At 72.0% G+C, this 56727-nt stretch carries 50 protein-coding genes, 1 tRNA gene and 1 pseudogene (2 of these 52 cut by a window edge); 24 read left to right on the top strand and 28 right to left on the bottom strand.

Annotated features, from left to right (window positions below; translation table 11 throughout):
• The 3 genes from M2266_RS07605 to M2266_RS07615 all read right to left on the bottom strand — a co-directional run.
• Positions 1-516: the 5' portion of an SCO1664 family protein gene (locus M2266_RS07605; protein WP_277437467.1), read on the bottom strand. It extends 411 nt beyond the left edge of the window; 516 of the gene's 927 nt are visible here — the first part of the coding sequence; the start codon lies at positions 514-516; its stop codon lies beyond the left edge, outside the window.
• Complete coding sequence (locus M2266_RS07610) at positions 480-1070, bottom strand: DUF3090 domain-containing protein (RefSeq protein WP_138354778.1); 591 nt, start codon at positions 1068-1070, stop codon at positions 480-482. The genes M2266_RS07605 and M2266_RS07610 overlap by 37 nt, the downstream gene beginning before the upstream one ends.
• Before the next feature lie 173 nt (positions 1071-1243).
• Positions 1244-1981, bottom strand: a complete 738-nt coding sequence (locus M2266_RS07615; RefSeq protein ID WP_277437468.1) for a histidine phosphatase family protein — start codon at positions 1979-1981, stop codon at positions 1244-1246.
• A gap of 47 nt (positions 1982-2028) precedes the next feature.
• Between M2266_RS07615 and corA the strand changes: the two genes are divergently transcribed.
• The 3 genes and pseudogenes from corA (at position 2029) to M2266_RS07630 (ending at position 4608) form a co-directional block, all read left to right on the top strand.
• Positions 2029-3018 (top strand): magnesium/cobalt transporter CorA, encoded by a 990-nt coding sequence (gene corA, locus M2266_RS07620; RefSeq protein ID WP_277441098.1) that lies wholly within the window; start codon positions 2029-2031, stop codon positions 3016-3018.
• A gap of 305 nt (positions 3019-3323) precedes the next feature.
• Positions 3324-3929 (top strand): hypothetical protein, encoded by a 606-nt coding sequence (locus M2266_RS07625; RefSeq protein WP_277437469.1) that lies wholly within the window; start codon positions 3324-3326, stop codon positions 3927-3929.
• Between the two features lie 38 nt (positions 3930-3967).
• Positions 3968-4608: pseudogene (locus M2266_RS07630) on the top strand (IS5 family transposase).
• A gap of 813 nt (positions 4609-5421) precedes the next feature.
• Here the strand turns inward: M2266_RS07630 and M2266_RS07635 are convergent.
• Positions 5422-6471 carry an LLM class F420-dependent oxidoreductase gene (locus M2266_RS07635; RefSeq protein ID WP_277437470.1) on the bottom strand — a complete coding sequence of 350 codons (1050 nt, stop codon included), beginning with the start codon at positions 6469-6471 and terminating at the stop codon, positions 5422-5424.
• A gap of 137 nt (positions 6472-6608) precedes the next feature.
• Here M2266_RS07635 and M2266_RS07640 point away from each other — a divergent pair, with 137 nt between their 5' ends.
• On the top strand, positions 6609-7589 hold the full coding sequence (locus M2266_RS07640; RefSeq protein ID WP_277437471.1) for an aldo/keto reductase: 981 nt from the start codon (positions 6609-6611) through the stop codon (positions 7587-7589).
• 269 nt (positions 7590-7858) lie between these two features.
• A complete protein-coding gene (locus M2266_RS07645; RefSeq protein WP_277441099.1) occupies positions 7859-9991 on the top strand; it encodes an ATP-dependent RecD-like DNA helicase in 2133 nt (710 codons plus the stop codon).
• A gap of 227 nt (positions 9992-10218) precedes the next feature.
• On the opposite strand, the gene M2266_RS07650 is transcribed toward M2266_RS07645, so the two are convergent.
• On the bottom strand, positions 10219-10827 hold the full coding sequence (locus tag M2266_RS07650; RefSeq protein ID WP_277437472.1) for a hypothetical protein: 609 nt from the start codon (positions 10825-10827) through the stop codon (positions 10219-10221).
• Positions 10828-10874: 47 nt separating this feature from the next.
• On the opposite strand from M2266_RS07650, the gene M2266_RS07655 reads away from it, so the two are divergent.
• Positions 10875-11063 (top strand): DUF5703 family protein, encoded by a 189-nt coding sequence (locus M2266_RS07655; RefSeq protein ID WP_138353264.1) that lies wholly within the window; start codon positions 10875-10877, stop codon positions 11061-11063.
• 111 nt (positions 11064-11174) lie between these two features.
• On the opposite strand, the gene M2266_RS07660 is transcribed toward M2266_RS07655, so the two are convergent.
• The 3 genes from M2266_RS07660 to M2266_RS07670 form a co-directional block, all read right to left on the bottom strand.
• On the bottom strand, positions 11175-12209 hold the full coding sequence (locus M2266_RS07660; RefSeq protein WP_277437473.1) for a chaplin family protein: 1035 nt from the start codon (positions 12207-12209) through the stop codon (positions 11175-11177).
• Positions 12210-12384: 175 nt separating this feature from the next.
• Positions 12385-12618, bottom strand: coding sequence for a chaplin (locus M2266_RS07665; protein ID WP_277437474.1), 234 nt, complete (start codon positions 12616-12618; stop codon positions 12385-12387).
• Between the two features lie 132 nt (positions 12619-12750).
• Positions 12751-14088, bottom strand: a complete 1338-nt coding sequence (locus M2266_RS07670) for a M20/M25/M40 family metallo-hydrolase (protein ID WP_277437475.1) — start codon at positions 14086-14088, stop codon at positions 12751-12753.
• Positions 14089-14296: 208 nt separating this feature from the next.
• Here M2266_RS07670 and M2266_RS07675 point away from each other — a divergent pair.
• Positions 14297-14381, top strand: a tRNA-Leu gene (locus M2266_RS07675).
• Between the two features lie 160 nt (positions 14382-14541).
• Here the strand turns inward: M2266_RS07675 and M2266_RS07680 are convergent.
• A complete protein-coding gene (locus tag M2266_RS07680; protein ID WP_277437476.1) occupies positions 14542-16014 on the bottom strand; it encodes an SDR family NAD(P)-dependent oxidoreductase in 1473 nt (490 codons plus the stop codon).
• Between the two features lie 234 nt (positions 16015-16248).
• Here M2266_RS07680 and fahA point away from each other — a divergent pair, with 234 nt between their 5' ends.
• On the top strand, positions 16249-17496 hold the full coding sequence (fahA, locus tag M2266_RS07685; RefSeq protein WP_277437477.1) for a fumarylacetoacetase: 1248 nt from the start codon (positions 16249-16251) through the stop codon (positions 17494-17496).
• Positions 17497-17562: 66 nt separating this feature from the next.
• Here the strand turns inward: fahA and M2266_RS07690 are convergent, their stop codons facing one another.
• The 3 genes from M2266_RS07690 to M2266_RS07700 all read right to left on the bottom strand — a co-directional run bounded on the left by M2266_RS07690 (position 17563) and on the right by M2266_RS07700 (position 20661).
• Positions 17563-18528: a pirin family protein gene (locus M2266_RS07690; RefSeq protein ID WP_277437478.1), complete on the bottom strand. Its 966-nt coding sequence runs from the start codon at positions 18526-18528 to the stop codon at positions 17563-17565.
• 77 nt (positions 18529-18605) lie between these two features.
• Positions 18606-18779, bottom strand: a complete 174-nt coding sequence (locus M2266_RS07695) for a hypothetical protein (protein WP_277437479.1) — start codon at positions 18777-18779, stop codon at positions 18606-18608.
• A 112-nt stretch (positions 18780-18891) separates the two neighbouring features.
• Positions 18892-20661, bottom strand: coding sequence for an acyclic terpene utilization AtuA family protein (locus M2266_RS07700; protein ID WP_277437480.1), 1770 nt, complete (start codon positions 20659-20661; stop codon positions 18892-18894).
• Between the two features lie 133 nt (positions 20662-20794).
• On the opposite strand from M2266_RS07700, the gene M2266_RS07705 reads away from it, so the two are divergent.
• From M2266_RS07705 to M2266_RS07725, 5 genes are all read left to right on the top strand, one after another.
• Positions 20795-21949, top strand: coding sequence for a DUF3533 domain-containing protein (locus M2266_RS07705; protein WP_277437481.1), 1155 nt, complete (start codon positions 20795-20797; stop codon positions 21947-21949).
• A gap of 212 nt (positions 21950-22161) precedes the next feature.
• Entirely contained in the window at positions 22162-22737 is a 576-nt protein-coding gene (locus M2266_RS07710) for an NUDIX domain-containing protein (protein WP_277437482.1), read from the top strand.
• 82 nt (positions 22738-22819) lie between these two features.
• On the top strand, positions 22820-24484 hold the full coding sequence (locus M2266_RS07715) for a DUF6345 domain-containing protein (RefSeq protein WP_277437483.1): 1665 nt from the start codon (positions 22820-22822) through the stop codon (positions 24482-24484).
• Positions 24485-24598: 114 nt separating this feature from the next.
• Entirely contained in the window at positions 24599-25024 is a 426-nt protein-coding gene (locus tag M2266_RS07720) for a DUF202 domain-containing protein (RefSeq protein ID WP_277437484.1), read from the top strand.
• A gap of 24 nt (positions 25025-25048) precedes the next feature.
• Positions 25049-25354 (top strand): DUF202 domain-containing protein, encoded by a 306-nt coding sequence (locus M2266_RS07725; RefSeq protein WP_277441100.1) that lies wholly within the window; start codon positions 25049-25051, stop codon positions 25352-25354.
• Between the two features lie 79 nt (positions 25355-25433).
• Here M2266_RS07725 and M2266_RS07730 read toward each other — a convergent pair whose 3' ends face one another.
• Together M2266_RS07730 and M2266_RS07735 are read right to left on the bottom strand one after the other, a co-directional pair.
• Positions 25434-26357 (bottom strand): NADP-dependent oxidoreductase, encoded by a 924-nt coding sequence (locus tag M2266_RS07730; protein WP_277437485.1) that lies wholly within the window; start codon positions 26355-26357, stop codon positions 25434-25436.
• Positions 26358-26397: 40 nt separating this feature from the next.
• Entirely contained in the window at positions 26398-27933 is a 1536-nt protein-coding gene (locus tag M2266_RS07735) for an MFS transporter (RefSeq protein ID WP_277437486.1), read from the bottom strand.
• A 150-nt stretch (positions 27934-28083) separates the two neighbouring features.
• Here M2266_RS07735 and M2266_RS07740 point away from each other — a divergent pair, with 150 nt between their 5' ends.
• A complete protein-coding gene (locus tag M2266_RS07740) occupies positions 28084-28521 on the top strand; it encodes a MarR family transcriptional regulator (RefSeq protein WP_277437487.1) in 438 nt (145 codons plus the stop codon).
• A gap of 43 nt (positions 28522-28564) precedes the next feature.
• On the opposite strand, the gene M2266_RS07745 is transcribed toward M2266_RS07740, so the two are convergent.
• Entirely contained in the window at positions 28565-29446 is an 882-nt protein-coding gene (locus tag M2266_RS07745) for a hypothetical protein (protein ID WP_277437488.1), read from the bottom strand.
• A 60-nt stretch (positions 29447-29506) separates the two neighbouring features.
• A complete protein-coding gene (locus tag M2266_RS07750) occupies positions 29507-30214 on the bottom strand; it encodes an FCD domain-containing protein (RefSeq protein ID WP_277437489.1) in 708 nt (235 codons plus the stop codon).
• 115 nt (positions 30215-30329) lie between these two features.
• On the opposite strand from M2266_RS07750, the gene M2266_RS07755 reads away from it, so the two are divergent.
• Genes M2266_RS07755 through M2266_RS07765 form a run of 3 tightly spaced genes read left to right on the top strand, consistent with a single transcriptional unit; the run spans position 30330 to position 33299 of the window.
• Positions 30330-30869 carry a gluconokinase gene (locus M2266_RS07755; protein WP_277437490.1) on the top strand — a complete coding sequence of 180 codons (540 nt, stop codon included), beginning with the start codon at positions 30330-30332 and terminating at the stop codon, positions 30867-30869.
• Between the two features lie 53 nt (positions 30870-30922).
• Complete coding sequence (locus M2266_RS07760) at positions 30923-32320, top strand: gluconate:H+ symporter (RefSeq protein ID WP_277437491.1); 1398 nt, start codon at positions 30923-30925, stop codon at positions 32318-32320.
• A 40-nt stretch (positions 32321-32360) separates the two neighbouring features.
• Positions 32361-33299 carry an MBL fold metallo-hydrolase gene (locus M2266_RS07765; RefSeq protein WP_277437492.1) on the top strand — a complete coding sequence of 313 codons (939 nt, stop codon included), beginning with the start codon at positions 32361-32363 and terminating at the stop codon, positions 33297-33299.
• A 46-nt stretch (positions 33300-33345) separates the two neighbouring features.
• Here M2266_RS07765 and M2266_RS07770 read toward each other — a convergent pair whose 3' ends face one another.
• Positions 33346-34704 (bottom strand): glucarate dehydratase family protein, encoded by a 1359-nt coding sequence (locus tag M2266_RS07770; protein WP_277437493.1) that lies wholly within the window; start codon positions 34702-34704, stop codon positions 33346-33348.
• Positions 34705-34715: 11 nt separating this feature from the next.
• Positions 34716-35639: an ADP-ribosylglycohydrolase family protein gene (locus M2266_RS07775; protein WP_277437494.1), complete on the bottom strand. Its 924-nt coding sequence runs from the start codon at positions 35637-35639 to the stop codon at positions 34716-34718.
• A 156-nt stretch (positions 35640-35795) separates the two neighbouring features.
• Here M2266_RS07775 and M2266_RS07780 point away from each other — a divergent pair, with 156 nt between their 5' ends.
• Together M2266_RS07780 and M2266_RS07785 are read left to right on the top strand one after the other, a co-directional pair.
• Positions 35796-36833, top strand: coding sequence for a phosphotransferase family protein (locus tag M2266_RS07780; RefSeq protein WP_277437495.1), 1038 nt, complete (start codon positions 35796-35798; stop codon positions 36831-36833).
• A gap of 6 nt (positions 36834-36839) precedes the next feature.
• On the top strand, positions 36840-38054 hold the full coding sequence (locus tag M2266_RS07785) for an acyl-CoA dehydrogenase family protein (RefSeq protein ID WP_277437496.1): 1215 nt from the start codon (positions 36840-36842) through the stop codon (positions 38052-38054).
• A gap of 1293 nt (positions 38055-39347) precedes the next feature.
• Here M2266_RS07785 and M2266_RS07790 read toward each other — a convergent pair.
• From M2266_RS07790 to M2266_RS07805, 4 genes are read right to left on the bottom strand one after another with little or no spacing between them, the layout of a single operon-like run.
• Positions 39348-40334: an NADPH:quinone oxidoreductase family protein gene (locus tag M2266_RS07790; RefSeq protein ID WP_277437497.1), complete on the bottom strand. Its 987-nt coding sequence runs from the start codon at positions 40332-40334 to the stop codon at positions 39348-39350.
• 15 nt (positions 40335-40349) lie between these two features.
• Positions 40350-40949, bottom strand: a complete 600-nt coding sequence (locus M2266_RS07795; RefSeq protein ID WP_277437498.1) for a TetR/AcrR family transcriptional regulator — start codon at positions 40947-40949, stop codon at positions 40350-40352.
• Positions 40950-41004: 55 nt separating this feature from the next.
• Positions 41005-42657, bottom strand: coding sequence for an AMP-binding protein (locus M2266_RS07800; RefSeq protein ID WP_277437499.1), 1653 nt, complete (start codon positions 42655-42657; stop codon positions 41005-41007).
• Complete coding sequence (locus M2266_RS07805) at positions 42654-43430, bottom strand: SDR family oxidoreductase (RefSeq protein WP_277441101.1); 777 nt, start codon at positions 43428-43430, stop codon at positions 42654-42656. The genes M2266_RS07800 and M2266_RS07805 overlap by 4 nt, the downstream gene beginning before the upstream one ends.
• 179 nt (positions 43431-43609) lie before the next feature.
• On the opposite strand from M2266_RS07805, the gene M2266_RS07810 reads away from it, so the two are divergent.
• Positions 43610-44938 (top strand): serine-threonine protein kinase, encoded by a 1329-nt coding sequence (locus tag M2266_RS07810; protein WP_277437500.1) that lies wholly within the window; start codon positions 43610-43612, stop codon positions 44936-44938.
• A 49-nt stretch (positions 44939-44987) separates the two neighbouring features.
• Here the strand turns inward: M2266_RS07810 and M2266_RS07815 are convergent, their stop codons facing one another.
• From M2266_RS07815 to M2266_RS07825, 3 genes are all read right to left on the bottom strand, one after another.
• Positions 44988-47813, bottom strand: coding sequence for a penicillin acylase family protein (locus tag M2266_RS07815; RefSeq protein ID WP_277437501.1), 2826 nt, complete (start codon positions 47811-47813; stop codon positions 44988-44990).
• A gap of 154 nt (positions 47814-47967) precedes the next feature.
• Positions 47968-48756, bottom strand: coding sequence for an aminotransferase class IV (locus M2266_RS07820; RefSeq protein ID WP_277437502.1), 789 nt, complete (start codon positions 48754-48756; stop codon positions 47968-47970).
• 49 nt (positions 48757-48805) lie between these two features.
• Positions 48806-50344: a hypothetical protein gene (locus M2266_RS07825; RefSeq protein ID WP_277437503.1), complete on the bottom strand. Its 1539-nt coding sequence runs from the start codon at positions 50342-50344 to the stop codon at positions 48806-48808.
• A gap of 196 nt (positions 50345-50540) precedes the next feature.
• Between M2266_RS07825 and M2266_RS07830 the strand changes: the two genes are divergently transcribed.
• Together M2266_RS07830 and M2266_RS07835 are read left to right on the top strand one after the other, a co-directional pair.
• A complete protein-coding gene (locus tag M2266_RS07830; RefSeq protein ID WP_277437504.1) occupies positions 50541-51974 on the top strand; it encodes an amidase in 1434 nt (477 codons plus the stop codon).
• Positions 51975-52092: 118 nt separating this feature from the next.
• On the top strand, positions 52093-52554 hold the full coding sequence (locus tag M2266_RS07835; protein WP_277437505.1) for a MaoC family dehydratase: 462 nt from the start codon (positions 52093-52095) through the stop codon (positions 52552-52554).
• A 13-nt stretch (positions 52555-52567) separates the two neighbouring features.
• On the opposite strand, the gene M2266_RS07840 is transcribed toward M2266_RS07835, so the two are convergent.
• Together M2266_RS07840 and M2266_RS07845 are read right to left on the bottom strand one after the other, a co-directional pair.
• Positions 52568-53185: a TetR/AcrR family transcriptional regulator gene (locus M2266_RS07840; protein WP_277437506.1), complete on the bottom strand. Its 618-nt coding sequence runs from the start codon at positions 53183-53185 to the stop codon at positions 52568-52570.
• Between the two features lie 85 nt (positions 53186-53270).
• Complete coding sequence (locus M2266_RS07845) at positions 53271-54431, bottom strand: acyl-CoA dehydrogenase family protein (protein WP_277437507.1); 1161 nt, start codon at positions 54429-54431, stop codon at positions 53271-53273.
• Between the two features lie 61 nt (positions 54432-54492).
• On the opposite strand from M2266_RS07845, the gene M2266_RS07850 reads away from it, so the two are divergent.
• Positions 54493-55143, top strand: a complete 651-nt coding sequence (locus M2266_RS07850; RefSeq protein ID WP_277437508.1) for a TetR/AcrR family transcriptional regulator C-terminal domain-containing protein — start codon at positions 54493-54495, stop codon at positions 55141-55143.
• Positions 55136-55642: a DUF402 domain-containing protein gene (locus M2266_RS07855; protein ID WP_277437509.1), complete on the top strand. Its 507-nt coding sequence runs from the start codon at positions 55136-55138 to the stop codon at positions 55640-55642. Before M2266_RS07850 ends, M2266_RS07855 begins: the two co-directional genes overlap by 8 nt.
• A 204-nt stretch (positions 55643-55846) precedes the next feature.
• On the opposite strand, the gene M2266_RS07860 is transcribed toward M2266_RS07855, so the two are convergent.
• A protein-coding gene (locus M2266_RS07860; protein WP_277437510.1) for a Zn-dependent alcohol dehydrogenase crosses the window boundary here: on the bottom strand, positions 55847-56727 show its 3' portion. 202 nt of this gene lie beyond the right edge of the window; the window shows 881 of its 1083 coding nt (coding positions 203-1083); its start codon lies beyond the right edge, outside the window; it ends in the stop codon at positions 55847-55849.

Genomic DNA, 56727 nt, shown 5'->3' on the forward strand with positions numbered 1-56727 from the left:
GGCCCGCACGACCGGCTTCCAGCCCTCGCCCGGCTCGTCCTCCTCGACCAGGCCGAGCAGCTCCCGCTCCTCCTCGGCCTCGTCGATCCACAGCTGGCACATGCCCTCGCCGTACGGGCCGTCCCGCAGCACCGTCGGCGGTACGAGCCCCCAGCCGGTGGCCTCCGAGACCAGATACGCGGCCACCTCGCGCTCGGCGAGGGTGCCGTCGGGGAAGTCCCACAGCGGACGCTCTCCGGCGACGGGCTTGTAGACGCACCGCGCGGTCCGGCCGTCGAGGGCGACCTCGCAGTACAGGACGGCGTTGGAGGCGTCGCGCAGCTGCCCGCGCACGGTCAGCTCGCCGCGGGTGAGCAGCTCCACGGCGTCGCCCGCCGGTGTTTCCGCGCCCGGCTCACGGCCGCGCGTGGCGTCCGACGTGTCGGCGGCCGCGTCCGGCGAATCGGAGGGCGCGTCCGGCGTGTCGGCGGTGTCGCCGCTCAGGCTCCCCGCCGGTACCCGTTCTGGCGCGGGCATACGTGTCCTTCCGGATCCAGGGGCAGGCTGCACAGCGGGCACGGCGGGCGGCCCGCCGAGACCACGTCCAGGGCGCGCTTGGCGAAGGACCGGGCCTGCGCGCCGGTCAGGTGGACCCGCAGCAGCGGCGGCCCGTTCTCGTCGTCCTCCCGCAGCTCCTCGGCCGCTTCGAGCGTGGCGTCGTCGGCGTCGGGTTCGACCTCGACGAGCGCCTGGGCCTCCAGGACCATGCGCTCCTGGGTGCTGTCCCAGGCCAGCGCCATGGTGCCGACCCGGAACTCCTCCTCGACGGGGCTGTCGAGCGGCGCGGTGTCCGCCAGTTCGCCCGGCGCGACCGCGGGCACGACGGTGCTGCCGCCGGTCCGCCGAACCACCTCGTCCAGCAGTTCGTCGATGCGTTCGGCCAACGCCGCGACCTGCGTCTTCTCCAGGGCGACGCTGGTGGTGCGGCCTGCGCCGGTGGCCTGCAGGAAGAAGATGCGCTGGCCCGGCTCGCCGACCGTTCCGGCGACGAACCGGTCCGGCTGTTCGTAGAAGAAGACCTGACGGGGCACGTCCTGCTCCGTTTGCTCGACTGTGCGTCTGCTCGACTGTGGGACTGCTCAGCTGCGGCGGTGCTCAGTTACGGGTGTGTTCGGCTCTGGGTGGAAGCGGCTGTCCCGCACCGCCGGACACCGGTCCGGGGCGGCGGAACGCTGCCGGTCCACCACCCTACTGCGGAAGCCGATCACGGTGCGCCCGTGCCTCCGCCGACCACCGCGTCCCCCGCCGTGTCCCCGGTGGCGTTTCCGCCCACCTCCGACGCCTCGGTGGCCGCGGCGGACGGTGCGGGGGCGAGTCCGGTGAGGTCGCCGGTGTCACCGAGCCGCAGCAGGAACGGCCGGTACGCGGTGTAGCGGATCGCGGTCACCGAGCAGGGGTCGACGGCGATCCGCTGGAAGAGGTCGAGGTGCATGCCCAGGGCGTCGGCGGCGATGGCCTTGATGATGTCGCCGTGCGAGCAGATGGCGTAGACCGCGTCGGGGCCGTGACTCTCCTCGATCCTCGCGTTCCAGTCCCGCACCGCGTCGACGGCGCGCGCCTGCATGGACCGCAGCGACTCGCCGTCGGGGCCGGGGAAGACCGCGGCGGACGGATGGCGCTGCACGGTGGCCCACAGCGGTTCCTCGGCGAGCTCGGAGAGCTTGCGGCCCGTCCAGTCCCCGTAGCGGCACTCGCCGATCCGGTCCTCGGTGTGGACGGGCAGCTCGGGGCGGGTGTCCAGCATCGGCTGGACGGTCTCCCGACAGCGCTGCAGCGGACTGGTGACGACGGCGGCCAGCGGTACCACGGCCAGCCGGGCGGCGAGCTCGGTGGCCTGGGCGCGGCCGCTGTCGTCCAGGGCCACGCCCTGGCTCCAGCCGGCCAGCACTCCGTCGGCGTTGGCGGTGGACCGCCCGTGGCGGACAAGGATCACGGTGGGCATGTCGGCCAGCCTACGTCGGTGGTGTGACTTCGCCGGATCGCGGAAGAATAGCCAGCGTGATCGTGGACTGCGCCATCTACAAGGACGGGCACCGTACCGACGGGCCCGACGACCTGTCCGATGCCCTGGACCAGGCGCGGGCGTCCGGCGCCTTCCTCTGGATCGGGCTGCACGAGCCGACGGAGGACGAGTTCGAACTGGTGACGTCCGAGTTCGGTCTGCACCCGCTGGCCGTCGAGGACGCCCTGACCGCGCACCAGCGTCCCAAGCTGGAGGTCTACGACGACTCGCTCTTCGTGGTCCTCAAGCCCCTGGAGTACGACGACGCGACGGCGACGGTCACCTCCGGCGAGCTGATGGTCTTCGTCGGCGACGCCTTCGTGGTGACGGTCAGGCACGGCGAGGGCAGCGCGCTGGCCGAGGTGCGGCACCGGCTGGAGAAGGACCCCGAGCTGCTCAAGCGGGGGCCGTCCTCGGTGCTCTATGTGATCAGCGACACAGTGGTCGACCACTATGTCGACATCGCCTCCGAACTGCAGGTGGACCTGGAGGAGTTGGAGTCGACCGTCTTCAGTCCGAACGTCACGGACTCGGGCAACACCGCGAGCACGATCTACACCTTCAAACGCCAGGCGCTGGAGTTCCGGCGCGCCACCGGCCCGCTGATGGACCCGATGACCCGGCTCTCCGGCGGCGGGACGTCCTTCGTCCCGGAGCCCATCCGACCCTTCTTCCGCGACGTCGCCGACCACCTGACCCGCGCGAACGAGCAGGGCGAGAGCCTGGACCGGCTGCTCTCCGACATCCTCGCCGCGCATCTGACGCAGGTGGGAGTACGGCAGAACGACGACATGCGCAAGATCTCCGCGTGGGCGGCGATGGCGGCGGCGCCGACGATGGTCGCCGGCATCTACGGCATGAACTTCGAGCACATGCCGGAACTCCACCAGGTCTGGGGCTATCCCGCGGTCATGACCCTCATGGGGGGCATCGTCACGTTCCTGTACCTGTTCTTCAAGCGGCGCGGGTGGCTGTAGCGGACGCGGTGGAGGGCCGAAGCCGCGCGGGACGGAGGGCTGAGGCCGGCAGGACGGTGGACTGCGGCCGGCTGGACGGAGGGCTGCGGCCGCCAGGACGGAGGGCCGTGGGGCGTAACCCCCGGGCCGCCGGCGCGTTGTGTTTGCTGACGGCCGTGGCGGGGAAGACCCCCGAGCCCCCACCACGGCCGCAGAATCCCAGCGATTCCGGTCGAGCCACCTCATCCCGCACTGTCCTGCCTCCTGGGTAGGGTGCAACGGGGGCCGAGGGGCCGAAGAGGCCGTGAATCGCGAAGCAGGTGGACATGTTCAGCAAGGCGACGAGGAGCCGCCCGACCACGCGCCGGTCGGGTCCGGCGGGGTCGGACTGGTCGCCGTACGAGCGGCTCGAGGACGCCTCGGACGCCTACTTCCTGCACGCGGACGTCGCGTTGGACGCGATCAGGGGGGTGCTCGGGCGCCGCAAGGTCCTCGGTTTCACCCTGGAGCGGGTGGTGGATCTGACGGAGGCCGGCACCTCGGTCTGGCAGGAGGCGGCGGTCTGCGACGGCCGGCGGCTGATCCTGTGGCACAGCGAGGAATTGGCCGACGACAGCGCGCCCGGCGGGACCGTCCTGGACTCGTCGGTGCAGGTGCTGCCGCTCAACTCCATCGGCCACGTCGGGATGCGGACGCTGGTCGGCAGGAACGACAAGGGGGCGCGCGTCGACCGCGGGGTGTACCTGGTGCTCGCGACGTCGATGCCGCACGAGTTGAGCGCCGTGCAGGGCGATCCGGACTCGCCGGTCGCCGCCGCCCGGTTCCGTCCGGAGGCGTTCCGGTTCAGCAAGTCGCTCGACGACGGCGGACCGGGGCAGATAGCGCGGCTCGTCGCGTTCGGACGGCTGCTGGGACGGTTGGTGCCGAGCTAGGCCGTGTCCGGCCGATCATCTGATTCGTTGATCTGGATATGGGTCGGGGTGATCTGACTGACGAGGAATGGGGGCGGCTGAGGCCGCTTCTGCCCGTGAGCAACGGTCGCTGTGGCCGGTGGAGGGATCACCGGCAGGTGATCGACGGCATCCTGCACCACGTGCGCACAGGCGGGGAGGTGGTCCAGCAGGTGAGGGACCGGGCCGCTCGCGCGGCGGGTTCACCACCACGGTCCATCTGAGCGCGGACGGCCGATGCCGGCCGCTGTCGCTGATCGTGACGCCAGGCCGGCGAGCCGACTGCACCCAGTTCATCCCCGTCCTGGAGGAGATCCGCGTGCCTCGCCTCGGGCCGGGCAGGCCACGCAAGAAGCCGGACAGCGTCGCCGCCGATAAGGCGTACAGCAACGGGCCTTGCCGCCGTTACCTGCGCCGACGCGGCGTCAAGCACGCGATCCCGGAAAAGTCCGACTCCCGGGCCGCCCGTCGGAAGCGAGGTACCGGGGGCGGGCGGCCGCCAGGCTTCGACAAGGAGCGCTATAAGAAGCGGAACGTCGTGGAACGGGCGATCAACAGGCTGAAGGAGTCCCGGGCCGTGGCCACCCGCTATGACAAGCGGGGCCACGTCTTCCTCGGTACCGTGACCGCAGCGGCACTTCTCATCTGGCTCAGGATCTGACCTGCCGCAAGCTCCCACAGTAGAGTTCCTCACCGAGATCACTACGTGCGAAAGAAGAGTCATGCCCCGCAAGACGGCGGCTGCTCTACGCCTGGACGCCCTCTGCCGGTCCCATCTTCGGGGCTACCGGCGCCGGCCTTCACGGCTCTCACCTCACACACTTCGTCAGGCGGCCCGTTTCGAAGCCGAGCGCGGCCTATCCATCCGGCAGCTCGAAGACGCCGTCCACTGCTGGCAAGCGTTCGTACGCCGTCCAGGATGGCCGCTCTACCTGCCCGAGCCGCACCTGCCCGGCTACGACATCTGGGATGACCGACTCCTGATAGAGCGAGCCATCGGCGCTCTCGACAGACGAGCAGCCCGGGAGATCGCGTCGATCGTCAAAGATGCCGACGCCGACTTCCTGGCACGCACCCTGCCCGACCCTCAGGCTCCACGCGCCTGGCCGTGGTGGCGCCGCAGATGCCGGGACCTGGGCAACATCATGCACGTTCCATCTCAGACGAATGATCGGCCGGACGGGACCTAGTTGCTCTGGCCAACTGGCGGTGTCCGCCCGGAGGGCGGGCCCGGCGGCGTCTGGTGCGTGCGATCGCACGGCGGAGGGTCGCCCCTGTACTGGACGTACTGGAGTGAGCCCGACAACTCGCGGCACCCCCAGCGGTAGCTGGGGGAGAGCGTGCGTGCCAGGCGTCGCCGGGCAGGCGCCAGTTTGAAGACACGCCCGAGGGCTTACGTGGCACCGGGGGAACGACACCGGCCCCGGACCCCTTGCGGGGCGGGGCCGGCGCTTGCGCCCGGGTGGGAGCGCCGTTACGCGAGGCCCGCGCGCTCCATGGCCTCGACGCCCGCGCGCAGCGCGGCCACGCGCTCGTCGAGCGTCCAGCCGGCCGGAGTGACGGTCAGGGTGGTGACACCGGCGGCCGCGTACTCCTGCATCCGGTCCGAGATCCGCTCGACCGGACCGAGCAGGCTGGTGCGGTCGATCAGCTCGCGCGGGATCGCGGCGGCGGCGCCGTCCTTGTCGCCCGCCAGGTACTTGTCCTGGATCTCGGCGGCTTCCTTCTCGTAGCCCATGCGCTGCGCGAGCCGGTTGTAGAAGTTCTGCTTCCTGCTGCCCATGCCGCCGACGTACAGGGCGGTGTAGGGGCGGAAGATGTCGGCGAGCGCGTCCACGTCGTCGCCCAGCGCGAGCGGCAGGGTCGGACAGACGTCAAAGCCCTCGAGGGTCTTGCCGACCTTGGCGCGGCCCGCGCGCAGCGGGGCCAGCGAGGTCTCCTCCATGTTCTCGGCGGCGCAGAAGAGCGTCAGCGCGCCGTCCGCGATCTCGCCGGTCTGCTCCAGGTTCTTGGGCCCGATCGCGGCGATGTACAGCGGGATGTGCTCGCGCACCGGGTGCACGGTGAGCTTGAGCGCCTTGCCGGGGCCGTCGGGCAGCGGCAGCGTCCAGTGCTCGCCCTCGTGGGTGAGCCGCTCGCGGGCCATCGCCTTGCGGACGATCTCGACGTACTCGCGGGTGCGGGACAGCGGCTTGTCGAAGCGCGTGCCGTACCAGCCCTCGGAGACCTGCGGTCCCGAGACGCCGAGGCCCAGCCGGAAGCGGCCGCCGGAGAGCGAGTCGAGGGTGGCGGCGGTCATCGCGGTCATCGCGGGGGTGCGGGCCGGGATCTGGAAGATCGCCGAGCCGATGTCGATGCGCTCGGTCTGCGCGGCCACCCAGGAGAGCACGGTCGGAGCGTCGGAACCGTACGCCTCCGCGGCCCAGCAGACCGCGTAACCGAGCCGGTCCGCCTCCTGGGCGACGGCCAGGTTGTCCGCGTCCATCCCGGCGCCCCAGTAGCCGAGGTTGATTCCGAGCCGCATGCCGCTCCCCTTACTGCTGCCTTACTGATGAGTAACGTCTCTGTCACTCCGGACTTTAGCGCCAAGGCGTGCTTCGCGCGCCTGTCGGGTTCGTCACGGCTGCCCAATCAGCCACTTCACCAGTAATCTCAGCGGTCATGGAACAGAGATACCTGGGGCGCACCGGCTTGCGCGTGTCGCGGCTCGGCCTGGGCACGCTCACGTGGGGGCGGTACACCGGGGAACGTGACGCGGCGGACCAGCTGAAGACGTTCTGGGAGGCGGGCGGCACGCTCGTGGACACCGCCGACGTCTACGCGGACGGCGGCGCGGAGTACCTGCTCGGCCGGCTCCTCGACGACTTCGTCCCGCGCGCGGACCTGGTCATCGCCACCAAGGCGGGCAGCGTGCCCGATCCCGACCGGCGCTTCGACTGTTCCCGCGGCCACCTCCTGTCCGCCCTCGACGCCTCCCTGCAACGGCTCGGCACCGACTACGTCGACCTGTGGCAGGTGCACGCCTTCGACCCGGCCACCCCGCTCGACGAGACGCTGCAGGCCCTCGACATCGCCGTCACCTCCGGCCGGGCCCGGTACGTCGGGGTGTCCAACTACTGCGGCTGGCAGCTGGCCAAGGCCGCGACCTGGCAGCGAGCGGTGCCCGGCCGCACCCCACTGGCGAGCACGCAGATGGAGTACTCGCTGCTGCAGCGCGGCATCGAGCGCGAGGTGCTGCCCGCCGCCCTCGACCTGGGCATCGGGCTGCTGCCGTCCTCACCGCTGGGCCGGGGCGTGCTCACCGGCAAGTACCGCACGGGGACCCCTGTGGAGTCGCGCGGCGGCTCGGAGGAGATGGCGGCCTTCGTCGACCCGTACCTCGACGACACCGCCCGGCTCATCGTCGACGCCGTCAGCACCGCGGCCGACGGGCTCGCCGTCCGGCCGATAGACGTCGCGCTGGCCTGGGTCCGGGACCGGCCGGGAGTGACCGCGCCCATCGTCGGCGCGCGCAACGCGCAGCAGCTGGCGCAGGCATTGTCAGTGGAGGCCCTTAGTCTTCCGGGGGAGATCTGCCAGGCGCTGGACGACGTGTCGGCGCCGCTGCACCGCTACCCGGATCACGACTGGAGCACGCTCTGAGCGAGCCCGGTCGGGGATCCGCCGCACCACGCCGCACCACGGAGGCCCACGTGACCGAGGACCGCACCGACCAGGACGTCGCGACGCCCGGCGCCGACGGGCAACCGCCCACGGCTCCTGCCCGCCTCGCCGAGACGGAGCGGGCCGAGGAGCGGGTCATAGACGATGCCGCCGCTCCGCTCGTCCGCGCACCGGCCGCCGGGGCGGGCGCTCGGGCGGGCGCTCGGGCCGCCAAGCCCGCGGTCGACCTCGCGGACCTCGCCGCCGCCATGCGCTCCATCGAGCGCGGCGACAACCCCGCGGCCCCCGCGCCCAAGGGTGACGCCGCGGAGGCCCGCCGCAAACGCCGTGACGCGATGGCCGCCGAGGCGGCGAAGCTCCAGGCCGCCGAAGCGGCGGCCGCGGAAGGCGTGCAGGTGCCGGCGGCGGAGGCGGCGGAACCGGAGGCGGATTCCGAGCCTTCCGGTGCGGTCGAGGGCGTCGAGGACGCGGAGGAGGCGGCGGAGGCACCGGAGGCACCGGAGGCACCGGAGGACACTCCTGCGGCCCCCGACGACGCACCTGAACCCGTCACGGCTCCGGTTCCGGACCCGGTTGCCGCTCCGACCGTCGCCGCTGAACGGCCCCCGCGGGAACGCGAGCGGCCCACACCGGAACCGGTCCGTCGCGCGCGGTTGCCGGTCGTGTACGACCCGGCCGCCGTCGAGGCGGTGCGCAGCGTGCTGGCCGAGGGCGGGGCGCCGGCGGAGCTGGCCGAGCCCGCGGTGGCGGCGCTCGGTGAGCGGGCGGCGCAGGCGCTGCGCGAGGACCCCTGGCAGGTGCTGTCGCTGGCCGGCGTGCGGGTCGAGCACGCCGATGGCTTCGCGCGGGCGCTGCTCGGCGGCGCGTGCGGGCCCGACGACGAGCGCCGCGTGCGGGCGCTGGTCGTGTGGCTGTTGGAGCGGGCCGCCGAGCAGGGGCACACGGCCCTCGAATCGTCCGTGCTGCGCGCCGCGCTGGAGAAGCAGGCGGTCTCCGACGCCGAGGAAGGACTGAGCGCCGCCATCGCAGAAGGCCGCGTGCTGGTCTTCCAGGACACCGAGGACGTCCCCGGGGCGAAGCCCGCCACGGCGGACGAGGGGGATGAGGGGCCGCCGGTCCGACTGCTGCTCGGCCTCGACCGGTACGCGCTCGCCGAGGAGAGCCTCGCGGACGGCCTGGACCGGCTGCTCAAGACCTTCGAAGGGGACGACCTCGAGTGGGAGTCGGCTGCCTCGGCGGCGGCGTCCCCGTCCGCCGCCGCGCTGATCCGCGCCGCCGCCGTCAGCGGGCTGGTCACGCACACCGGTGGCGAGGCGGCCCGCGCGGAGCCGGTCGCGCTGGTCGCCGCCGCGAGGGAGCTGGGGCTGCGCGCCTACGCCGCCGCGTACACCGCGGAGGGCCGGCGACGGCTCGCCGCGCACCTCGGCGAGGACGCCGCCGTCACCGTCGCGGGGCTGCTGTCCGGGCAGGAGGGGCCGGGCCGGGAGGCCGACGGGAGCCTGGCGCTGGACGTGCTGGCCGTGCTGGACGCCCCGCAACTCGACGTGGAGCTCTCCGCGACGCTCGTCGAGGCCGTTCCCGACGGTGCGCGGCTGGTCCTCAGCGGGGACCCCGGGGTGCTGTGGTCGGCCGGGCCCGGCCGGGCCTTCGCGGATCTGCTGGCGGCGAAGACCTGCCCGCAGGTGGCGTCCCGTACTCCGGACTTCGGGCCCATCGGCGAACTGGTGTCGGGGATCGGCATCGGGGAGCTGACCGCGGTGGAGGCCCCCGACAAGGAGGTCGTCATCGTCCCCGTCCGCGACCCCCGCGAGGCGGTGCACCGCACGGTGCAGCTGGTCGCCGACTCGGTGCCGCGCGCCATCGGGGTGGCCGCCGCGGAGACCCAGGTCATCACGCCTGGCCACGGCGGCGCCGTCGGTACCCAGGTGCTGAACACGGCGCTCAAGGAACGGCTCAATCCCGGCCCCGGCCGGTTCGGCGGCTTCGACCCGGGTGACCGGGTGGTGTACGCGCCGGAGCCCGGTCTGGCGCTGCCCGGCACGGTGCTGTCGGCCGACCCGGAGGGGTTGAACCTGGACTGCGCGGGCACCCCGGTCCTCGTACCACGCGACGAGGTGGCGGCACTGCGGCACGGATGGGCGATGACGGCGCAGCAGGCCGCCGGGCTCCGCTGGCCCGCGGTGGTCGTCGTGCTGCCGGGCGACGCGGTGCAGGCGCTGACCCGGGCGTGGGTCTACACGGCCTTCGGTCGGGGCGAACGCCACCTGTCGGTGGTGCAGGGTGTCGAGCAGGGCCTGGCGCAGGCGGTGGCCGGCATTCCGGCGAAGGACCGTACGACCCGGCTGCGTTCGGTGCTCCGCGAGCAGGCGACGGCCGAGTGAACCCGGGCCGGGGCGGGGCGGTGACCCCCGCCCCGCGCCGGCCGCAGGTCCTCAAGGGTGTGGCGAAAGTCCCGCCGGGTCCGCGACGCCTGGCACGCACGCCTGCTGCGTTGTCGGGATCGTCCAGGTACGTCCGGTACGAGGACGACCCTCCGCCGTGCGGTCGCCCGCACCGGACGCCGCGGACCCCGCCCTCACGGGCGAACGGCGCTCCTTCGCAACACCCTTTAGTTGTCCGGGTCGAGCGCGCTCAGCTCGTCGTCGAAGACCGAGCTGACGTCGAACCGGCAGATGATCAGTTGGGGGTCGGCCTGGTCGAACGGGGCGGCCAGCCAGTCCCCCGCCTCGACGGGCTCCGCGGCGGAGACCCACAGGGTCGAGTCGCCCTCCTCGAGCCCGAACTCCTTGTGCCGCTGGGCGATCTCGTCCGGCTCGTACTCACCGAAGAGGATGCCGACGGCCGCGTTCACCCCGGTGTCCGGTCCGGAGTCGGCGTCGGCGACGCGCCGGGCCTGCAGCAGCAGCCGCTGCGGCTCCACGATGCTGTAGTCGCGGCGGATGAGCACGCTGATGGCGGCGGGTTCGTCGGACCCCGCGTACTCGGGCAGCGTGTCGCCGGATGGGACCTCGAAGGGTGTGACCTCGTCATAGGCGTCGTACAGCAGCTCGTCGTAGGCCTCGGCGGCCGCGGCGAGATCGTCGAAAGCGGTGTACACCGCGGGGTCGTCCTCTCCCGTCCGGTTCTCGATCGCCTCGAGGTGGCGGTCCAGCGCGGCTTTGACCGCCTCGGCGGCGGCACGTACCTCGGCAACGGTGGGCTGCACGTCATCAGACATGGTGCAGACGCTATCCGCACCGGGGCGTTGCCCGCACAATAGATGCGATGCCGGAATACGAATTCACAGAGATGTACGTTCCCCGGGGTGTCTCCCGGAAGGACGCGACGCGACTGCTGACCGACCACGCGGAGTACGGCCACTGGGAGTTGGACCGGCTACGCCTCTACCCCGACGGGAGCCGCCGGGTGCGGCTGCGCCGCCGCATCATCCGCCAGGTCAGAGCGACCTGGTGAGCTGACATCCTGCACAGCACATGAATGGGACCCCGCGACCGCGGGGTCCCATCGAGTCGTGCGCTGAGCCGCGCGGCCGTCCTGCGACGGCTTGGCGCGGCTCCCTCCCCGTCAGCGACGGGCGGCGCGGCTACGGCGGTAGAGCATCCCGCCACCGAGCAGCAGCGCGGCACTGGTCGGCAGCGCCATCCCGAGCGGCCCGGCACCGGTGGCGGCCAGCTCAGCGGTCGGAGCCGCGTGACGCGGGGCCGACGCGTAGTGGTGAACCGCCGGCACGGCGGGGTGGGAGTGGCCGACGCCGGGGTGACCCGGGGTTCCGGGATTACCGGGGGTGTTCGGGTGCGTGGGCTGGCCGGGGTGACCGGGGTTACCGGGCTGCCCCGGAGTGCCCGGGTTGCCGGGCGTTCCCGGGTTGCCGGGGGTACCGGGGTTGCCGGGCTGACCCGGGTGCCCAGGGTGACCAGGCTGGCCCGGGTGACCGGAGTGACCTGGCCGGCCCGGGGTCCCCGGGTTGCCGGGGTGACCCGGGTGCCCGTGACCCGGATTCCCGGGGTGGCCCGAATGCCCAGGATTTCCCGGGTGACCCGGGTGACCCGGGTGCCCGTGGCCGGGGGTCCCCTGGTGCCCGCCGGGGTGTTCCACGCAGTCGTCAGCGTCACCGGGCCCGTGACCGTGACCGTGACCGTGCGGCGCGTACTGGTCCTCGTTGACGCAGCCGTTGCCCATCGCGGGGTTGAGCACGCCGATCACGCTGACGCTGTTGCCGCACGCGTTGACCGGAACACCGATCGGGACCTGCGCCGAGTTGCCGGAGAGAACACCCGGCGAGTGCGAGGCACCGCCGTGCGCCACAGCGCCGGAAGAACCGGCTCCGGGTCCGCGTCCGCCGCGCCCCCCGTGGACCGAGGTGTTCGCGCAGTGGTTGCCCATCGCCGGGTTCAGCAGCCCGATGACGCTCGCCGTGTTCCCGCACACATTCACCGGGACGTGTACCGGCACCTGGACGTTGTTGCCGGAGCCGACGCCCGGCGAGTCGGACGTGGTACCGACGGCACCCGAGTCCGCAAACGCGAAGCCGCTGCCGGCGGCGATTACGCCGCTCGTCGCGACCACGGTGATCAGGCCCTTTTTCGCGACCTGTCGCATAGCCTTTCCCTGCCTTCGCTCTCAGTGAGTCCTCGGGGTCGCGGCCCCGGGAAGGGAATCGGACGGCTGTGAAGTCCTCGTCCGGTTCCCCCGTAAATACCGAGGGGCCCCGGAGCGCGGAAATAAGCACTCCGGGGCCGACCCGGATCAGGCCCTCAAAGGGCCGGAGGAGACGTCAGTTGTTGACGCAGGCGTTCCCGAAGGCGGGGTTCAGCAGGCCGATCACGTCGACCGTGTTGCCGCAGACGTTGACCGGGATGTGGACGGGAACCTGGATCAGGTTGCCCGAGAGCACACCCGGGGACCCGACAGCAGCACCCTGCGCGCCGGCGTCCGCAGCGGCGAGGCCCGCGCCGGCGAGCACGAGACCACCGGAGACGGCAACAGCGGCGACAATCTTCTTGATCATGGTTTCCTCCTAGTTCGAAACGCGGTCCCCAGCCGCGGACCGCACAAGTCGTAACGACCCCGAAGGAAACGAGCTACGAGACGGCGAGAGCTTTCACCCGTCTCAGTTCGATTGCGACAGATGGTCGAATCGTCAGCAGTTTTCGATGAAACGGTCCAGCACTCGAACGCCGAACTGCAGCCCGTCGACCGGAACCCGCTCGTCCACGCCGTGGAACATGCCCGCGAAATCCAGCTCCGGCGGAAGCTTCAGCGGCGCGAATCCGAAGCACCGGATTCCGAGGTCGTCGAAGGACTTCGCGTCCGTCCCGCCGGACAGGCAGTACGGCACCGCCCGCGCGATCGGGTCCTCTGCCTTCAGCGCGGCCTGCATGGCGTCGACCAGGGCGCCGTCGAAGTCCGTCTCCAGCGCCTTGTCCGAGTGCACCGACTCGCGCTTCACCCGCGGGCCGAGGATCCGGTCCAGGTCGGTGAGGAACTCCTCCTCGTAACCCGGCAGGAAGCGCCCGTCGACGTGCGCCGTGGCCTGGCCGGGGATCACGTTCACCTTGTAGCCGGCGCCGAGCATCGTCGGGGCGGCGGTGTTGCGCAGCGTGGTGCCGATCATCTTGGCGATGCCGCCGAGCTTCGCCAGCGTCGCGTCCATGTCCTCCGGGTCCAGCTCCGTGCCGAGAGCGTCCGACAGCTCGTCGAGGAATCCGCGGACCGACTTGGTCATCCGCACCGGGAACTTGTGCCGGCCGAGCCGCCCGACGGCCTCGCAGAGCTCGGTGATCGCGTTGTCGTTGTTGGTCATGGAGCCGTGCCCGGCCGTGCCGTCGACGGTGAGCCGCATCCAGTGCATGCCCTTCTGCGCCGTCTCCACCAGATAGAGCCGCAGGTTCTCGTTGACGGTGAACGAGAAGCCGCCGACCTCGCCGATCGCCTCCGACACCCCTTCGAAGAGGTCCGGGTGCTTGTTGACGAGGTACCGCGCGCCGTAGACGCCGCCCGCCTCCTCGTCGGCCAGGAACGCCAGCACGATGTCGCGCGGGGGCTTGCGGCCGCTGCGCAGCCGGTCGCGCACCACCGCCAGCGTCATGGCGTCCATGTCCTTCATGTCGACGGCGCCGCGCCCCCACACACACCCGTCGGCGATCTCGCCGGAGAACGGGTGGTGCGTCCAGTCGTCGGCGTTCGCGGGCACCACGTCGGTGTGCCCGTGGATCAGCAGCGCCGGCCGGGAGGGGTCCTCCCCCGCGATCCGGGCGACGGTGGACGCCCGCCCCTTGTGCGACTCGAAGATCTGCGGTTCGAGACCGACCTCGGCCAGCTTCTCGGCGACGTACTCGGCCGCGGCGCGCTCGCCGGGCCCCGAGTGGTCCCCGTAGTTGCTGGTGTCGATCCGGATCAGATCCCGGCACAGGTCGACGACCTCGTCCTCACCGGTGATCTTCCTATCGCTCCCCGCGCCCGAAACGGACTCGCTCACGCTGTCTCCTCGTCCCTCACGCACTCCCGCGCCCGCGTAGAACGGCCACGGCGGATTCCACTCCCCATACTCCCCCGCCCACCCCCACCGCCCAAGAGCCACCCACCCCGCGTCATGATCCCGTCACACCTGCACGCGTGATCGAGCCCCTGGGATCTTTGCTATGGTTTACCTCGTCGCCGCAGCCGAGAGGCCTGCGGTACACCCGGTCCGGGTGGCGGAATGGCAGACGCGCTAGCTTGAGGTGCTAGTGCCCTTTATCGGGCGTGGGGGTTCAAGTCCCCCCTCGGACACTTGTGAAAGACCCTGGCGACGGGGTCTTTTTTCATGTCCTGACTTCCCGGCCGCCCGCTGTGGGGTCAGGCCGCCGCAACCTTCCGGCCCGCCGCGTACACACCAGAAGCCCCCGGCGAGGCTGTGGCCTCGCCGGGGGCTCCGCTCATGGGGCGGGGGTTACCAGGCGGCGGGGGCGTAGTCCTTGAGGAAGCAGCCGTAGAGGTCTTCGCCGAGTTCGCCGCGGACGATGGGGTCGTAGACGCGGGCGGCGCCGTCGACGAGGTCGAGGGGGGCGTGGAAGCCCTCCTCGGCGAGGCGCATCTTGTCGGGGTGGGGGCGCTCGTCGGTGATCCAGCCGGTGTCCACGGCGGTCATGAGGATGCCGTCCGTCTCCAGCATCTCCTGGGCGCTGGTGCGGGTGAGCATGTTCAGGGCGGCCTTGGCCATGTTGGTGTGGGGGTGGCCCGGGCCCTTGTAGCCGCGGCTGAACTGGCCTTCCATCGCCGAGACGTTGACGACGTACTTGCGCCGCGCGGCGGCGGCGGCCATCGCCGGGCGCAGCCGGCTGACGAGGACGAACGGCGCGGTGACGTTGCACAGCTGGACTTCGAGGAGTTCGAGCGGGTCGACCTCCTCGACGCGCTGGATCCAGGTGTTGCTGGCGTCCAGGTCCGGTACGAGGCCGCCCGCGTCGATGGCCGTGCCGGCCTCGATGCGGGCCGGGGTCGCGGAGCCGGTGGTCAGGGCCAGGGCCGTGATCGACTCGGGCGTCAGCACGTCGTGACCGGACGAGGACGGGCCGGGCAGGGCGATCTGCGCGCCGCTGCCGAAGTGGCCGAGCACGGTCCTGGAGGGCAGTTCGCCGGCCGGCAGCGGGGCGAGCTCCGCGGCGACGAGTTCCGCGTAGGCGCGGGGGCTGCGGCGGACGGTCTGCGCGGCGTTGTTGATCAGGATGTCGAGCGGGCCCTCGGCGGCGACCTCGTCGGCGAGGGCGATCACCTGGGCGGGGTCGCGCAGGTCTATGCCGACGATCTTCAGTCGGTGCAGCCACTCCGCGCTGTCGGGCATCGCCTTGAAGCGGCGGACCGCGTCGTTCGGGAAGCGGGTGGTGATGGTGGTGTGCGCACCGTCGCGCAGCAGACGCAGCGCGATGTACATGCCGATCTTCGCGCGGCCGCCGGTGAGCAGGGCGCGGCGTCCGGTGAGGTCCGTGCGCGCGTCGCGACGGCCGCGGTTCTCCCTCGCGCAGGGCGGGCAGAGCTGGTGGTAGAACGCGTCGACCTCGACGTAGCGGGTCTTGCAGATGTAGCAGGAGCGGGGGCGCTCCAGGATCCCGGCGATCTCCGTCGTCGTGGACGTCGTGAGCATGTTGCCCAGCGTCTCGTCGTCGATGCGGTCGGCCGCGCCGGTGGCCGTGGCCTCGGTGACGGCCTTGTCGTTCGCCGTCTTCGCGGCTCGGCGCTCCTGGCGGCGGCGCTGCTTCACGGTGCGGTAGATGCCCGCGGTGGCGCGACGTACGGCGATGGCGTCGGGGTGGTCGACGTCCAGCTCGTCGAGCTCCGCGAGCACGCTCAGGCAGAGCTCCAGGCGCGCCGGGTCGATGCCCGCGGTATTCTCGCGCCGGGTTTCCGTCTGTTCACTCGCTGTCATGCCGTTGCTGCCTTACTGGATCGTCTGTTCCGTCCCGAGTCCACCCGAGTCAGGCGGAACTCTACGTACGCACGTGTAGCACCACCAAACTCGAGACGGTCGGCGGCCCCCGGATGCACGGTCGGTGCGCGGACCGACACGGAGGGTCGCCATTCCGCACGTCCGCGGCCCCCGTGTCCGGCCCTTGAGACGCGGGATAGTCTCGGAGCGTTTCGTTCTCTCCCTGGAGGCCAGTTGAGCGCCAGCAGCCCGCTCACCGTCCCGGACGACTCCCCGTTCGGTGTGCACAACCTGCCGTACGGCGTCTTCACCACCGCCGAACAGCCGGAGCGGCGCCGGATCGGCGTCGCCATCGGTGACCACGTTCTCGACGCGGGCGCCGCGGCCCGCGCGCTCGGCCGGCTCGGCGAGCCCGGCTTCGGCGCGCTCGACGCGCCCTCGCTGAACCCGCTGCTGGCCGCCGGCCGGCCGGTCTGGACCGCGGTACGTGCCGCGGTCACCCGGTGGCTGACGGACGACTCGCTGCGCGCGACCGTCGAGCCGTGCCTGGTGCCGCGTGCCGACGTCACCCTCCACCTGCCGTTCGAGGTGGCCGACTACGTCGACTTCTACGCCTCGGAGCACCACGCGACGAACCTCGGCCGCATCTTCCGGCCCGGCTCCGAGCCGCTGACGCCCAACTGGAAGCACCTGCCGATCGGCTACCACGGCCGTTCCGGCACGATCGTCGTCTCCGGCACCCCGATCACCCGCCCGTCCGGGCAGCGCAAGGCGCCGGCCGACGCGGTCCCGGACTTCGGCCCGTCCCGCCGTCTGGACATCGAGGCGGAGCTGGGCTTCGTCGTCGGCACGCCGTCCGAGCTGGGCAGCCCGGTCGCGCTCGCCGATGCCGCCGAGCACGTCTTCGGCGTCTGCCTCGTCAACGACTGGTCCGCCCGCGACCTCCAGGCGTGGGAGTACGTGCCGCTGGGCCCGTTCCTCGGCAAGTCCTTCGCCACGTCGGTCTCGCCCTGGATCGTCCCGCTGGACGCGCTCGCCGAGGCCCGCACCACCCCGCCGGAGCGGGACGTCGAGCCGCTCCCGTACCTCGACGACCGGGACGCCGCGGCCGAGCCCTCCGGCTTCGACATCGCCTTCGAGGTCCGGCTCAACGGCCATGTCATCTCGCGGCCGCCGTTCGCCGCCATGTACTGGACGTACGCGCAGATGCTCGCCCATCTGACGGCCAACGGCGCGTCCCTGCGGACCGGGGACCTCTTCGCCTCCGGCACCATCAGCGGTCCTGAGCGCGAGACGCGCGGCGCGCTCATCGAGCTGACGTGGAACGGCCGGGAGCCGCTGAAGCTGGCGGACGGCACCGAGCGCGCGTTCCTCGACGACGGCGACGAGGTCGTCATCACCGCGACCGCCCCGGGCCCGAACGGCACCCGCGTGGGCTTCGGCGAGGTCGCGGGACGGATCGTCCCCCGCCCCACGGCCTGACACACCCGGCCGCACCATCGCGCCCGCTGGACGACGTCCCGACGTCGCCCGGCGGGCGCGGGCGGTTCAGCGCACCCGTCCCCGTGGCTTCAGGGGCACAGGCGGCAGTTCGGGAGCCGCGAGCGGAGCGCCGTCGTAGCCCTTCACTTCGCCGAAGCGGGAGCTGTTCATCCAGTCCGCGCGGGCCTGCGCGATATCCTCACCCGACCGCCCGATGAAGTTCCACCACATGACGATCTTCTCTTCGAAGGGCTCGCCGCCCAGCAGCATCAGGTCGCTGTCCACGTCCGCGCGCAGCGCGAGTTCGCGGCGGCCGCAGCCGAGGTAGAGCATCGAGCCGGGGGCGAGGCGTACGCCGTCGACCTCGGTATCGCCGGACATCGTCAGGGCGGCGTACTCGAAGTCGGGGTCGAGCGGCAGGCGGGTGTCGGTGCCCGCTGCCAGGGCGAGGTCGGCGCCCAGCAGGGGGGTGTGGACCGTGCCGGGTGAGACGGCGCCGTCCAGTTCGCCCAGGATGACCGTGGCGCGCAGGCCGCCGCCCGTGACGACCGGCAGGTCGGCGTGGTGCTCGAAGGTCGCGGCGGTGTTGCGGTGGGCGTCCGGCAGGGCGACCCAGAGCTGGGCGCCGTGCAGGAGCCGCGGGTGGTCGCGCGGGGATTCCTCGGAGTGCGAGATCGCCCGGCCCGAGGTCATCAGTCCCAGCTCGCGGGGGCGTACGGTCTGCAGGCTGCCGAGGCTGTCGCGGTGCAGCACCTCGCCGTCGTGCAGCCAGCTCACCGTCTGCAGCCCCATGTGCGGGTGCGGCGGCACCTGCATCCCGGACTCGCGCGCGATGTCGTCCGGTCCGTAATGATCGACGAAGGCCCAGGCACCGACCATCCGGCGGCCCAGGTTCGGCAGCAGGCGCCGTACTTCGGTGCTCTCGCCGAGGGTGACGGTGCGCCCGGTGAGGAGCTCGCGGACGGGCTGGGCCGAGACGTCGTCGCGGCCGCCGCACACGGTCGGTGTGGGCTTCACATCGAGGTTGCTCATGCGCCGATCATCCCGCACCGGGGCCGACAGCCTGTGGGCGCCGGCCGTCCGGCGGCTCAGATGGCCGGGTGCACGCCTCAGATGGCCGGGTGCACTCCGTGGACCAGGTCCATCGCCTCGCTGGTGTAGCGCTCACGGACGCTGAGGTCGAGGTCGGGGAAGTAGTCCTTGAGCCGGGCGACCACCTGCTGCTCGGATTCGTGGCAGTCGCGCAGCAGGAAGATCGCTTTGTGCAGGATCGACTGGTCCATCGGAGTGCCCCCCTCAAAACGCCCACGCGCCTCGTGCCGTGAGCCGCTTTCCACGGTACGCAGCACACCGTCAGCACTTGGGCAAAGAGGTCTCAGCGCCGGGCAAAGCAACCTACGCACCAGGCAAAAGATCCATGGGAATGTCGACGGGGCGGGCCCGCAGGTACTCGCCCAGGCTCTTGGCCTGCGGGTCGGGGCGGGTGGACGCGGCGACGCCCTCGCCGAGCAGGCCGTGCAGGACGAAGTTGAGGGCGCGCAGGTTGGGCAGTTCGTAGCGGACGACCTCCAGCTCCGCGGCCTCCGGGAGCAGCAGTCGCAGCTCGTCGACGCCGAGGTGGGCGCGGAGCCAGGCGTACGACTCGTCGCTGCGGGCCCACAGGCCGATGTTGGCATCGCCGCCCTTGTCGCCGGAGCGGGCGCCCACCAGCCGGCCGAGCGGCGCCCGGACGGTGGGGCCCGCCTTCGCCGGGCCCCCCTCCACCGGACGCGGTGCGGAGACGGGAGCGGGCCGCTCCCTGCACGCCCGCGCCACCGTCGGCGGGCGCGGCACGTCCAGCCGGGTGCCGTCGGCCAGTACGACCTCCGGCGTGACCTCCGCCGCGGCGACCAGCGCGGGCCAGTAGACCCCGTACTCGGTGGGCCGCGGGGACGCCTGCTCCAGATAGAAGCCGGGGTAGCTCGCCAGCGCCGTGCCGGCGACCGCGGTGAACAGCGCGCGGCCGACCTTGTCGCGGTCGGGGTCCTTGACGGTCAGCGTCAGCCGGGCGGTGTCGGCCGCCGGGCGCTCCATCCGCAGGTCGAACGCGTCGAAGCGGTCGGCGCCGCCCGTCGCGTCGAGCAGGGACGCCTCGGCGAACCGCGCCTTGGCCTCGATGTCGAGGCCGGTCAGCACGAAGGTGGCGCTGTTGCGGAAGCCGCCGAGGTGGTTGAGGCAGACCTTGAGGGTGTCGGGCGCGGGCTCGCCGCGGGTTCCGGTGACCAGGACGCGGTCCGGGCCCTCCTGCTCCAGTCGCAGGGTGTCGAAGCGGGCCACGACGTCGGCGTTCAGGTACTCGGGCCGCTCGATCTCGTACAGCAGCTGCGCCGTGACGGTGTCGACGGTGACCGCGCCACCGGTTCCCGCGTGCTTGGTGATGACGCAGGACCCGTCGGGGCGCATCTCGGCGATCGGGAAGCCGGGGTGCACGGGGTACTCGATCTCGGTGAAGAAGGAGAAGTTGCCGCCGGTGGCCTGGGCGCCGCACTCGATGATGTGGCCCGCGGCGACCGCCCCGGCGAGCCGGTCCCAGTCGTCGGGCGCCCAGTCGAAGGCCCAGGCGGCCGGCCCGGAGACGAGCGCGGCGTCGGTGACCCGGCCGCAGATGACCACGTCGGCGCCGGCGCGCAGCGCGCGGGCGATGCCCCAGCCGCCGAGGTAGGCGTTGGCGGTGACGGGCTCGATCCCGGAGTCGGCGAGCAGCCGGCCGGTGGACAGGTTCGCGAAGCCATGGCCCTTCTCGCGCAGTTCCGGGAGCCGGTCGAGGAGGTCGTCGCCCTCCAGATGGGCGATGACGGGGTGGAGGCCGCCGAGTGCGGCCAGTTCGCCGAGTTTCGCGGCGAGCCCGGCCGGGTTGAGACCGCCCGCGTTGACGACGATCTTGATGCCGCGTTCCAGACAGGTGCCGAGCACGTCGTGCATCTGGGCGAGGAAGGAGACCGCGTAGCCGGCGTCCGGGTCGCGCTGCCGTGCCTTCCACAGGATCAGCATCGTCAGTTCGGCGAGGTAGTCGCCGGTCAGTACGTCGATCGGACCGCCTTCGACCATCTCGCGGGCGGCGGAGAGCCGGTCGCCGTAGAAGCCCGAGCAGTTGGCTATACGCAGGACGTCGAACGGTGCCGGCATGGCGGTCACTCCTGGTCGGTGCTGGGCAGCGGTGGCCGCGCGCAGCATTTCGCGTGTAGTGGCCAACCGGCAAGGGGCCCGTACGGAGCACCCCCCGTTCGCGTGCTGGGCGTAGGCCGCCTAACGTGCGTGCATGAGCTCTGCTGGGACGACCCCTCCGCCGCCGGACGAACCAACCTCCTCGACGTCGGATTCCGGCGATCCGCGTGGTGTTCCGGCGCTCGCCGACGGGTCGGGCGGTTTCGCGGCCGAGTTGCGGGACGCGATCAGCTTCCGGGCGTTCCTGCTTGTCCTCGGGGGTCTGCTGGTCCAGCTGGCGTTCATCGTGTCGTACCTGGGCGCGTTCCACTCCCCCACGCCGCACCGGATCCCGGCCGCCGTCGTGGCGCCCGCGCAGGTGTCGGGCACGGTGGTCAAGCAGCTCAACGCGCTGCCCGGCGAGCCGGTGAAGGCGGTCGCGGTGGCCGACGAGGCCGAGGCGCGGCGGCAGATCATGAACCGCACGGTGGACGCCGCGATCCTCATCAACCCGGCGGGGAAGACCGACACGCTGCTGGTGGCCTCCGCGGGCGGCCCCTCGGTGGCGCAGACCTCCACGCAGATCGCGCAGAGCGTCGAGAAGACGCAGCACCGGCAGGTGGCGGTCATCGACATCAAGGCCCCCAACAAGGAGGACGGCCGCGGTCTGAGCTCGTTCTACCTGGTCATCGGCTGGGTGGTGGGCGGCTATCTGACCGCCTCGATCCTGGGTGTGGCGGGTGGCGCCCGGCCGGTCAACCGGCACCGTACGGCGATCCGGCTCGGCACCCTCGCGCTCTTCTCGGTGGTCTCCGGGCTCGGCGGGGCGATCATCGTGGATCCGGTCTTCTCTGCGCTGACCGGCCACTTCATGGCGCTGTGGTGGATCGGCGCGCTGGTGGTCTTCGCGGCCGCGGCGGTCACCACCGCACTGCAGACGCTCTTCGGGATCGTCGGCATCGGGCTGGCGATCCTGCTCTTCGTCGTGATGGGCAATCCGAGCGCGGGCGGGGTCTATCCGGCGTCGCTGCTGCCGCGGTTCTGGAGCGCGATCGGACAGTCCCTGCCACCGGGGGCGGGGACGACGGCGGTCCGCAACACCGTGTACTTCGGCGGGAGCGCGACGGCCGGTTCGCTGTGGGTACTGGCCGCGTACGCGCTCGCCGGTGTGATCGTCGCGATGGCCACCGTCGTGATCCGCGACCGCCGGGCGGGCGCCGCACCGGCCGGGGCCCGGCCGGCCACCGACGACGCCCCGAAGCTCATCTGACGGCACGTCACGTCTCCGGCCCTCAAGGGTGGTGCGAAAGGAGCGGCGTTCGCCCGTGAGGGCGGGGTCCGCGGCGTCCGGTGCGGGCGACCGCACGGCGGAGGGTCGTCCTCGTACCGGACGCACCTGGACGAGCCCGACAACGCAGCAGGCGTGCGGGCCAGGCGTCGCGGGCCAGGCGGGACTTTCACACCACCCTTTAGGCTGGGGCCATGAGCCCCGACGACGATCTCCCGCCGTCCGCGACCGCCTCCCCCGGCCCGCAACCGCGCTCCGCGGACGAGCTGCTGGACATCGTCGACGAGAACGACGTGGTCGTCGGGCAGGAGCGGCGCGGCGTGGCGTACGCCCGCGGGCTGCGGCACCGCTGCGCGTTCGTCCTGGTGAAGGACGGCGAGGGGCGGACGTTCGTGCACCGCCGCACCGCGGTGAAGCTGGTCTTTCCCTCGCTGTACGACATGTTCGTGGGCGGGGTGGTCGGGGCGGGCGAGACGTACGACGAGGCCGCGCTGCGGGAAGCCGAGGAGGAGTTGGGGGTGTCGGGACTCCCCCGGCCCCGTCCGCTGTTCACGTTCCTCTACGAGCGGGACGGGCACTCCTGGTGGTCCCGGGTGTACGAGGTGCGGTGCGAACTCCCGGTCTCCCCACAGGTCGAGGAGGTCGCCTGGCACGCCTTCCTCACCGACGGTGAGCTGGAGCGGCGGCTGGCCGAATGGCAGTGGGTCCCGGACGGCCTCGACGCGTTCCACAGGCTGCGCGAGTGGCGTGGGCGGTCTCCTGTGGCGTAGCCGTCTTGGCCGAAAAACGTGCTGGTGGACACCCCCGCGCGGTGACACGTTGTGGCCTCGCCCACGGGAAAGGGGAGCCACCATGCGCATGATCTACTCCGACCGCGGTCCGTCTCCACTCGACCTCGGGAAGCCGGGCGAGGCACCACGCGACTCGACGTTCGGCTGGTGGGGCGCGCTCAGCGTCGAGCACTTCGTCAACCAGGTCACCCTCACCTACACCCACGAGGACGCGACCGGCTGGCTGGACTACCTGCAGCAGTTCTACGACCGCAACTTCTGGTTCGCGGACGACGGCGTCAAGGTGTGGGCGTACGAGGAGACGTACGACGACTGGCAGGACCGTTACGGCCTCGACGCGGTGGCCGCCGTCTACCACTCGGGCCACGGCGGCATGTACAACGACGGCACCTTCATCGCGCCGCTGGGCGGCACGTGGGACAACCGCAGTGACGCCCTGTCGTCCAACATGCGGCTGGGCAACAAGAAGGTGAACTACGTCTTCTGGTCCACCTGCAACTCCCTGCGCGTGCTCGAGGGTCACAGCCCGATCCGCACGTGGGCCACGCCGAACGTCGGCTTCCGCATGATCTTCGGCTTCGAGTCCACCAGCGTCGACCACCCCGGCTACGGCGCGAACTTCTGGAAGTACTGGCGCGGCGGGCAGACCTTCACCGACGCCTGGCTCAACGCCAGCTGGGAGATCTCGACCCACCAGGCGCCGTCCGTGGCCGCCGCCGGCACCACCCAGGACGAGGCCGTCAACCGCCTCAACACCGAGCGGTCCTTCTCCCGCGACCACATCGCGGACAACTGGTACGCCTGGCGCTGGTACTACGCCCGCGACGCCATCCGCGAACCGCTGATGACGCTGCCGGGCCAGCCGCAGCTGGTCCTGCTCGCCCCGCGCGAGCCGAGCGGCGAGCTGCTCTCCATCGGCCGGGCCGCGCAGTTCCCCGAGGCCGCGCTCGCCGAGATCCAGGTGGAGCGGCAGGGCGTGCTGAGCGCCACGTCCGGTGACCGGCATATCTCCACCGGGCCCGGGGCCGTACGGTGGGTCAAGCTCGCGGAGCCCAACCGCCGCAACACCGAGCAGATCTCCACCGAGCACGCGATCGCGGCGGCGCAGGCCTTCGCGCAGCAGCACGCGGACGGCGCCGAGCTGGTCGTCGACAGCGTGCACGACCTGATGGAGAACCACGGCAGCAAGGACGGGGAGCTCGGCGAACCCCGCACCGTGGAGACCATGGTGGTGTTCCGCCAGCTGTTCCACGACATCCCCGTCATCACCCCCGGCCGGGGCGAGATGCGCGTGTCGGTGGACAACGACGGCACCGTCGTCCAGGCCATGATCTCCACCCGTCAGCAGGCGGGCAGCAGCCGGCAGCTCACCTCGCTGGTCTCCGAACCGCGGCCCGGTGCGCGCGGTGCGGCCCGCGAGGCGGCGACGCCGTCGACCGCCGACCCGCTGACCGCGCTGGCCACGGCGCAGCAGCAACTGCTCGCCGAGCTGGCGGCCCACGCCGCGGCCGGACCGAAGAACGCGGCGATGACCGGCGCGCGGAGCCAGAGCGGATCCCCGCAGTCCAGGGAGCGCATCGAGTCCCGTGACGTGCCCGGCACGACGCAGGTCGGCTACGAGATCGAGGGCAACCACGCCTACCTGGCCGCCCGCAAGCTCATCGAGATCGGCCCGGAGGGGGGCTTCGTGACCCGCCGCTGGGTGATCGCGCCGCTCGCCCGCTGACCCTGCGACCGACGGGGCCGGAGCCGCTCCGGCCCCGTCACCATGTGCCGAACCGGTGGCGGGTGGGTGGCGGGTGGAAAGCCCTCGGTCCGGGTCCGGACGTACAGTGACCGGGTGATCGTCTTCGTACGGGCGCTGCCGGGCAGGCTGCGGGCCGGGGTGTCGGCCGTCGGGCTGTGGTTCGCCCCGGCCCGGGTGCAGGCGGAGGGTGTGACGCCCGACTACCGGTTCTCGCTCGCCAACGAGCGCACGTTCCTGGCCTGGATCAGGACCGCGCTGGCACTGATCGGCGGCGGCTTCGCGGTGGACCAGTTCCTGCCGGACCTGCCGCGGACCGTCCGGGTCGTCCTCGCGCTGGCGCTGCTGGCGGGCGGGGCGATGTGCGCGGTGCGGGCCGTCAACTACTGGGTGCGCTGCGAGCGCGCCATGCGCCGCAACGAGGACCTGCCGCTCTCCCGCTTCCCGACGCTGCTGGCCGTGCTCGTGGCGGCCATCGCGGTGGTGATGGTGCTGATCGTGCTGCTCGGCCGGGCGGGCTAGACCGTGTCCGAGGGCCCGGCGGGGATGCGCGACCGCGATCCCGGTCTGCAGCCGGAGAGGACCCGGCTCGCGTGGCGGCGGACGACCCTGTCGTGCGCGGTCGCCGCGGTGCTGGCGGGCCGGCAGGCGGTCCACCGCGGGCTGTCGGGCGTGGGGATCGTGGGGGTGGCGCTCGGCGCGCTGGTCTGGCTCGCCTTCCTGCTCGTCGCCCAGCACCGGATCCGCCTCCTGGCCGCGCCGCGGCCGCCCGTGCTGAGTGCACGGGCGGCCGCGGCGGTGGCGGGGTGCACGGTGGCGCTCGCCGTCTTCGGCGCGGCCGTGCTGTGGTGACGGTCTCGCCGCCACCCGGTCGGACTCGTCACGCGGTCGGACTCGTCACGCGGTCGGACTTGTCACGTGGTCGGACTCGTCACATGGTGACGACGATCTTGCCGCGGGTGTGCCCCTCGGCGCTGAGCCGCTGCGCGTCGGCCGCCCGCTCCAGCGGGAACGTGGCCGCGACCTCCACCGTGACCACACCGGCCTCGGCGAGGTCGCTGAGCGCCGCGAGGTCCGCGGCGTCCGGTCGGACCCACTGGAACCGGCCGCCCAGACCCAGCACCGCCGGGTCCGCGATCGACACCAGCCGCTCGGCGTCGGTGAGCAGGCCCGGGGAGACGGTCAGGGCGTCGCCGCCGACCAGGTCCAGTACGGCGTCCACGCCGTCGGGGGCCAGCGCCCGTACGCGGTCGGCGAGGCCGTCCCCGTAGGTCACCGGCTCCGCGCCCAGCCCACGCAGGTAGTCGTGGTTCTTCTCCCCCGCGGTGCCGATCACCCGGGCACCGAGGTGCTTGGCGATCTGCACGGCCATGGAGCCGACGCCGCCGGCGGCGGCGTGGATGAGGACCGTGTCGCCCTTGCCGACGTTCAGCTCGTGCAGGAGCGTCTGGTAGGCGGTCAGGCCCGCCAGCGGCAGGCCCGCGGCCTGCTCGAAGCTGAGATTGGACGGCTTGCGGGCCAGCGTGCGGACCGGGGCACCGACCAGCTCGGCGAACGTGCCGCGGGACAGGAAGTCCTCACGGACGTAGCCGATGACCTCGTCGCCCTCCTCGAACTCGGGCACGTCGGGGCCCGTCTTGACGACGACACCGGAGACGTCCCAGCCGGGGATGACCGGGTAGACCACGTCGAGCAGCGAGTCCAGGTACCCCGCCTGCGCCTTCCAGTCGACGGGGTTGACGGCCGCGGCCCTGACCTTGATCAGGACGGTGTCGGGTCCGACCTTGGGGTCGGGGCGCTCGCCGTACTCCAGGGCCTCGGGCCCTCCGTAGCTGCGGTAACTGACGGCCTTCATGGTGATGGCTCCTGTACGCCGTGGGGGGATCGGGCGGGGATCAGACGACGCCGGCCTTGTCGGCCGCGTCGGGCTGCGCCACCACCTTGAGGGGGGACGGGGTGCTGTCGGCGGCGGAAGCCGTCACTTCGACGGTCCGGTGTCCTTGGTGCGTGCGCAAGCCGAGCCAGCTGACCAGCCCGACGAGGGCGAAGGAGATGGCCGCGATACCGAAGGTGAGGGTGAAGCCCGACTCGGCGGGCAGCGCCGGTGCTCCGGCGGGCAGGTGCTCGATGGTCTTGGACGCCAGGATGGTGGTGACGACGGCGCTGCCGATCGCGCTGCCGGTGGAGCGGGAGATCGAGTTGATGCCGTTGGCGATGCCGCTCTGGTGGTGCGGGACGCTCGCCATGATGACGGCGGGCATGGCCGCGTAGCCGAAGCTGACGGCCGCGCCGACGATGAGGCCGGCGCCGATCACCGAGGCGGTGTGGCCGTGGTCGAGGCCCAGCCAGGCGAAGCCGGCGGCTCCCAGCACGGCGGCCAGGCCGAGCACGACCCGCGGGCCGCGGTGCCGGACGAGCCGGCCGCCGATCGGCGAGGCGAGCAGCGAGACGATCGCGCCGGGGAGCAGGAACTCGACGGAGGCCCGCAGGATGGACGCGTCGAAGCCGTAGCCGGTGACCGCCTTCGGCATCTGGACGAGGTAGGAGACGCCCAGGAAGTTCGCGAACATGCCGAAGCCGACGAGGATTCCGGCGAGGTTGGCCATCAGCACCGGACGGTGGACGAACATCCGCATGTCGACGAGCGGCTCGCGGACCTTGAGCTCGGTCAGCACCCAGACGGCGCCCATGACGACGGCGCCGGCGAAGCTGCCCAGCGTGCGGCCGGAGGCCCAGCCCCATTCGTGGCCCTGCGAGATCGGCAGCAGGAGCAGGAGGAGGGCGATGCCGAGGGTGAGCGCGCCGAGGAAGTCGGTGCGGCCGCCGGTCTTGTGCCGGGTCGCGGGGACCAGGAAGACGACGGCGAGCAGGGCGAGGACGGCGAAGCCGGTCGCCATCCAGAACGCGTTGCGGTAGTCGGCGTCGGGCCCGGAGGTGAGCAGGCCGGTGGCGACCAGCGCGAGACCGCTGCCGAAGGCGAGGGTGCCGCTGACCAGGGCCATCGCCCCGGGGAGCTTCTGCGGGCGGACCTCTTCGCGCAGCACCGACAGCGCCAGCGGGAAGATCGCGGTGGCGGCGCCCTGGAGCACCCGGCCGACGATCAGCAGCGGCAGGGAGGACGCCAGGGCGGCGATGACGGAGCCCGCGACCATGATGCCGAGTACGGCCACCAGGGTCGGCTTCTTGCCGTGCTGGTCGCCGAAGCGGCCGAGCAGGGGGGTGAAGACCGCGGCGGACAGCAGGGTGGCGGTGGTCACCCAGCTGACGTTGGCGGTCGAGGTGCCGAGTCGGTCGTTGCGGATCAGGCCCAGGATCGGGACGGGCAGGGTCTGCATCATCGACACGACCATGGCGGCGAGGCTCAGGGCGAAGACGATGACCGTCTCGTTCCGGTGCCCCGCGGCTGCGGGTGCGGTGCTGGCATGGCTCATGGCTGGCGGGTCCTTCTCCTGGCGTCACGTCATTGCTTCATGACTTGGATGCTTGATGTCGTCAAGCAACTCGACAGACGGTAGACCTCAATAGTTAAGGACGTCAAGTTAATGATTGATGTCGTCAAGCATTCTGAGTACACTCCCCGTATGAGCGCCACCCAGAACGTCCCGACCAAGCTCGAGCTCCTGGAGCTGCTCGCCGCCATCGGCACCGCGCAGTGGCGGGACTTCGCGGCCGCCGCCGCGCACCACGGCCTCACCTCCACCCAGGCCAAGGTCCTCGCCCAGCTCGACGGGCCGCTGCCGATGCGCGGCCTCGCGGCGCTGCTGGTGTGCGACGCGTCGAACGTCACCGGGATCGTGGACCGGCTGGAGGCGCGTTCGCTCGTCCGCCGCGAGGCGGACCCCACCGACCGGCGGGTCAAGAACGTCGTGGCGACCGACGAGGGCCGCGACACCATCCGGCGCGTGCGCGAGGAGATGCAGGCCACGCACGGCGCGCTCGACGCCCTGGACGAGCACGAGAGCGCGACGCTCTACGCCCTGCTCGGACGGCTCCGCCCGGCGATGGAGAACAACGCCTGACGCCGTCAGCTCTTCGGGGTCACGGGGTCACGGGGTCGCGGGATCAGCGGCGGCGCAGCGCCGTGGCGAGCGCCCGCACGTCGCGGCTCGCGAAACCGGGCTCCCGCCCCAGCAGGCGGACCAGGTCGTCACGTACCGCGCGGGTGCGGCCCGCCGCGACCAGCGCCAGCGACTCGGCGAGCGCGGCCGGCAGCGACGGGTGGTACCAGGGTTCGGCCGCGTCCTCGTCGAACCAGCGGACGGCCGGGAACGAGCCGTGCACCTTGGGCTGGCAGTCGCCGAACCACGACCAGGTCCCGGGGTCCAGCGACACGTTGACCACGTGGCCGGCGGGCAGCGTTCGCACCCACGGGCGTGACGCGTCCTGCTGCCAGCGCCAGTGGCCGGGGGCGGTCCTGCCCCGCTGGGTGACGCCCACGTAGCGCAGCTTGCGGCGGATCACCGGCCACGGCTCGTGGCTCTCCTCGATCCACTCGGCGAGCGCGCGGTGCAGGGTGTCGAAGGTGTTGCCCCGGAAAACGACGTCCACGAGGGCCACCGGCCGCTTGCGGCGGGCCAGCGCGTGCGGGTCGAGCCCCACCGCGGCCAGGTGCTCGCGGAAGCGGGCCCGCACCGCGGGCGTCCAGCCCCGGTCGTCGGTGCACGAGACCGGCAACCGCAGCAGCCGCCCCCTCCACGACGAGCCTTCGAACGCGCCGGTCAGCAGGTCGTACATGCTGTCCAGCGACCGTCCGACGAAGCACAGGTCGGCGCCGTCGGAGCGGGCCAGCACCTTCGCGGCGCACTCGGTGAGCGTCGGCAGGTACCCCAGCCTGGTGGGCGGCGCGCCCTCGGTGAGCGCGCCGAGCCGGTCCGGGCCGGCGCCCGCGGACGTGGCGAGGCTCCAGCGGAACGGCTGCGGCGGGGCGGCGGGGCGAGCGGACATACGCCCCAGTGGATCACCGCCGGCCGGACGGGTCATCCGGTTTTCGCACCGGTACGGGTTCTACGGCGCGAGGATGTCCAGTTCGCGCAGCGCGCCGACGCAGATCTCCCGCATCAGACTCTCCGCGCCCGCCGCGTCCCGCGCCCGCACCGCTTCCGCGACCCGTACGTGCAAGGTGACCGCTTCGGGGTCGGGGGCGGTGAACATCACGTGGTGCTCGGTGCGGCCGGTCAGCACCTCGGCCACGACGTCGCCGAGCCGGGCGAACATCTCGTTGCCGGAGGCCCGCAGCATGACGCGGTGGAACGCGACGTCGTGCACCAGGTACTCGTCCAGGTCCGCGGCGCGGCCGGCGGCGGCCATGTCGGAGGCGAGCACCGTCAGCTCCCGGCACTGCCCGGGGGTGGCGGCCTCGGCCGCGAGCCCGGCGGCCACCGGCTCGACTGCGGTCCGCAGCATCGTCAGCGAGCGCAGCTGGCGGGGGCGGTCCGCGCCGGCCAGCCGCCACCGGATGACCGCCGGATCGAAGACGTTCCACTCCTCGGTGCGCCGCACCGTGACGCCGACCCGGCGGCGCGTCTCGACCAGGTGCATGGCCTCCAGGACGCGCACGGCCTCACGGACGACGGTGCGCGAGACCCCGTACCGATCCTCGAGTTCGTCGATGCGCAGCACCGTGCCGGGCGGGTAGGCGCCCGAGGCGATCGCGGGTCCGAGTTCGGCCAGTACGCGGGCGTGCAGGCCGCCGCTCTCTCCCTGCTGAGGCATGGGTGACAGCTTAAGTGCCGGAGCCTTGATATGACGTTTTCGCATCGCCCTCTTGAATAAGTAGTACCTATGGCGTTTATTGGTGCCAGCCGCTTGCACAAGGAGGTACGAGCGCATGACTGCCGAAGCCGCGCAGCACCAGCCGCAACCGAACCCCCCGGTCGTCGTCGTGATGGGCGTGTCCGGATCGGGCAAGTCCACGGTCGGCGGCCTGCTCGCCCAACGGATGGGCGTTCCCTACGCCGAGGCGGACGACTTCCACCCGGCGGCGAACATCGCCAAGATGTCGGCGGGCCACCCGCTGGACGACACCGACCGCGCGCCGTGGCTGGACGCCATCGCCGCCTGGGTCACCGAACGCGCCGGCCTGGGGGGCGTCGTCAGCTGCTCCGCCCTGCGCCGCCGCTACCGCGACCGGCTCCGCGCCGACGCCCCCGAGCTGTTCTTCCTGCACCTGGACGGCCCCCCGGAGCTGATCGCCGCCCGGATGCAGGCCCGCATGGAGCACTTCATGCCGCCCGGGCTGCTCCGCTCGCAGCTCGACGCCCTCGAACCGCTGGGTCCGGACGAAATCGGCACAGCGGGTGCCGTCATCACGATCGACGGCGGCCCGCAGCAGATCACCGAGCGCGCGTACGCCGCGCTCCCCCGCTGACCCCGCACCCCCGCTGACCCCCACATCCGCCGCTGTCCCCCTGGAGTACGAACGTGTCTGCACTCAGCGTCGAGCTGCTGGCCGCGACGACCGCGCCACCCATCACCTCCGCCGGTGACACCCGGCTCGGCATCGCCGCCCTCGTCGGCATCGCCGTCATCATCGTGCTGATCACCCGCTGGAAGGTGCACGCCTTCCTCGCCCTCACCATCGGCTCCTTCGTGCTCGGCGCGGTGGCGGGCGCACCGCTCGCGAAGACGATCACGAGCTTCACGACGGGTCTCGGGTCGACGGTCGCGGGCGTCGGCGTGCTCATCGCGCTCGGCGCCATCCTCGGCAAGCTGCTGGCGGACTCGGGCGGCGCCGACCAGATCGTCGACACCATCCTGGCCCGCACCAGCGAGCGCCGGATGCCGTGGGCGATGGCGGGGATCGCGGGGCTGATCGGGCTGCCGCTCTTCTTCGAGGTCGGCATCGTGCTGCTGATCCCCGTGGTGCTGCTGGTCGCCCGGCGCGGCAACTACTCGCTGATGCGGGTCGGCATCCCGGCGCTGGCCGGACTGTCCGTCATGCACGGCCTGGTTCCGCCACACCCCGGCCCGCTCGCCGCCATCGACGCCATCCACGCCGACCTCGGCACCACGCTGGCGCTCGGCGTCCTCGTCGCGCTGCCCACCCTCGCCATCGCGGGCCCCCTCTTCGGCCGGGTGGCCGACCGCTGGGTCAAGGTCGAGCCGCCGGAGACCATGACGCCGGCCCGCGCCTCCGACGACCTGAAGCACCGTCCCAGCTTCGTCGCGACGGTGTGCACCATGCTGCTGCCGGTGGTGCTGATGCTCGCCAAGGCGCTGGTGGACGTCATCGTCGACGACAAGCAGAGCCTGGTCTTCCGGATCTTCGACGTGGTCGGCACCCCGCTGATCGCGCTGCTCGCCGCCGTCCTACTGGCCATGTTCACGATGGGCCGCGCGGCCGGGTTCAGCAAGGAGCGGATCTCCTCGACGGTCGAGAAGTCGCTCGCCCCGATCGCCGGGATCCTGCTCATCGTCGGCGCGGGCGGCGGGTTCAAGCAGACGCTGATCGACGCCGGGGTCGGCAACATGATCCTCAACTGGTCGGACAGCTGGAACATCTCCCCGCTGCTGCTCGCCTGGCTGATCGCCGTCCTCATCCGGGTCGCCACCGGCTCCGCGACCGTCGCGACGATCTCCGCCGCCGGTCTGGTCGCACCGCTCGCCGCCGATATGTCGACAACGCACGCGGCCCTGCTGGTACTCGCCGTCGGCGCCGGTTCGCTCTTCTTCTCGCATGTCAACGACGCCGGATTCTGGCTCGTGAAGGAGTACTTCGGGATGGATGTCCCACAGACCCTCAAATCGTGGTCGACGATGGAGACAGTCATCTCCGTGGTGGCCCTAGGCTTCGTCCTGCTGCTCTCGCTCGTCCTGTAGTGCGAGACGGCGTCAGTTGACCGTCCTGGGGAGGGCACGCATGGGCACGCCGTCGATTGTCGACACAACGGGCACGGAACCGTATCTCATGGAACTGGCTCCCGATGTCCATGCGTTCTGCCAGCCCGACGGCGGCTGGTGCCTGAGCAACGCGGGCTTCGTCAGCGACGGCACGAGCACGCTGCTCGTGGACACCGCCGCCACCGAGCGCCGCACCCGGCTGCTGCGGGACGCCATCACGGCGGCGGGCGCGCCGCATCCGGAGTACGTGGTCAACACCCACCACCACGGTGACCACACCTACGGCAACGGCCTGTTCGCGGCGGGCGGCTCGGCGATCGTCGGTCACACCGCGTGCCGCCGCGAGCTGCTGGCCGCCGGCCGCCAGCTGCACGGGGTCTGGCCTGACGTCGACTACGGCGACATCCAGATCACCGCGCCCACCGTCACGTACTCCGAGTCGATGCGGCTGCACACGGCCGGCTCCGAGGTGCGGCTGTTCCACCCGGGGGTGGCGCACACGCCCGGCGACACCATCGTGTGGCTGCCGCGCCAGCGCATCGTCTTCACCGGCGACCTGGTCTTCAACGGCGGCACGCCGTTCATCCTGATGGGGTCCCTGCACGGGTCGCTGCGCGCACTGGACCTGCTGCGGTCGCTCAACGCCGAGATCGTCGTCCCCGGACACGGCCCGGTCACCGACCCCGGCGTCTTCGACACCATGGAGGGGTACCTGCGCCACCTCGGCTGCCTCGCGGACACCGGCCGCGCCGCCGGCCGCACCCCGCTGGAGACCGCCCGCACCGCCGACCTCGGCCCCTTCGCCGAACTCCGCGAGTCCGAGCGCCTGGTCGCCAACCTGCACCGCGTCTACGCCGAACTCGACGGCATCACACCGGGCGCCCCGCTGGACGCGGCGGCGGCGTTCGCCGACATGGCGGAGATGAACGGCGGCGTACCGGTGGCCTGTCACGCGTAGTGCGGCGGCGTGCCGCGCGCAACGCCCTTCCGGCCGATCGCCCGCACTACCAGCGCGGCACGGCCGGCGTCCGCCACTCCGGCTCGGCCTGGCGCATCGCGGCCGCGTCGTCCCGGTCGCGCATCGTGCCGTCGTCGTCCAGCCAGCGTTGGTGGAGCGCCTTGAGGGCGTCCCGGTCGAGTTCGACGCCGAGGCCCGGCGCGTCGGAGACGGTGAGAGCGCCGTCGGTGAAGACGTGCCGGGACGTGATGACGTCGTCGCTCTGCCAGGGGTAGTGCGAGTCGCAGGCGTAGTCGAGGTTGGGGACGGTCGCCGCCACGTGGGTCATGGCGGCGAGGCTGATCCCCAGGTGGGTGTTGGAGTGCATGGACAGGCCGACGCCGAAGACGCGGCAGATCGCGGCCAGTTCGCGGGTGTTGCGCAGGCCGCCCCAGTAGTGGTGGTCGGAGAGCACCACCTGCACGGCGCCCGTCGAAAAGGCCTCGCGGATCTCCGGGAACGTCGTCACGCACATGTTGGTGGCCAGCGGTACGTCCGTGCCCGCCGCGACCTCCGCCATGCGGGCGGTCGTGCTGACGGGGTCCTCCAGGTACTCCAGGACGTCACCCAGCTCGGCGGCGACCCGCAGCGACGTCTCCACGGACCAGGCACCGTTGGGGTCCAGCCGCAGCGGCTGCCCGGGGAACGCCTCGGCCAGCGCCCGGACGGCGGCGATCTCCTCGTCGGGCGGGAAGACACCGCCCTTGAGCTTGAAGGAGCCGAACCCGTACGTGTCGGCGAAGCGGCGGGCCTGGGCGACGACTCCGGCCGGGTCGAGCGCGGCGCCCCAGTCGTCCCGCGGCGTGTCCGCGCCGGGGTGGTGCGCCCAGCGGTAGAAGAGGTACGCGCTGTACTCGACGGTGTCGCGGACCTTGCCGCCGAGCAGCGTGTGCACGGGCAGGCCCAGGATCTTGCCGAGCGCGTCGAGGCAGGCCACCTCGAAGCCGGAGATGACGGAGAGCCGCAGCTTGTCGGCGGTCTGCACACCGCGCAGCCCGCCGACGTCGACGGAGTCGGAGACGTCGGCCGGGTCGCCCGGTTCGCCGCAGACCCGCTCGGCGAGCGCGAACAGCCCGTTCAGATCGCTGACCGCGTGACCGGGGAGCGCCTCGCCGAGCGGCGCGGCCAGCTCCAGGTACCGGCTGTCGCCGTAGGTCTCGCCGACCCCGACCGTGCCGTCCGCGGTGACGACCTCGATGATCAGGCGCGGGGTGAAGGGCTGGTGGACGCCCTGGGTATTGAGCAGCGGTGGGTCGGCGATCAGGATCGGCGTGAGCCTGACCTCCGTCACCGTCAGTGCCTTGACGTCCGCCGGCAGTGCCTTGGCGTCAGCCGCTGTCTGCGTATGTGAATACCGTTCACCCATAAGTCCAGAGGCTAGGCGGGGGCCGAGTCCGCGTCAACCCACGCCGGGAGGGCCTCCCTGGCCGCGTGCCAGGCCGGCGGCAGGGCCCCCACCCCGGTGCGGGCGGCGACCACGCCGCCCGCGATGGCGCAGGTGGTGTCCATGTCGCCGAGGCCGGAGACCGTGACCCACAGGCACTCCTGGAGGTCGTCGGGGTGGCTGGCCGCGCACCACAGGGCGAACGGGACCGTGTCGGGGGCCGACACCCGGTACCCCGAGCCGAGCACCTCGGCGGCGTGCCGGACCGAGGCGTACTGGGACATGCGGGAGGCGGTGCGCAGGCCGGAGCGGACGTCGGAGACATCGAGCCGGTCCGCGACGGCGCCCAGGAACGCGGCGCGGTCGGGGGCCGGGCCGCCCCGGCCGCGGGCCGCGAGCGCGGCGGCGACCGCGACGGCCACGGCCCCGGCGACGGCCTCGGGGTGGTGATGGGAGACGGATGCCTGGCGGGCGGCCAGCTCGGCGACCGTGTCCAGGTCCTCGCAGTGCCAGGCGCCGAGCGGGGCCACCCGCATGGCCGCCCCGTTCCCCCAGGAGCCCTGGCCCTCGAACTGCTCGCTCACCACGGCCTGCCAGGGCTCCCCGGTACCGATCCGGCGGAGCACGTCGTGCATGGAGGGGCCGTAGCCGCGGTGGTCGTCGGCCGCGTACTCGTCGGCGAGGCGCCGGGCCAGCCGGTCCTGGTCGACCTCCCCGCCGCTCTCCGCCAGCTCCCGCACGAGCGCGAGTGTCTGCGCGGTGTCGTCACTCCACAGCCAGGTCTCCGGGGGTGGCAGAACGCGCTTCTCCAGCGCCTCGGGGCCGGCGAGCCGGAGAACCGAGAACCAGCGGTCGCCGAAGGCGTCCCCGTGGGCGAGTCCGTGGAGCGAGTCCAGGGCGGCGGCGGGGATGTACATCTAGGCTCCTCGAAGGGCGTGGACGGACTGCCAGTCTTTCAGCAGGAACCGACCCACAACACCGGATTCCGGATCCCTACTGGACGACATACCGACTGGTCGGCATGATGGCAGCAACGCCAGGACCAAGGTGTGCCGGGTGGTGAGGAGCGAACGATGAGCGGTACGGACAATCCACCGGGGCTCGATCTCGGTCGGCTGCGCGAACATCTGGACCGGGAGCGGCCCGGTCTGGTGCGTGGCGCCCTGCGGGCCAGACTGATCGAGGGCGGCCGGTCGAACCTGACGTACGCCGTCACCGACGGCGCCACGCGGTGGGTGGTGCGGCGGCCGCCGCTCGGGCACGTACTGGCCACCGCGCACGACATGACGCGCGAGCACCGGGTGATCAGCGCGCTGAGCGACACCCCGGTCCCGGTGCCGGGCACGGTGCTGCTCTGCGAGGACCCCGAGGTGATCGGCGCCCCGTTCTACGTCATGGACTTCGTGGACGGCACGCCGTACCGCACCTCGGCGCAGCTCGCCGAGATCGGCCCGGAGCGCACCCGCGCGGTCGTGCTGGGGCTGCTCGACACCCTGGTGGACCTGCACGCGGTGGACCCGGCAGCGGCCGGCCTCGACGGCTTCGGACGTCCCGAGGGCTTCCTGGAGCGGCAGCTGCGCCGCTGGGGCAAGCAGTTGGAGGCGTCCACCAGCCGCGACCTGCCCGGTATCGCGGAGCTACACGCCGCCCTCGGCAAGGCGCTGCCCGCCTCGCCCACGCCCACCGTCGTGCACGGCGACTACCGGCTCGACAACGTGCTGGTCGGCGCCGACGACCGGGTCCTGGCCGTCCTGGACTGGGAGATGTCGACGCTGGGCGACCCGCTCACCGACCTCGGCCTGCTGGTGATGTACAGCGAGCAGGAGACCGTCCCTGACGTGCCCGTTTCCACCACCGGCGACGCGCCCGGCCATCCCACCGCCCGGGAACTGGTCGAGCGGTACGCCGAGCGGTCGGGCCGCGACACCTCGGCCATCGACTGGTACACGGCCTTCGCGTACTTCAAGCTCGCCGTGATCCTCGAGGGCATCCACTACCGCTTCACGCTGGGCCAGACCGTCGGGGCCGGTTTCGACCGGATCGGCGACCTGGTGCCCGCATTCATCGACCGCGGGCTGCTCAAGCTCCGGCTCCAGCCCCAGGAGGACTGAGAACTGATGGATTTCGCCTATGACGCCCGTACCGAGGAGCTGCGGACGCGGCTCACCGCGTTCATGGAGTCGCACGTCTACCCGGCGGAGCCGGTCTTCGCCCTCCAGCGCGAGCAGGCCGAGGGCGACGCCCGCTGGTCGGCGCCGCCCGTCGTGGAGGAGCTGAAGGCGGAGGCCAAGCGGCAGGGGCTGTGGAACCTCTTCCTGCCCGGCGAGCGCGGGGCGGGGCTGACGAACCTGCAGTACGCGCCGCTGGCCGAGATCACCGGCCGCAGCCCGCACCTGGCGCCGCCGGCGCTGAACTGCGCCGCGCCCGACACCGGCAACATGGAGGTGCTGAGCGAGTTCGGCACCGAGCAGCAGCGCAAGCAGTGGCTGGAACCGCTGCTCGCCGGTGAGATCCGCTCGGCGTTCGCGATGACGGAACCGGACGTCGCCTCGTCGGACGCGACCAACATCGAGACCCGCATCGAGCGCGACGGCGACTCGTACGTCGTCAACGGCCGCAAGTGGTACATCTCCGGGGCGATGAACCCCAAGTGCGCGATCATGATCGTGATGGGCAAGAGCGACCCGTCGGCGGAGCGGCACCGCCAGCAGAGCCAGATCCTCGTGCCGCGGGACACCCCCGGGGTCGAAGTACGGCGTGGTATGCGGGTGTTCGGCTACGACGACGGCGACCACGGCGGCCACGCCGAGGTCGTCTTCACCGACGTCCGGGTGCCGGCCGAGAACCTGATCGGCGAGGAGGGCGGCGGCTTCGCCATCGCCCAGGCGCGGCTCGGGCCGGGCCGGATCCACCACTGCATGCGGTTGATCGGCATGGCGGAGCGGGCCCTCGAGCTCATGTGCCGGCGGGCGACGGACCGGGTGGCGTTCGGCAAGCCGATCGCCGAGCAAGGGGTCGTCCAGGAGTGGATCGCGGAGGCGCGGGTCGAGATCGAGCTGCTGCGGCTGCTGGTGCTGAAGACGGCTTACCTGATGGACACGGTCGGCAACCGGGGCGCGCACACCGAGATCCAGTCGATCAAGATCGCCACGCCCGCCGCGGTGGTGAAGATCATCGACCGGGCGATCCAGGTGCATGGCGCCGGTGGCGTGAGTCAGGACTTCCCGCTGGCGGAGCTCTGGGCGGGGGCGCGGACGTTGCGGTTGGCGGATGGGCCGGACGAGGTGCACAAGCGGTCGCTGGCGCGGCGCGAGCTGAAGAAGTACGTGTAGCGGTTGTCGGCGGGACGCGGCGCCGCCGCGCTGGCGGCGCCGGTTTCTCCGGCGCAGGGGTCCGAAGTCGACTATGTACGGTCCCCGGACCTTCGGCCGCGGGGGTGGGCCGGATGACCGCATAGCGAAGGTGCGGCCACCCGAGCCTGTTCCTTCGGGGGCAGGGCCGGGCCTGGGCCGAGTGGTCACGGCGGTGCGGAAGTTGGTGCATGGGCGGGGTGCTGGGGCTCAGGTTCGGGCATTGCGGAGTGGTTCTTCTGCGTCGCTTCGCTCCTTGACCGGGCGGAGGGGGCCCGGCGCTGCGCACCTGTGAAGCGGTCCGCTGCGCGGCCCGGGGTGGGGTGGGTGGCGACAGTGGTAGGGATCATGGTGCGGGTCGGCGGTGGTCGGGGTGAGGGATCACGGAGTGGTTCTTCTGCGTCGCTTCGCTCCTTGACCGGGCGGAGGGGGCCCGGCGCTGCGCACCTGTGAAGCGGTCCGCTGCGCGGCCCGGGGTGGCGGATCGATGTCGGTCCGCTGCGCGCCCCGGGGTAGAGGGTGGGAACGGGTGGTGGGGCCGCCGAGGTTGGTGGGTGATGGGCTGCGGGTGTTCGGTTGGTGGGCGGGGCCCGGCGATAGGGGCACATCCCGACCTCTCGAACCCCATCCGTCCCCAAAGGATCAGCTCGTGCGGCCGGAGCATCGGTAGGCGGTCTTTTGGCCGCACTTAGTGATCCGCATCTGCCCAATGACCGCCCCATAGATCCCGCTGGATCCCACTCGTCACACCCGCCCCACATCACGCCAACAAGAGCGGATCAAAGCTCCATCCCCACCCAACAAGGTCATCCGCAGCGCACCCCCATACGCAATCACCCCCGCCCCACCCCGGGGCGCGCAGCGGACCGGCATCGATCCGCCACCCCGGGCCGCGCAGCGGACCGCTTCACAGGTGCGCAGCGCCGGGCCCCCTCCGCCCGGTCAAGGAGCGAAGCGACGCAGAAGAACCACTCCGTGATCCCTCACCCCGACCACCGCCCACCCGCACCATGATCCCTACCACTGTCGCCACCCACCCCACGCCGGGCCGCGCAGCGGACCGGCATCGCTCCCCCACCCCGGGCCGCGCAGCGGACCGCTTCACGGGCGCAGCGGACCGCTTCACGGGCGCAGCGCCGGGTGCAGCGGACCGCTTCACAGGTGCGCAGCGCCGGCCCCCCTGCCAGGCGGCGGTCGGTCACGGCGCCCGGTAGTCCGCCCGCGCGAAGGCCCCGCCACAAGGGCGGGGCCTTCGCGCGGCCGGGGGTGGCGGGGTCAGGCGTTCACGACCACCACGCGCCCCGTCGTCTTGCCGTCCGCCACGCGCTGGACGGCTTCCGCCGCGTCGGTCAGGGCGACGCGTTCGCTGATGTAGGGCTTGACGCTGCCCTCGGCGGCGAGGCGGGTGAGGGTTTCGTGGGCTTGGAGGACCGCTTGGGGGTCCTTGGTGTTGTAGAGGCCCCAGTGCAGGCCGAGGATCGAGTAGTTCTTGACGAGGGCGTGGTTCAGGCCCGGGGACGGGACCGTGCCGCTGGTGAAGCCGACAATGACGATGCGGCCCTCGAAGGCGATGCACTTGGTCGACTTCGTGTAGGCGTCGCCGCCGACCGGGTCGTAGACGACGTTCGCGCCGCGGCCGTTGGTGGCCTCCTTGACGACGGCCACGAAGTCCTCGCTGTAGCGGTCGACGACGAGGTCTGCGCCGAGGTCGCGGGCGACCTTCGCCTTGTCGGGGCCGCCGGTGACGCCGATGACGGTGGCTCCGGCGGCCTTGCCGAGCTGGATGGCGGCGCTGCCGACGCCGCCCGCGGCGGCGTGCACCAGGAGGGTCTCTCCGGGCTGGAGGGCCGCTCGGCGGTGCAGGCCGAACAGGCCGGTCTGGTAGCCGATGTGCAGGGCCGCGGCCTCGGCGTCGTCGAGCGCCTCGGGGGCCGGCAGTACCGACGCGGCGCTGACGACGGCCAGTTCCGCGAACGCCCCGTGCGGCAGGGATGCCGGGGAGATGATCCGGGCGCCGATGTCCAGGCCCGTCACCCCCTCGCCGAGGGCGAGGATCTCGCCGCACAGCTCGACGCCCGGGGTGAACGGCAGCGGTGGGCGGATCTGGTACTGGCCGCGGCACAGCAGGGCATCGGGGAAGTTGATGTTCGCGGCGCGTACCCGCACCAGCACCTCACCGGGGCCGGGCTGCGGATCCGGTACCTCGTCGAGGCGCATCGCCTCGCGCGGCTCCCCGTTCTCGTGCACGCGCCATGCCTTCACCAGGTACCTCCAGGGTTATCGGGGCTGTTGCACCGAGTGCAGCAGCATGTCTGCGAAGTCCTCGGCGACCGTCGCGGCGGACAGCGGGCCGTCCGCGCGGTACCAGGTGCCGAGGTGGTGCACCGAGCCGAAGAAGTAGTCGACGACGAGGTCGGGACGCAGCTCGACGCGGAAGACCCCGTCGCGCTGGCCCTCCTCGATCAGGGCTCGGAACTTCTCGTGGTAGCGGCGGCGCTCGGCGCGTACCGCCTTCTGCTTCTCCGGGCTCAGCTGGTGCATGGACCGGAAGAAGATCTTGGTGTCGTCCAGGTTCTCGATGCTGGTCACGACGACGTCGGCGGCGGCCCGGGCCAGCCGGGTCGTCGCCGGGGCGTCCTGGGCGGCGATGGAGTCGAGGCGCTCGGTCTGCAGTCGCAGGACGCGGCCGTAGATCTCGTGCAGCAGGTCGTCCTTGGAGCCGAAGTAGTGGTACAGCGCTCCCTTCGTCACCCCGGCCGCCTCGACGATCTCCTGCACCGAGGTGCGGTCGTAGCCGCGCTCGGCGAAGAGACGGGTGGCCTCGGCGAGCAGCCGCTCGGGAACCGCGGTCGCCTTCGTGGTCGTGCTGCGTGCCATGGCCTGCCCTTTCTCCGTACCGATGCGCCGGTCGACATTCCGACCGGTATGGACCCTATCCGGCCCGGGCCTTCAGTTCGCGCCGGAGGATCTTGCCCGTCGTGGTCTTGGGCAGCTCCTCGATGACCTCCACCTCGCGCGGGTACTTGTACGCGGCGAGCCGCTCCTTGCAGTACGCGATGAGATCCGCCGGTTCGGCCGCCAGGCCCGGCCGCAGGCTGACGTACGCCTTGACGCTCTCGCCCCGGTAGGCGTCGGGGATGCCGACGACGGCGGCCTCGCGCACGGCGGGGTGGGTGTAGAGGACGTCCTCGACCTCGCGCGGCCAGACCTTGAAGCCGGACGCGTTGATCATGTCCTTCTTGCGGTCGACGACGTACAGCCAGCCCGCCTCGTCCATGAAGCCGATGTCGCCGGTGCGCAGCTCGCCGCCGGGCAGGGCCGCCGCCGACTCCTCGGGGCGGTTCCAGTACCCGGGGACCACCATCGGGCCGCGTACGCCGATCTCGCCGTGCGTGCCGAACGGGACATCCTCGCCCTGTTCGTCGATGATGCGCACCACAGTGTCGGGACCGGGGACGCCGACGGACAGGGTGCCGGACTCCGGGTCGACGGGCGCCTCCTGGCCGGCCGGGACGCTCGCGCAGGGCGCGGTGCACTCGGTCAGGCCGTAGCCGTTGCGGATGTAGGGGCCGAACCGCTCGCGGAACCCTTCGACGATGGCCGGCGGTAGTGGTGCGCCGCCGGAGTAGATGTACCGGAACGACGAGAAGTGGTCCCGGGTGGCCTCGGGGCGGGCCATCAGCGCCATGAAGGCAGTGGCGGGGCCGACGGTGTAGGCCGGGCGGTACTCCTGGAACGCCTCCAGGACGACGCCCGCCTCGAAGCGGTTGGTGAGCGCCAGGGTGGCGCCGTTGGCGATGGCCGAGGAGAGCTGGGCGACCATGCCGGTGATGTGGAACAGCGGCGCCAGCGCGAAGATCACCGAGCCGTCGGGCAGGGCGAGCATGACGCGCTGCCGGTCGGCGTTGTAGGCGATGTTCCCGTGGGTGTTCATCGCGCCCTTGGGGGCGCCGGTGGTCCCGGAGGTGTAGCTGATGAGGGCGGTGCCGTCGCGCTCGGGGAGCGCCGTGGGCTTCGGTCCAGCCGCGGCGCGGGCCGCTTCGAGCAGGTCGTCCGCGCCGTCGGGGGCGGGGAACCGCTCGGCGGGCAGGACGCGGCGGTCGTCGCGCGTCTGCAGGTCCAGCTCGCTGGTGACCAGCGCGATGGTGGCCCGTGATCCGGTGGCGGTCTGCCGGACGTAGCCGTCCCAGGCACGGTCGGAGCAGACGATCGCCCGGACCCCGGCGTCGGCGAGGATGTGGGTGAGCTCATGTGTCTTGTACATCGGGTTGACCGGGACGACCACGCCGCCGGCCTTCCACGCGCCGAGCAGCGTGATCACGAACTGCGGGATGTTCTGCAGCATGACCGCGAGCCGGTCGCCGGGCGCGAAGCCGCGTCCTGCCAGGTGGTTCGCCAGGCCGTCGGAGAGCTCGTCGACCTCGCGGTAGGTCAGTCGGCCGTCGAAGTAGGCAAGCGCGGCGCGGTCCGGGACGCGGGCGACCGAGTCGCGGAAGGCGTGCAGCACGCTCGGCGGGGCGTCGGGCAGCGCGCGCTGCTCCTCGGTGAAGTGCCGGAGCCACGGCTTGGCCGCGTAGGAGATCACGTGCGGTCCCCGCCCTCTGTGGCGCGCTCCAGTTTCTTCTGCAGGCGGTTCATTCCGTCGATCCACTGCTCCGGGTCCGCGGCGCGGGCCGCGTAGTACTGGGCGACCTCGGGGTGCGGCAGGATCAGGAACTGCTCGGCCGCGATACCGGCCATGACGGCGTCGGCGAGCTCCTCCGGCTCGATCGCGGTGGGCGCGAGCACCAGCTCGCCCGCGGTGCCGGCCGCCCGCATCATGTCGGTCCGCACGCCCTGCGGGCAGACCGCGTGCACGCGGATGCCGCGGTGCCGGTAGGTGAGCGACAGCCACTCGGCGTAGGCGTAGGCGCCGTGCTTGGTCACCGAGTACGGGGCGGCTCCCACCATCGTGAGCAGCCCGGCGGCGGAGACGGTGGCGACGAACCGGCCGCTGCCGCGTTCCAGCCATTCCGGCAGCAGCTCGCGGGCCGCCCGGACGTGGCTCATGACGTTGACGTCCCAGGAGCGTTCCCACTCCTCGTCGGTGGCGTCCGGGCCACCGGTGCCGATCCCGGCGTTGGCGCAGAAGACGTCGATCGTGCCGCCGAGCGCGTCGCGCGCCTTGCCGACGACGTCCGAGGCGTCGCCCGGCACCGCGATGCCGCCGATCTCGTCGGCGACGGCCTGCGCGGCTCCGGCGTTCAGGTCGTTGACGACGACCCGCGCGCCCTCGGCGGCGAATCTGCGGGCCAGCGCGGCACCGATGCCACCACCTGCTCCGGTGACGACCACTCGGGCATCGCGCAGGGTTTCCACGGCCACGATCGTGTCTCCTTCGACTCGACTGGGTACGGCTCGGGTACGACTCTCTTCGCATACTAAGCGGTCGGTCAGGCGCACGGAAGGGCAAAATCGTATGCGCGGGGTATGGCCGGTTCCCTCCCCGTTCGGGATGATGCGCGCACGTGGCGCGGATCGAGGCCGAGGGGACCGCCGTGACAGTGACGAGTGTGCAGCCCTACTGGGAACTGACCTTCGACGCGGACGGGGACGTGGACACCCGGCAGCGTGATCAGCTGCTGGCGGGCGCGACCGCCGCGGGAGTCACCGATCTGGTGATGTTCGCGCACGGCTGGAACAACGACCAGTCCATGGCGACCTGGCTCTACGACCGCTTCTTCGCACCCTTCCCGGGGCTGCTCGGGCCCGGCACCGGCGCGCGGCTCGGCTACGTGGGCGTGCTCTGGCCCGCCATGCGCTTCAGCGACGAGCCCATCCCCGACTTCACGCCCTCGCTGACGATCGCCCCCGTCCCGGCCGGCCGGACGGAGCTGAGCGAGGAGACGCGCCGGGCCCTGACCACCATGTTCCCCGAGCAGGACGCGACGGTGAGCCGGCTCGCGGAGCTGCTGCGGGAGTGTCCCGACTCCCCCGAGGCGTTCGCGGAGTACGTGCGCCTGGTCCGCGCGCTCGTGGAGCTGCCGGAGGGTTCCCCCGCCGCCGCGTTCGCGGCGGACTCCGACGACGGGTCGCAGTCCGACCCGGCGATTCTCCTGGACGACCCGGTCGCGCTCTGCGCGGAGTTCACCGCGGCCCTCCAGGAGACCGGCGTCGACTGCGGCACCGACGGGCCCGACGCACCCCAGCTGTTCGGCGGGCTCCGCAAGCGGTTGTGGAACGGCGCGCACGAACTGCTGCGACAGGCCACGTACTTCGCGATGAAGCGGCGGGCCGGCACGATCGGCCAGCGCGGCCTCGGCCCGGTGCTGGGCGCGCTGGCGCGGACGGCGGCCCCGGCCCGCGTGCACCTGGTGGGACACAGCTTCGGCGCCCGCCTGGTCTCGTTCGCCCTGCTCGGCCTGCCCGCCGCGGCGCAGAACGTGAAGTCCGTGACGCTGCTGCAGGGCGCTTTCTCGCACTACGCGTACGCGCGGCAACTGCCCAACGACGCGTCGCGCTCGGGGGTGCTGCGCGACGTCGAGAGCCGGGTGGACGGTCCCCTGGTGTCCTGCTTCTCCAGCCACGACACCGCGCTCGGGGTGATCTATCCGCTCGCGTCACGCCTGTCGCGCGACGACTCCTCGTTCCTCGGGCTCGGCGACCGCTGGGGCGCCATGGGCCACGACGGCATCCAGGCGGTCGCCGGCACCCGGCTGGCGACGGTCGACGACGCCCGAGCCGGACGGTTCCCGGTGTCGGGGTGCGTGAGCGTGGATGTGTCGGCCGTCGTCCGCAGCGGCCCTCCGCCGGCCGGCGCGCACAGCGACATCTGCCACGAGGAACTGGCGCGCGTGGTGCTCGCCGCGGGACGGATCTCGCACTGAGTCCCGTCCCGCGGCGGTCATTTGCCGCCTGTGCAGCGCTACCGAGCCGCTACCGGTGCGCGGGGAACTCGACGACCTGCTGGAACGTCGGCCGGTTCTGCCAACTGATCTTGTCCTGGGTGATCCCGCCCAGCGGTCGCTGGATGATCGCGTCGGAGCACCACTGGTCGCCCGCAGAGCAGTTGGCGTCGGCCGGGTAGACGGTGGTCGCGGGCTTCGCGACCGCCTGCTTCAGCGTGGCCAGCAGCACGTCGCGGCAGCCGCCGAGGGCGCCGCCGCCGCAGAAGGCCTGCGGTGTCCAGCCCTGCACCGGATCGCCGAGGACCGTCCTCAGGTCCTTGTCCGCGTAACTCCACCAGCCGTACTGGAACGCGCTGCCCGCGTGCGATCCGGTCGGTCCGTGGCCGGCCGACGGTGACTCGTCGATCGACAGGTTCGACGTCAGCGCCGTGTACAGGCCGTCGCCGAGACCGGGCCGGAACGCGCCGTCGACCAGCAGCGGCCACCACGCGTCCATGGTGCGGACCGCGTCCGCGTTCGCGTACACGTGGGAGCCCGCCGAGGTCTCCCTGCGCTTGCTGCCCGCCGCGCCCCAGTCGGACAACTGCTGGACGGCGGTGACCAGTTGCGGGTCGGTGACCGGCGCGCTGCGCAGCACGCGCAGCAGCTCGGGCAGGACGTCCTCGCCGCGCAGGTCGGTCAGCGCGGCGTCGGCCATCGCCTTGGTGAGCGCGGACCGGGTCACGCCGCCCGCGGCGACGAGCTGCTTCACCCGGTCGTTCAGCAGGTCCCCGCGGTGCACGGGGCCGTTGCCGAAGCCGGCCGAGGTGAAGTCCTTGGCCTGCTTGTTGTTCCAGGAGACGTAGTAGTCCTGGTCGACGGATTGCGGGTGCTGCGCGGGCGGGGTGTAGGTGGCGGTGTTCGTCGCCGGGTTCCAGCCCTGCCACTCGTAGGCGGCCTCCGCCTTCACCGGGAAGGAGGCGTCGACGCCGGCGGCCCGCACCGGATTCGTCCCGCTGTTGTAGTAGGCGGTCTGCCGCGAGTCCGCGTAGAACCAGTTGAAGGTGTAGTTGATGTTCTGGGTGGCCTGCTGGAACGAGGCCGCGTCATGGACGAAGCCGGGGTCGTTCAGCATCTGGAACCCGAGGATCGAGTCGGCCTCGTGCCGGTACGAGCTGCGCAGCGTCGTGTACGCGACCGCCTTGCCGCCGACCGTCGCGCGGTAGGCCACCGGCCCGTACGCGGTGCGGTAGACCTGCATCCGGTAGGAGCCCGCGGCGGTCGAGTCGGCGACCGTGGGCTTCCAGGAGTTGACGCGCTCCAGCTTCTCCATGGCCGTGCAGACGCCGTGGTAGAGGTAGTGCACGGCGTCCTGGCACAGCTCGACGGCGTAGGTGTCGGTGATGTCCTGGCCGGCTGAGGTGGCGCTCCAGGCGTAGTCCTGGCCGCGGCCGAGTTCCACGTACATCCCCAGCCCGGCGAACGAGGCGCCGCGCGCGCTGATCCCCGGGCCCTGGAGCTCCTGGAGCATCAGCAGCTGCGGTGCGAAGTAGCCGGTCTGCGGGCCGAACACGGCGAGCGGGTGGCCGCCGGCGGTGTGCGCGCCGCTGACCACCAGCGCGTTGGACATGCCCTTCTTGGTGGAGAACAGGTTCGCCGGCAGCGCGCCGTTGTCGAAGATGCCCTGCGCGGCCTTGAGCGGGCCGGCCTTGACCGGGGTCCTCACACCGGTCGCCGCGCCGCCGGTCTGGTCGTACACCAGCGGTTCCGCGACGACCGAACCGGCCGCCGGCATCGCGGCGCCCTGCGGGTTCGCGGGCTTGCCGGCGTACGGGAAGCTGGATCCGTCGTGCAGGGTCAGTGTGGCCTCGGGGTCGTTGCGCTCGCGGAACGTCTCCCAGACCGTGGTGCCCTGCGTGACGCCGTACTTCTGCTGAGCGGCGAGCAGCGAGATCGCGCTCTCCACCTCACCGCCGCCGCCTGAGCCGAAGAGCGCTCCGATGACCGAGCCGAGCGCGATCAGGTCGGTGAGTTTGAATGGCTGGATCTCGCCGGCGTTGGTGACCGCGTCGATCTGGCCGGTCAGCACGTACTCGCCGGGGAAGTAACGGCCGTTCTTCGACGCGGTGATGTAGGCGTTGATGCCGGCGACGTACGCCGTCACGTCGGCCAGCGCCTGCTGCCCGCGCGGGCCGCTGTTCGCCGTGAGCTGGTCCACTTGTGCCTGGAGGTCCGCCTCCGTGTACGGGGCGGCCCGCCAGAACTCCTGCTCCAGCTGTTGGTTGGCGGGCGCGCCGCCCGCGAAGGACGACAGCTGGCCGCGTCCCACGTGCCGGAACAGGTCCATCAGCCACAGTCGGTCCTGCGCTGCCGCGTAGCCCGCGCCGAACTCGGTTCCGTCACGGGTGATGCCCTTGATGTGCGGGACGCCGGTCTTCTTGTCGCGGGTGATGGTGACGTCGGCGCGGGGCGTGGTCACGGACGCGACCTGGCCGGACGGGACGCCGAAGGAGGCGTCGTTGAAGAAGCTGCTGATGGAGGAGTCGGTGAGCGACGGATAGCCGGTGGCGAGGTTGGCGTACGGTCCGAGCTGGTCGGCGGCGTGCGCGGGCCGGGTGCCGAGGACCTTGTGGGCGAGGATGTCGGCGAGCGTGGCGTTGCCGTTCTCGCCGGGCGGCAGGATGTCGCCGCACCGGCCCTGGCAGTAGTCGATGACGGGGTCGGCCGCCTGGGCCGCTTGCGGCAGCGGTACGACGACGGTGACGCCGAGTGCGAGCAGCGCCGCGGCGGTCACCGTTCTGAACGTGCGGGTGACCGCCTTGCCCTTGCGGGCGCCTACCTTGCCGGTGCGTAGTTTGCCGGTGCGTTGTGGCATTCCTGCTCCTCCCGGAGGCCGATGGGCCGGAGGTTACCGCCGGTACGCCCAGGCCGGAAGGTGAACATGCGTCACCTTTTTGTTCGGCATTTCCGGCCTCCGACACGTTTACCGACGACGGGAGGCCGTCTTCGCACGTCCGCCGCTCACCGGCTCACAGCGCGTCCCACGGAGCGGACTCGAAGAGCCCGATCACCCGCTTCACCAGTTCCGCGCCGGTCGGCAGGATCTGCTCGTCCAGCCGCCCGATCGGAGCGATCCCTCGCGAGTTGCAGGCGAACGCGCCGTCGAACGAGGCCACGTCCGCCACCGTCACCCGCCGGTGCCGCCACGGCACTCCGGCCGCGTCCATCTCCCGCTGGAGCACCCGCATCGTGATGCCGTGCAGAGCGGGGGCGTCGGGCCAGACGACCGTGTCGCCGTCCGCGAAGCCGACGTTGGTGATCGACCCCTCGGCGATCACGCCGCCGGGCCCGACGAGCAGCGCCTCGTCGAACCCGGCCTCCCGCGCGGCGTTGCCGAAGTACCCCTGGGCGAAGCCTCCGACGTGCTTCACGTGGGCGACGGGCCGCTGGTAGTCGACGGACATCAGGCTCTGCGCACCGCTCGGTCCGGGCCCCGGACCCCGGACCGACACCAGGAGGGAGACGTCATCGGCCCCGTCCGGACGGAAGACGTTGACCCGCACCGACGCGTCGACGTCGTCTCCGAGCGCGTGCCGAACCGCGTCGAGCACCCGCCCGCCGTCCAGACCGGTCCCGAACAACTCCCGCGTGCCTCCCGCCAGCCGCTCGAGATGAAAGTCGAGCCCGCGCACCGCGCGCCCCCTGACCTGCATGGCGGTGAAGTGCCCATAGCTGCTGACCATGACGAACCGCGCCAGGTCCTCGGCGGTGGCGGGGCGGCCGTCGATCTCGATCCGGAAATCAGGAGTACCAGTCATACCGGCCACTGAATCACGCCGCCCCCATGGGGCGCCGGGAGCCGCGGCCTCAGCTCGCCGCCGGAGCCTCCGGCAGCCAGCCGTCGAGCAGCCGCTCCATCACCGCCGTGGGAAGAGCGCTGTTCTCCGCCGCACCCGAGGCCACGTTCCAGTCGGGGTGGCCCAGCAGTTCCACCACAACCTCCGCGGGCAGTGCGGGGTGCCGGACGGCGAACCGGCATCCGTCGCGGTGTTCCAGACAGATCAGCAGCGTCTCCGCGGTGGCCGACGGGTGGCGGGCGATCGGGCGCAGCGCCTTGCGGACGGCGCGCGAGTCGAGCGCCATCCGGTGCAGCAGATCGGCGGGGCAGTGCGGGTTCGTGGCGACCGCGCTGTAGACGGAGGGCCCGTGCCGTTCCACGATGGCCAGCAGATGGTCCGCGGTGAGGGACGGGTGGGGCGCGATCCGTTTGGCCACGCCCGCGTCCGGGTCCGCAGCGAACCCGGTGAGCAGATCGGCCGGAAGGTCCTCCCTGACGGCGGCGAGTGCGCGCACCTGGGCGACGGGGGACGCGGCCAGCAGCCGCAGTTCGTCCTCGGAGGCGGCGGCGATCCTCGGCGGGATCTCCCGGGCAAGATTCTGACGGGCGGCGAGCGACACGAGCAGGTCCAGGGTGATGGCCGGGTTGGCGCCGACCGCGCGCCGGACCTCGGGCGCCGGGTCCCCGGCGAGGCGTCGCAGCAGCGGTCCGGGGACGGCGGGGTTGCCGGCGAGAGCCCGCCGGACCAACGCGTCTGCGTCGTCGGCCAGCACGGCATACACCTCCTCCGCGAGGCCGGAGCGTTCGGCGATGAGGCCGCGCTGCCAGGGTTCCGGCAGGGAGACCAACGCCGCCATGCCGTCCGGCGGCGTCGCGGGATTCTGCAGTGCGGAGAGCTGGATCTCCAGGATGCCGGGCGTGTGGTCGCCGCACTGGGCACGGCGCTCGTCAGGGTCCGCGACGGTGTGGCACGACCCGCACATGGTGGGCGGCGGGCTGCCGCCGTCGGCGAGCAGCCCGGTGAGGATGCGGGCGGGAACCTGGTCGTTGCGGGCGAGCGCGGACCGTACGGCTGTGCTCGGATGCCGCGCGAGCTTCTCCATCAGGTCGGACGGCAGCGCCGCGTTGAGGGCGAGTTCCCGCAGCACCTCGTGGTCCGGGTCGCCGGCGAGGACGTAGAACGTCTCGCCGAGGTCCTGTTCCAGGACCGCCACCTCGCAACGGACGTCGCGGTCGGGGCAGACGGCGAGCTCCGCCGCCCAGGAGAGCGGCGCCAGGCCGCTGACGAGTGCGGCGAGTGCCACCTTCGGGTCGTCCCGCGGCACTTCCTCCAACGGCAGGGACCCGGCCCAGATCAGTGTCTGCCGCACGGGCCCGCCGCCGCGCTCGACCAGCGCCCGCCGGAGTTCCGGCCCCAGGTCGGTCCGCGTGGCGAGTTCGCCCAGGAGGTCCTCGTCGGCACGGTCGATGAAGCGGGCGAGCAGACGACGCGGCAGGGCCTCGTTCTCGGCGAGGCCGCACAGTTGGGCCCCGTGTTCCAGCATCGGCCGGCTCACCGCTTCCGTCACCTGTCCTCCGTGATGTCGGCCCGCGTACGGGCACCACGGAATCATGACTCACTGTCGCCGGGCACGCGAGGCCGATTCCGTTCGTCGGGCGCGCACGGGGTCTGGCTTGCTACCGGCGGGTAGTGCGAGGATCGCGGCGCACGGTGACGTGATGTCGGGACAACATGATGTCGAACGAGCAGAGGACGGGACAGCCATGGCGCAGCTGCACGATCTGACCGCGGTGGAGCAGGCGGAGGGGATTCGGCGCGGGTCCGTTTCGCCGGTCGAGCTGACCGAGCACTATCTCGACCGCGTCGAGCGGCTGAACGAGAGCGTGGGCGCGTACATCACCGTGACCCCCGAGATCGCCCGCAAGCAGGCGGCCGACGCGGAGAGCGAGGCGCTGTCCGCGCGCCGCGAGGGGCGGGAACTGTCGCCACTGCACGGCGTTCCGGTGCCGGTCAAGGACCTCAACTTCGTGGCCGGGGTGCGCTGCACGCTCGGCTCGCGGGCGTACGCCGACCACGTCCCGGACATCGACGACCACGTGGTGACCAAGCTCCGCGAGGCGGGGACGATCCTGCTCGGCAAGACCAACACCCCCGAGTTCGGGCTGCCCTGCTACACCGAGAACCAGCTCGCACCGCCCGCCCGCACCCCCTGGGACCTGGAGCGTTCCGCCGGCGGTTCCAGTGGGGGCGCCGCCGCGGCGGTCGCGTCCGGACTGGCGCCGATCGCCCAGGGCAGTGACGGTGGCGGCTCGATCCGCATCCCCGCGTCCGTCTGCGGGCTGTTCGGCATCAAGCCGAGCCGGGGACGGGTCAGCGGCGGGCCGGTGCAGCACGATGTGAGCGGCCTGAGCACGTCGGGCCCGCTCGCCCGGAGCGTCGCGGACGCCGCCACGCTGCTCGACGTCCTGGCCGGCCCGATGCCGGGCGTCCCGTACGGCGCGCCCTCGCTGCCGCAGGGTGCGACCTTCGCCTCGTACGCCGGGGTCGAGCCGGGGCGGTTGCGGGTGGTCGCGCTGCCGACCCCGCCGGTGCCCGGCGTCGAACTACACCCGGACTGCCGGGCGGCGTACGACGGGGCGGCCGGGCTGCTGCGCGATCTCGGCCACCAGGTGGACGAGATGGAGCTGCCGGTGGACGACAGCGTCCGTGACGCCTTCAGCAGGGTCTGGGGCGTGATGTCGACCGTCTACCCGGTCGCTCCGGAGCACGAGGAGCTGCTGATGCCGCTCACCCGTCATCTGCGCGAGCAGGGCGGCCGGGTCTCGGGGTCGGAGTTCGCGGGCGCGCTGTACGCGTTCCGCGCGCTGGGGCAGCTGATCGCGGACGCGCTGCTGTCCTCGTACGACGTCATCCTGACCCCGACGCTCGCCCAGCCGCCCGCTCCGGTCGGCGGGCTGCGCGACGACGGCGACCCCGAGGCGGAGTTCGCCGGCCTGGCGGCCTTCACGCCGTTCACGCCGCTCTACAACGCCACCGGCCAGCCGGCCGTGAACGTTCCGCTGCACTGGACGCCCGCCGGCCTGCCGATCGGCGTGATGTTCGGCGGCCGGTACGGCGACGAGGCCACCCTCATCTCGCTCTCCGCACAGCTGGAGGCGGCCCGGCCGTGGGCGCGGCGGCACCCCGCGATCTGGTGAACGAGGGACGCTGATCCCTCCGGTGTCCGCCGTCCGGGCGTTGACAGGGCCGACGACCGGAACCATGCTGAGCAAGCGCTTAGTAACCCGTCGGACAGTTGGGCACAGGAGGCATCAGATGTCGCAGGCCAGGATCTTCGCTTCACTGGACGAGCTCCGGGCGGCGGTCGGCGAGCAGCTCGGTACGACCGGCTGGCTGGAGATCGACCAGAAGCGGATCGACCTGTTCGCGGAGGCCACCGGCGATCACCAGTGGATCCACGTCGACCCGGAGAAGGCCGCGCAGGGACCGTTCGGCACCACCATCGCGCACGGCTTCCTGACGCTGTCGCTGATCCCGTCGCTCACGCCCGACCTCTTCCGGGTCGAGGGCGTGAAGATGGGCGTCAACTACGGCGTCAACAAGGTCCGCTTCCCCGCGCCCGTCCCGGTCGGCTCGCGGCTGCGCGCGACCGCGCAGATCGCGGAGGTCACCGAGGTCGGCGGCGGCGTCCAGCTCGTCACCAAGGTGACGATCGAGCGTGAGGGCGGCGACAAGCCGGTGTGCGTCGCGGAGACGGTGGCCCGCTTCTACCTCTGAGGCCGCGGGGCGGCTACGGCCGCCTGGGGCTGACCATGCGCCCGACGAGGTCGGCGTAGAGCACGCCGACGTCGTCGGGCGTACGGCGTCCGTCGGGGTTGAACCAGCGGGCGACGTCGATGCACAGCGACAGGATGGCGAGCGCTGTGCCGGCGACGTCCGGCACGTCGAACTCGCCGGTCCGCACGCCGTCCTCGATGATCGAGCGGACCGCGCGCTCGGACTGGCGGCGCAGCGCGACGATCTCGGTGTAGTGGTCCTCGGCGAGGGCGCCCAGCTCGTACTGCACCACACGGGCGGTGTTGTGCCGCCCCGCGTGCCAGCTGACGAATGCCCGGACGGCGACGGCGAGCCGCTCGCCCGGCGCGCCGGCGCCGTTGGCCGCTTCCTCCAGCAGGCCGACGGAGCGCAGGTGCCCGACGCGGCTGATCTGGTAGAGCAGCTCTTCCTTGGTCTTGTAGTGGATGTAGAGCGCGGCCGGGCTCATGCCGGCGCGGCCGGCGATGTCCCGGGTCGTCGTCGCGTGGTACCCGCGCTCGGCGAACGCCTCGACCGCGGCGATCACCAGCCGGCGCGCGGCATCGGGCGTGACGTCGCTCCACGTGCCGGGCGTTCCTGCCTCCACATCCATGGCCGCCACCCTACAGCCAAGGTGAGCAAGCGCTTAGATACCGGCCGGTCGGTCAATACGACCGGCCGGCGCCCCGGAAGGCACCTCAGAACGCGGAGACCCCCGTCAGGGCGCGCCCGATGAGCAGCTTGTGTATCTGGCTGGTGCCCTCGTACAGCGTCATGACGCGGGCGTCCCGCAGCAGCTTCCCCGCCGGGTACTCGTCGATGTACCCGTACCCGCCGAACACCTGCAGCGCGTTGTTCGCGGCGCGCACCGCGGCCTCGCTCGCGTAGAGCTTCGCCACCGAGGACTCGGTGGCGAAGGGCAGCCCGCGGTCGATGTGGTCGGCGACGCGCCAGGTGAGGAGCCGGGCGGCGTCCACGTCCACGGCGATGTCGGAGATCAGCTCCTGCACCAGCTGGTGGTGGGCGATCGGCTTGCCGAACTGCTCGCGCTCCCCCGCGTACGCCACGGCGGCGTCCAGGCACGCCTGGGCGATGCCGACACAGCCGGCCGCGACCGACATCCGGCCCTTGGCCAGGGCGGACATCGCCACCGAGAAGCCCTTGCCCTCAGGCGCGATCATGGCGGAGGCCGGCACGCGGACGCCGTCGAGCACCAGCTCCGCGGTCGCCTGACCGCGCAGCCCGAGCTTCCCGTGGATCTCCCGACGGCTCAGCCCGGGAGTATCGGTCGGCACCAGGAAAGCGCTCACACCCTTGTGCCCGGGCGTCCGCTCGGGGTCACCGGTGCGCGCGAAGAGCAGCACGACATCGGCCCAGGTGCCGTTGGTGATGAACATCTTGGAACCGGTGATCACATAAGAGTCGCCGTCGCGCACCGCGCGGGTGGTCAGGTTCGCGGCGTCCGACCCGGTGCCGGGCTCGGTCAGCCCGAAGCAGCCCACCGCCTCACCCGACGTGAGCCGCGGCAGCCACGCGCGCTTCTGCTCCTCGCTCCCCCAGTACGCGATCGACTTGGCGACCAGCCCCAGCGACACCGACACGATGCCGCGGACGGCGGAGTCACCACGCCCCAGCTCCTCGGTGACGAGGCAGTAGGCAAGATGGTCACCGCCCGAGCCGCCGTACTCCTCGTCGATCGTGAGCCCGAGGAATCCGAGCGCGCCGAGCTTCTTGACGATCCCGCGGTCCACGCTCTCGGCGCGGTCCCACGCCACGGCGTGCGGCGTGATCTCGCGCTCCGTGAAGTCCCTGGCGAGCTGCCGGACGGCGGTCTGCTCCTCCGAGAGCGCAAGGTCCACGAGGGCACCTCCATAAATTAGCACCGCTAGTTTTGAGTACGCAGGCCCTACTATGCGTCCCATGGCCCGCCCTCGCAAGCCCCTCCTGAGCCGCGAACTCATCGTCGCGGCCGCCCTGGCCCTGGTGGATACGGAGGGGCTGCAGGCACTCTCGACGCGGCGGCTCGCGGCCGAACTCGGGGTCAGCGGGCCGTCGCTCTACAACCACTTCAAGGTCAAGGACGACATCCTGGACGCGGTGGCCGACACGGTCGTCTCCCAAGTCGATCTGTCGATGTTCCAGGGCGGCCCCGACTGGCGGACGGCGCTGCTGGCATGGGGCCGCTCCTACCGCGCGGCCCTGACCGCGCACCCGAACATCGTGCCGTTCCTCGCCCAGGGCCCGGGCCGCAGACCGGCCGGCCTGCGGATGGCCGACGCCGTCTTCGGCGGCATGGTGGACGCCGGTTGGCCCCCCGCCCAGGCCACCCGGATCGGCGCCCTGATGCGCTACTTCGTCGCGGGCTCGGCCCTCGGCTCCTTCGCCCGCGGCTTCGTCGACGACGCGGGCGCGTACGACCCGGCCGACTACCCCCGCCTCGGCAGCGCGCACCTGCTGGCGGAACACCAGCAGCAGGTGGACGAGGGCGCGTTCGAGACGGGCTTGCGGGCGCTGGTCGACGGGCTCGCCATCCAGTACCAGGACGGCGGCTACGATGCCCCGCATGTCTGACGACGTACGGGTGAGGTACCGGAAGTACGACAGATCGCTGCACTGGAACATGGAGATGCGCCGACTGGGCGAGGACGAACACGGCGTCTGGCTCGGCGTGCCCGCCGACAACGTGATGCGGAAGGGGCACGGCCCGGACATCTCGTTCCCCGAGGCATACGTGCTGCTGTTCCCCCACGACCAGTGGTGGACCGCCACGTTCAACGCGGCACCACGCTCGACCGAGATCTACTGCGACATCACCACACCGCCGCAGTGGATGTCCGCGACCGAAGTCACGATGATCGACCTGGACCTCGACGTGGTCCGCAAGCGCGGCGTCCCGGCTCCGGTCCTCATCGACGAGGACGAGTTCGCCGAACACCAGATCCGCTACGGATATCCGGCTGACGTCATCGCCCAGGCCGCCGAAGCGGCGCAATGGCTCATGCGGCAGATAGGCGACGGAGCCGAGCCGTTCACGACGGTCTACCGCGAGTGGCTGACCCACGTCGAGTAGAACCTGTCCGAACGGACAGCCAGTGCTCTGGCCGTGTTGCGAAAGTCCCGCCTGGCCCACGACGACTGGCCCGCACGCCTGCTGCGTTGTCGGGCTCGTCCAGGTACGTCCGGTACGAGGACGACCCTCCGCCGTGCAGTCGCCCGCACCGGACGCCGCGGACCCCGCCCTAGCGGGCGAACGGCGCTCCTTTCGCCACACGCCCTAGAAGACCACCAGAGCCCGGCCACCCACACCGCGCGACATCGCCGAGAACGCCGCCGGGATCCCCTCCAGCCCGATCCGTTCCGTCACCATCGCCCCCAGGTCCAAGCGCCCCGCGCGAATATGCTCCGCCAGCACCGGCAGGTCCCGCGCCGGATCGCTGTTCCCGTACACGCACCCCGACAAAGTGCGGCCGAAATAGAAGAGTTCCAGCGCGGAGAACGTGACGACCTGATCGGCGCCGCCGATACCGACCACCGTCGTCCGCCCCCCGCGCCGCGTGGACGACCACGCCGTGCGGATCGTGTCGGCGCGGCCCACGCACTCGATGGCGACGTCCGCCCCGTACCCGCCGGTGAGTTTGCGGATCTGCTTCGCCGTGTCGTCGGAGGCGAGCAGGAAGTCGGTGGCGCCCGCCGCCCTCGCCAGTTCCTCCTTCGCGGGCGAGACGTCGACGGCGATCACCGGCCCGGCATCCGCGATCCGCGCGGACTGCAGCACGGAGAGCCCGACGCCCCCGACGCCGAAGACCGCGACCGACTCCCCACCGCGGACCCGGGCGGCATGGTGGACCGCCCCGTAACCGGTGAGGACCGCGCAGCCGAGCAGCGCGGCGTCGGTGAGCGGGATGCCGTCCGGAAGCGGCAGGATCGCGTTCTCGGGGACGACCGTCTCCTCGGCGAAGACAGCGGTTCCCAGCCCGGCGTACAGCTCGCTCCCGTCGGAGGCGAGCTTCGCGTACGGGGCGGTGGCGCCGGCGCCCGCGTTGGCGCAGAGCCACGGCTCGTCGAGGGCGCAGAAGTGGCAGGCACCGCAGGAGGGGGCCCAGTTGAGGACGACGCGGTCGCCCGGTGCGACTGCCGTGACCCCCTCCCCGACCT

This window comes from Streptomyces sp. SPB162, assembly GCF_029504575.1.
Taxonomy (GTDB): Bacteria; Actinomycetota; Actinomycetes; order Streptomycetales; family Streptomycetaceae; genus Actinacidiphila.

Coding starts and splice junctions, on each gene's coding strand:
- M2266_RS07820 (WP_277437502.1), bottom strand. CDS start 48,756: ATGACTGGTACTCCTGATTTCCGGATCGAGATCGACGGCCGCCCCGCC.
- M2266_RS07730 (WP_277437485.1), bottom strand. CDS start 26,357: ATGAAGGCCGTCAGTTACCGCAGCTACGGAGGGCCCGAGGCCCTGGAG.
- M2266_RS07765 (WP_277437492.1), top strand. CDS start 32,361: ATGGGCACGCCGTCGATTGTCGACACAACGGGCACGGAACCGTATCTC.
- M2266_RS07710 (WP_277437482.1), top strand. CDS start 22,162: ATGAGCCCCGACGACGATCTCCCGCCGTCCGCGACCGCCTCCCCCGGC.
- M2266_RS07735 (WP_277437486.1), bottom strand. CDS start 27,933: ATGAGCCATGCCAGCACCGCACCCGCAGCCGCGGGGCACCGGAACGAG.
- M2266_RS07830 (WP_277437504.1), top strand. CDS start 50,541: ATGGCGCAGCTGCACGATCTGACCGCGGTGGAGCAGGCGGAGGGGATT.
- M2266_RS07690 (WP_277437478.1), bottom strand. CDS start 18,528: ATGAGCAACCTCGATGTGAAGCCCACACCGACCGTGTGCGGCGGCCGC.
- M2266_RS07625 (WP_277437469.1), top strand. CDS start 3,324: ATGTTCAGCAAGGCGACGAGGAGCCGCCCGACCACGCGCCGGTCGGGT.
- M2266_RS07855 (WP_277437509.1), top strand. CDS start 55,136: ATGTCTGACGACGTACGGGTGAGGTACCGGAAGTACGACAGATCGCTG.
- M2266_RS07655 (WP_138353264.1), top strand. CDS start 10,875: ATGCCGGAATACGAATTCACAGAGATGTACGTTCCCCGGGGTGTCTCC.
- M2266_RS07740 (WP_277437487.1), top strand. CDS start 28,084: ATGAGCGCCACCCAGAACGTCCCGACCAAGCTCGAGCTCCTGGAGCTG.
- M2266_RS07645 (WP_277441099.1), top strand. CDS start 7,859: ATGCGCTCCATCGAGCGCGGCGACAACCCCGCGGCCCCCGCGCCCAAG.
- M2266_RS07695 (WP_277437479.1), bottom strand. CDS start 18,779: ATGGACCAGTCGATCCTGCACAAAGCGATCTTCCTGCTGCGCGACTGC.
- M2266_RS07715 (WP_277437483.1), top strand. CDS start 22,820: ATGCGCATGATCTACTCCGACCGCGGTCCGTCTCCACTCGACCTCGGG.
- M2266_RS07770 (WP_277437493.1), bottom strand. CDS start 34,704: ATGGGTGAACGGTATTCACATACGCAGACAGCGGCTGACGCCAAGGCA.
- M2266_RS07815 (WP_277437501.1), bottom strand. CDS start 47,813: ATGCCACAACGCACCGGCAAACTACGCACCGGCAAGGTAGGCGCCCGC.
- M2266_RS07705 (WP_277437481.1), top strand. CDS start 20,795: ATGAGCTCTGCTGGGACGACCCCTCCGCCGCCGGACGAACCAACCTCC.
- M2266_RS07680 (WP_277437476.1), bottom strand. CDS start 16,014: ATGACAGCGAGTGAACAGACGGAAACCCGGCGCGAGAATACCGCGGGC.
- M2266_RS07700 (WP_277437480.1), bottom strand. CDS start 20,661: ATGCCGGCACCGTTCGACGTCCTGCGTATAGCCAACTGCTCGGGCTTC.
- M2266_RS07840 (WP_277437506.1), bottom strand. CDS start 53,185: ATGGATGTGGAGGCAGGAACGCCCGGCACGTGGAGCGACGTCACGCCC.
- M2266_RS07635 (WP_277437470.1), bottom strand. CDS start 6,471: ATGCGGCTCGGAATCAACCTCGGCTACTGGGGCGCCGGGATGGACGCG.
- M2266_RS07725 (WP_277441100.1), top strand. CDS start 25,049: ATGCGCGACCGCGATCCCGGTCTGCAGCCGGAGAGGACCCGGCTCGCG.
- M2266_RS07755 (WP_277437490.1), top strand. CDS start 30,330: ATGACTGCCGAAGCCGCGCAGCACCAGCCGCAACCGAACCCCCCGGTC.
- M2266_RS07615 (WP_277437468.1), bottom strand. CDS start 1,981: ATGCCCACCGTGATCCTTGTCCGCCACGGGCGGTCCACCGCCAACGCC.
- M2266_RS07650 (WP_277437472.1), bottom strand. CDS start 10,827: ATGTCTGATGACGTGCAGCCCACCGTTGCCGAGGTACGTGCCGCCGCC.
- M2266_RS07775 (WP_277437494.1), bottom strand. CDS start 35,639: ATGTACATCCCCGCCGCCGCCCTGGACTCGCTCCACGGACTCGCCCAC.
- M2266_RS07780 (WP_277437495.1), top strand. CDS start 35,796: ATGAGCGGTACGGACAATCCACCGGGGCTCGATCTCGGTCGGCTGCGC.
- M2266_RS07850 (WP_277437508.1), top strand. CDS start 54,493: ATGGCCCGCCCTCGCAAGCCCCTCCTGAGCCGCGAACTCATCGTCGCG.
- M2266_RS07835 (WP_277437505.1), top strand. CDS start 52,093: ATGTCGCAGGCCAGGATCTTCGCTTCACTGGACGAGCTCCGGGCGGCG.
- M2266_RS07785 (WP_277437496.1), top strand. CDS start 36,840: ATGGATTTCGCCTATGACGCCCGTACCGAGGAGCTGCGGACGCGGCTC.
- M2266_RS07660 (WP_277437473.1), bottom strand. CDS start 12,209: ATGCGACAGGTCGCGAAAAAGGGCCTGATCACCGTGGTCGCGACGAGC.
- M2266_RS07750 (WP_277437489.1), bottom strand. CDS start 30,214: ATGCCTCAGCAGGGAGAGAGCGGCGGCCTGCACGCCCGCGTACTGGCC.
- M2266_RS07640 (WP_277437471.1), top strand. CDS start 6,609: ATGGAACAGAGATACCTGGGGCGCACCGGCTTGCGCGTGTCGCGGCTC.
- M2266_RS07795 (WP_277437498.1), bottom strand. CDS start 40,949: ATGGCACGCAGCACGACCACGAAGGCGACCGCGGTTCCCGAGCGGCTG.
- M2266_RS07745 (WP_277437488.1), bottom strand. CDS start 29,446: ATGTCCGCTCGCCCCGCCGCCCCGCCGCAGCCGTTCCGCTGGAGCCTC.
- M2266_RS07665 (WP_277437474.1), bottom strand. CDS start 12,618: ATGATCAAGAAGATTGTCGCCGCTGTTGCCGTCTCCGGTGGTCTCGTG.